The organism is Methyloceanibacter sp., assembly GCF_050728395.1.
Classification (GTDB): Bacteria; Pseudomonadota; Alphaproteobacteria; order Rhizobiales; family Methyloligellaceae; genus Methyloceanibacter.
Map to the genome: position 1 here is coordinate 1 of NZ_JBOHJB010000012.1, position 46,941 is coordinate 46,941.

Consider the following 46,941-nt stretch of genomic DNA (forward strand, 5'->3'; position numbering starts at 1 on the left):
GTTGGAAGCAGGCGCGGCCGGCGACAACAAGGAGAGCCTCGACGTGGCGGCGCTGGTCCGCGACGTGGCGGAACTCTACGAGCCGGTGGCGGAGGAGCGCGGCATCACGCTGAAGGCCGAGCCGGTCGAGCCGGTGTTCGTGCGCGCCGATCGTCAATTGCTCGGCCAGGCCATTGCCAATCTGATTGACAATGCCATCAAATACGGGGCGCCTGAGCAAGCCCAAGGCGGCAACGGATCGGAGCCGGTTGTCAGCGTGATCACCGAGGTGAGGGGACACATGGCGGACATCATCGTCAGCGATCGCGGACCTGGCGTGCCGAGCTCCGATCGCGAGCGGGTGCTCGGCCGCTTCGTCAGGCTCGAGGCGAGCCGGTCGGAGCCGGGAAGCGGGTTGGGCCTAAGCCTCGTCTCTGCGGTAGCGCGATTGCATGGGGGCGTGGTCAGGCTCGAAGACAACCGCCCCGGGCTCAAGGTGGTGCTGTCCTTGCCGGCGGAGAGCCAGGCTCTGCTCAATGGAGCCGCACATCAGGCGCCCGGAGCAGAATTAAGGCCGGCGTGACGGCGTTCTTTGAGCGCATCGCCGCGCACCCGGCGATCTATGACGGGGCGCGCGGCGCTGACATTCTCGACACCTTGACGAAAGCGTTTGGCGGAGATGAGAGCTTCGCTCCCGCAGCCGCGCTCTTGCGGGACCAACCTAAAGTGCGCGACCTGCTGGCGGGCTCCTTGTCGGGGGCGCCCTATCTCGCCGCGCTTGCCCAGCGCGATCCTCGTCTTGTTGCCGACTGCCTCTCTCGCGATCCCGACCTCCATCTCGAACAGGCTGGCGCCGAGGTTGGTGCCGCGGCCGAAGCGGCGACGTCGCCGAAGGAGATCATGACAGCGCTCCGCCGCTATAAGAGGCGGATTGCGCTGCTCGTGGGACTTGCTGATCTTGGTGGCGTCTGGCCGACGGAAGGCGCGCTGCGCGCCATGAGCGTCGCCGCCGATACCGCGGTCGATCGGGCGGTCGAGTTTCTCTTTCGCCGGGCGCGCGAGGCCGGGCAGATCGTCGGGCCCCCCACGGCGACGCCCAAAGGTTATTTCGTCATCGCCATGGGCAAGCTCGGCGGCCACGAGCTCAATTATTCGAGCGACATCGACATCATCGTCTTCTACGACGCGGACCAGGCAGGGCTTGCGCCGGATATCGAGCCGTCGGCCTTCTTCGTGCGATTGACCCGCGAGCTCGTTCGTCTCCTCCAGGAACATACCGGCGACGGCTATGTGTTCCGCACCGATCTGCGGCTCCGCCCCGATCCAGGCGCGACCCAAGTGGCGCTCTCGACCGACGCGGGCCTCACCTATTACGAGAGCTTCGGCCAGAATTGGGAGCGGGCCGCTTTGATCAAGGCGCGGGTCATTGCCGGCGACATCGAAGCCGGCGAGGAGTTTCTGCGCCAGCTCGCACCCTTCATCTGGCGCAAATATCTCGACTTTGCGGCGATCGCCGATATCCATGCCATGAAGCGGCGGGTGCATGCCCATAAGGGCCACGGCACTATTGCGGTCGCCGGCCACGACATCAAGCTTGGGCGCGGCGGCATCCGCGACATCGAGTTCTTCGCGCAGACGCAGCAGCTCATCGCCGGCGGCCGGCATCCCGAGCTCCGCTTACGCGGTACGATCGAAACTCTGAACGAACTGGCGCAAGACGGCTGGATCGAGCCGAAGACGGCCGAGGAACTCACGGAAGCCTATCTTTTCCTGCGCCGGGTCGAGAACCGGCTGCAGATGATCGGGGACCAGCAGACCCACGCTCTGCCGGACGAGCCGGAAGAGCTGCGCCGGGTGGCGGCGCTTTCCGGCTTTGCCGACGCTGACACCTTCGCCGACGCTATCGTCGGTGAGCTTGCCGCCGTTGAAGCGCATTACGGCGCGCTCTTTGAAAAGTTGCCGCCGCTGCCGGAAAGCGCACCAAGCATCGTGCTGCCGAGCGACGAAGGCGACCCTGCCGCCCTTGCCGCACTCGAGAGGCTCGGCTTCGGCAATCCGCAACAGGCCATCGCCGCCGTTCGCGCCTGGCAGTCCGGCCGCTATCCCGCCACGCGGAGCGAACGCGCCCGCGAGCGCCTCTCCGAATTCCTCCCCTCGTTGCTCGACACCTTCGGCCGCACCGCCGAGCCCGACCTCGCGCTCGCCACCTTCGACAAGGTGATGGCGGAAATGCCCGCCGGCGTGCAGCTCTTCTCCCTCCTCGCCGCCAATCCGAGCCTGTTGCGCCTCGTCGCCGACATCATGGGCACGGCGCCGCGCCTGGCCGCTATCCTCGGCCGTCGTCCGCGCCTGCTGGATGCCGTGCTCGATCCCGGATTTTTCGGTGCGCTGCCAACACCTGCTAAGCTCAAGGAGCTCGCGGTCAAGGCTCTCGACCAAGCGTTCGACTATCAAGACGCGCTCGACCGGTCGCGGATCGTCGGGCGCGAGCAGGGCTTCCTGATTGGCGTGCGGGTGATTTCCGGAACGATTACCGCGCCGCAGGCCGGAGCGGCCTATGCCACGCTTGCCGAAACGCTGATCTCGACTCTTGCCGCGCGCGTCGAGGCCGAGCTCGAGCGCCAGCATGGCCGCGTTCCGGGAGGACAGGCCGCGGTGATCGCGATGGGGAAGCTCGGCGGCCGCGAGATGACCGCAGCCTCCGATCTCGACCTCATCACCGTCCACGACTTCGCCGGCGAGTCGGCGCAGTCGCAAGGCCCGAAAAGCCTGCCTGGCAGTCAGTACTATACGCGCTTCACCCAGCGGCTGATCGCGGCGCTTTCGGCGCAAACGGCGGAAGGCTCGCTTTATCAAGTGGATATGCGGCTCAGGCCCTCGGGCAGTCAGGGGCCGGTGGCGACCAAGCTCGCGAGCTTCATCGACTATCAGCGGAACTCAGCCTGGACCTGGGAGCATCTCGCGCTCACCCGGGCAAGGGTCGTCTCCGGACCGCCCGAGCTTCGGCAGACCATCGAGCGCACCATAGCGGAGGTGCTGCGGCGGCCACGGGACAGGGCGCAAGTCGCCGCCGACGTGGGCGTCATGCGCAACAAGATCGAGGAGGAGAAGGGCACGCGCGACATCTGGGACCTGAAGCATGTGCGCGGCGGCCTCATCGATATCGAGTTCCTCACCCAGTTCCTGCAAGTGGTCAGCGCGCACGAGCATCCCGAGGTGCTCGATCAGAATACCGTCGGCGCGCTCAACAAGCTGCTTCAGGCGGGGATGATCACCCTTGGCGATGCCGAGATGCTGATCCCGGCTGCGACCCTGTACCAGGCGCTTACCCAATGCTTGCGGCTCTGTCTCGACAAACCCTTCGTCCCGGACGAGGCCCCGCGCGCGCTCAAAGATTTGCTGGCGCGGGCATCCGACATGCCTGACTTCGCGACGCTCGAAGCCATGCTCAAGGACACGCTCGGTGCCGTGCACGAGCTCTATGAGCGGATTGTCGCTTGAGGGGCGAGAGGGTTTGACTAGGCGCTTGCCGCCTCGTCCTCTTCCTCTTCGGTCACGGCCTTGATGGGCAGCGTGCAGGTAACGGTGGTGCCCTGGCCCTCGCGGCTCTTGATCTGCAGGCTGCCGCCATGCAGCTCGATCAGCGCGCGCGAGATGGCAAGGCCAAGCCCGCTGCCCTGATGGCTCTTGGAGAATTGGTTCTCCACCTGCTCGAAGGGACGGCCGAGCTTCCTGATGTCGGCTTCGGGGATGCCGATGCCGGTATCCTTGATGGCGATGCGCACGAGGCCGCGGGTGCGCGACAGATGCACGTCGACGCTGCCGCTGTCGCGGGTGAACTTCACCGCATTGGACAAGAGATTGAGGAAGACCTGCTTCAGGGCGCGGCGGTCGGCTTCGACCACGAGCTTGGAGGGGCCGTGACGGGAGAGGCTGATGTCGCGCTCGGCGGCGGCCTGGCCAACCACCTTCATGCTGTCCTCGACGATGTCGGCCACATCGACGTTGTCGATATCGAGCGCCATGCGGCCGGCCTCGATCTTGGACATGTCGAGAATGTCGTTGATCACCTCGAGCAGATAGGTGCCGCTGCCGTGGATGTCGCGCGCATATTCCTGATATTTGTGGTGGCCGAGCGGCCCGAACAGCCCTTGCTCCATCACCTCTGAGAAGCCGATCACGGCGTTGAGCGGGGTGCGCAGCTCGTGGCTGATATTGGCGAGAAACTCTGATTTGGCGCGGTTGGCGGCCTCGGCGCGGTTCTTCTCCACCGCGTATTTTTCCGCAAGGTCGACCAGCTGCTGCTTCTGCTGCTCGAGCTCGCGGCGCGACAGCCTGAGTTCGGTGACGCTTGCCCGGAGCTGCTGCTCGCTGTCGGCGAGGCGCTGCTGGCTCTCTTTGAGGACCGTGATGTCGGTGCCGACGCTGACATAGCCGCCGTCCCTGGTGCGGCGCTCATTGATGTGCAGCCAGCGGCCATCTTCGAGCTGCGCTTCATAGGTGCAGGCCTCTTCACCGTTACCATCCACCTTGATGCGTTTGCGAATGACGGGATCGGCAGCCGAGGCAATGACCGCCTCGTAGGTGGTGCCGGACCGGATGGCCGCATCGGGAAGTCCGTGAAACTGCTGGTACTTGCTGTTGCACATCACCAGGCGGTTTTGGTTGTCCCACAGCACGAAGGCTTCCGAGATCGTCTCCACCGCGTCGCGCAGCCGCGCATTGGCATCAGGCGATGAGGAATGGTCCTGTTGCTCGATGGCGGCGATCGCCGTGAGGTGGGGCTCTCCCGTCTGCTTGTCGCGGGTGACGTGTCCACGCAGCCGCATGGCGAGCCAATGGCCGTCCGTATGGCGCATGCGGAAGCTCTGATCGAAATGCGTCTTGCCGTCGCGCAAATGGCGATCGACGATGGCGCGGAGATCGTCGTCGGGATGCAGCGACTGCGCGATGGTGCGAAAGGCCACGGTCTCGTCGACCGGCATCCGGCCGAGCGCCCGGTACATCGGCGCCGACCAATGGACGTGTCCGCGCGCCAAATTCCATCGCCACACTGGGCATGCCGACAACGCTTCGGTGAGGTGACCCGCAACAACATCGTCCTCTTTACGCGTCTCAGCCGGGGCGAGATACCAGACGCCGCCGCCGAGGAGCGCGAGCACGAGGCCGGTGCAAATGAGGAGAGTGATCTCAAGGCTCGCGTCGCGCCGCCAGCCGGCAAGAGCCGCATGCACCGGTTGAATGAAGGCGATTTGCGCGTTCTTCTCCGGCAGGTCGCGCACCGTCACGAAGGCGTCGGTACCGTCGGTGAGGGTCATGCGCAAGACCCCGGCGTCGGCTCCGAAGGTGGTGAGCGGCTGTTGCGGTCCGAGGATGGCGAGCAGGCTCGCGGTCTCGGTTGTCATCAGCGGCGCCCGCGCCTGGATGTCGCCGTCGTCGTTGGCGAGAAGCGCGGTGCGCTCGTCGAGCGTCGCGCCCTTGGGCAGGCTTGCGGCAAGCGCGCTTTGCCAATTGCTGTCGGGCTTCAGCGCCTCGTCCTTCAGACGCACCGCGGTGAGGTCTGCCATGAGCGCCAGACGCTCTTCGGCCAGCTCAAATGCCGACTGCCTCGACTGGAGGGTCTGGGTGACGAGGCCAATGGCCGCGAGCGAAGCGAAGATGGCAATAAGGACCGGAACCGTGCGCCGCAGCAGCTCGGCTCTGGGCAGATGGCTGCCAAGGCTCTCGCGGATTCCCTGCCACAACGGCGCCGCGATTGCGAACAATGGCTGCTGCGCGGAATTAATCCGCGACATTCGGTCCCCCTTAATGGGTGGTTCCCCTGCTCGAGCCGGAGAACTGCCGCATCTCCGAATCGCTCTCTATTGAAGGAGTCGGAGTTCCTGACTGTCCAAGGAAAAATTGTGGAAAATTAGTTAATAACTGATTGACGTATTATCGAATCAGTCGGCGCCCAGGGTCTTTGTGACGATTTCGTAGCTGTCTGTGGACAATTGGCTCGATGCCAGCTGCCGCAAGGAGCTCTTGGCCAGGGCCTGGCGGCGGGGCTCCAAAGTACGCCAGCTTTCGAAGGCGCCAAGCAACCGCGCCGCCATATGCGGGTTGAAGCGGTCGATCTGCAACGCCGAGCTCGCCAGGAGCTCGTAACCCGCTCCATCGGCGCGGTTGAAGCCCGTCGGATTGCCGTTGACGAAGCTGCCGATCAGCGCGCGGACGCGGTTGGGGTTTTTCAGCGAGAATTTGGCGTGAGAAAGCAGCGCCTGCACCGTCTCTACCGAGTCGGGCCGCGTCGCCCTCGCCTGCACCGCGAACCATTTGTCGAGGACCAGCGGCTCGTCCTGCCAGCGCGCATAGAAATCGGCGAGCACCTCGTCGCGCACGTGCAGGTGAGAGAGGATCGACAGCGCGGCGATAGCGTCGGTCATGTTCGACGCCTCGCGGTAGTGGCGGAGGCCGCGCGCGATCTCTGCCGCTTCGCCGGTGCCGACGAGGAGATCGAGGATGGCGCCGCGCAGCGCGCGCTTGCCGGCGCTCTCGGCGTCAGGGGAGAAGGCGCCGCTTGCGGCAGAGCTGTCATAGATTTCGACCAAGGTCGCTTTGATCTTGCGCCCGATGGTGGCGCGGAGCGCCTCATAGGCCTTGCGCACGGCGTCGGGATCGACGTTCTTGCCAAGCTCGCGGGCGACGTCGGATTCGCTTGGCAGTTTGAGGAACTCGGCGCGATAGGCGGCGGAGAGCGACGCCTCAGAGGCGGTGGTGCCGAGGGCTTGGGCAAGCCGGATGGCCTCTCTGCCCGCGACCGGCTCCTCGCTCCCGCCGTCGCGCGCTGCCGCGGTCAACAGGTTCGTGGCGTAGCTTTGCGCCGCCTGCCAGCGGTTGAACGGATCGGAGTCGTGCATCATCAGGAACTCGATCTGGTCCGGATTGAGGCTGATGTTGAGACGGACCGGCGCCGAGAAGTCGCGAAGCAGCGATGGGGTGGGCGCCGTGGGAACATCGGCGAAGGTGAAGGTCTGCTCGCGGCCGGTGACCTCGATCAGGCCATCGGCAAGAGGCGCGCCGCCGGCAAGCTTGAGGGGCAAGTCGTCGCCATTGCTGCCGAGCAATCCGAGCTTGAGCGGGATCGGCATCGGCTCCTTGCGGGCCTGACCTGGTGTCGGCGGGACGACCTGATTGACGGACAACCGTACCTGCTTCGACCGCGCGTCGTAGTCGAGCGAGCAGGCGAGCTCCGGCGTGCCGGCCTGGTTGTACCAAAGCATGAACTGGGAGAGGTCGCGTCCCGAGCTGTCGGCCATGGCCGCGACAAAATCCTCGACCGTCGCCGCCTCTCCGTCATGGCGTTCGAAGTAGAGATCGAGGCCTTTACGGAATCCGTCGCGGCCGAGCAAGGTTTGCAACATGCGGCAAAGCTCGGCGCCCTTCTCGTAGACGGTCGCCGTGTAGAAGTTGTTGATCTCGATGTAGGAGGCCGGGCGCACCGGGTGGGCGAGGGGACCGGCGTCTTCGGGGAACTGGCGGGTCTTGAGCGCGCGCACGTCGAGGATGCGCTTGACCGGCCCCGATCTCATATCGGCGGTAAACTCCTGATCGCGGAACACGGTCAGCCCCTCTTTGAGGCAGAGCTGAAACCAATCGCGGCAGGTGACGCGGTCGCCGGTCCAGTTGTGAAAATATTCATGCGCGATGACGCCTTCGATGGCGCCGTAGTCGGCATCGCTCGCCGTGTCAGGCCGCGCCAGCACCAGCTTGTCGTTGAAGATGTTGAGGCCCTTGTTCTCCATGGCCCCCATGTTGAAGTCGCTGACCGCCACGATGTTGAACATTTCGAGATCGTATTCGCGGCCGAAGCGCACCTCGTCCCAGCGCATGGCGCGCTTCAGCGACTCCATGGCCCAGCCGCAGCGATCCTCTTTGCCGGGTTCGACATAGATATTGAGCGCCACGTCGCGCCCTGAGGCGGTGGTGAACCGGCTCGGCACCTGCGCGAGGTTGCCGCCGACGAGCGCGAACAAATAAGAGGGCTTGGGGTGGGGGTCGTGCCACAGCGCGAAATGCCTGCCCGTGCCCGGCACCTTTCCGGCAGCTGCCGGATTGCCGTTGGAGAGGAGCACCGGCGCCGTCTCGGCGTCAGCCTCGATGCGGACGGTATAGATTGCGAGCACGTCCGGCCGGTCGAGAAAAAAGGTGATGCGGCGAAAGCCTTCCGGCTCGCACTGGGTGCAGTAGGTGCCGCGCGAGCGATAGAGGCCGGAAAGCGCCGTGTTCGCCTCGGGATTGCACAAGGCAACGGTCTCGACGTTGAAGGGCCGGTCCGGCACGCTCAGGATGGTCAGAGACTTCTCGTCGAGCCGATAGTCGTCGAGTCCGAGCGGCTTGCCGTCGAGCGCCAGACTTTGCAACACGAGCCCTTCGCCGTCGAGCACGAGGGGGCGGCCAGCAGCGCCGGCCTTTGGATTGGGACGCAAACGAAGCTTGGACTTGACCCTGGTTGCATTCGGATCAAGCGCAAAGTCGAGATCGACCGTATCCACCAAATAGTTTGGCGGTGCGTAATCTTTGAGCAGCTTCGGTTGCCGGGTCGTTTGATTCATCTATCCCACCGTCCTTGTTCCTGCCGCTCTTAGAGGGTCAGGCCGCCAATGCCAAGGCCGAGTTCCGGTGCGCTTTGCCGCGCGGGATGACGCGGGGCTCTCATTGCCTTATGACCCGTTGCCGATGCAGCGCGACTCCCCAGCCCGGCCCAATCTTTCCCCGATTCTTTTCAAGCCCTCAGGCCGGGCGGTTCTCATCTTGAGTCCGCTTGTGGTCGCCGCCGTTGGGCTCGCCCTCTATCTCCGCTACGGCATCATTCAGAACACGCCGGTCGGCTTGGCTTGCGAGGCCGGCGAGCAGAGCCTGACCTGTACCGCGAGACTTGCCGCGATCCAGCTCTTCGTGCGGGGCATCTTCGGCTGGACTGCGGTTGTTGCCGCGCTGTTCCAGCTCTGGCGTCCGAATGTTGTGGCCTTCGGCGTCGGGATCCTCTCCGCGGCGTTTGGGCTCGTCCTCTACAACACGCGTCTCTCGGCACTCGCAGTGGCATTGCTCGTGCTCAGCCTGGCGCGGGCGTGGCCCGGAGCGCGGTAAGCGCGAGCAAAACGAGCAGGCCGCCGAACCACAGTGCCTGCCAATTGGCGACCCCCTCATTGAACATGACAAACAGGGCCGAGAAGGTGAGCAGAGCGGCTGCGACTCGCTCGGCCATGCCGGGGGAACGGGGCGGCGCCTTCACCCAAGTCACGATGGCGAGCGCCAGCACCGGTCCTGTCAGCAAGGCGAGCTGGAAGTCCTTGTAGCGGGGATCGAAGACGAGCCCGAGTGCTACATGGATTGCCGCCACCAGCGTCGCGGCGAAGAGAATGGCGAGCAGCAGGCTCCAAAAATCGACGTGCCGGGCAAGCTGCGGGTTGAGGGCCACGGCGAGTGTCGCAAGCGGCGCGCTTCGCGCCACCGCGCAAGCCGCAAGCATGGGCACGAGCAGCGAAAGCGCAATCATTCCCGCCGAGCGCAGCCGGTCGCCTGGCTCGGGAGGTTCCATCGGCAGGCCGAGCGCCGCCCAGCCGAACACCAGTCCGGCGGCAAGTGCGATCGCCGCGATAGCGAGGTCTCGTCCCCAGCCGTCCTCGCCGGCATCGTTCTTACGGCGCGAAAACCACGCAGTGGCGAATACGAGAAACGCCGCACCGATGCCGAGCACAGCCTCAATCCGCCATTTGGGGTGGTTCGATACCGGCTCGCCCCAGCGGAACTTCAATTCCCGCGCGCTATCGTCGAACAGGCCCCAATAGCCGCCAACCGTTCCTTCCAGGAGACGCTTCCAAGGCTGATCGAAGGCCTCGATTAGATTGACCTTCCAGTTCTCGGCCTTCGCGGCTTCCACGACGCCGCTCAGCACCAGCGCCTGATTGGCGGGCGACGGTAGCGCGCTGTCGCGCATGCGGCCCTCGCTCGGCCATCCCACCTCGCCGATCCAGATCTCCTTCCCGGCAAAAATCTCCGCGACCTTGCTCCGCACCTCACGCACATGGTCCACCGCGTCTGCGGCCGCGACCGGCTCGTCCTCCCAATAAGGCAGGATGTGGATGGTGACGAAATCGACGGCAGGGGCGAGCTCGGGCGCTCTCAGCCAGAACTCCCAAACGTCGGCATAGGTGACGGGAATCCCCGAGCGGCGGCGCATCTCTTGCAGATAGGTCATGATCCGGTCGGCACCGAGCTCGCCGCGGAGTAGCGTTTCATTGCCGACGATGAAGGCCTCGATCACGCCTGGGTGCCGGCGGGCAAGCCGCAATGCCGCCTCGATCTCCCGCCGGTTCTCCGCCAGATTGCGGCCGATCCAGATGCCTTGCAGCACCTTCAAGCCAAGCTTGTCGGCAAACCTGGTGATCTTGCCTTGGGCGCGCGCCGACGAATAGGTGCGGATGCAGGATGTGACTTGGGCGAGCTTCTTCAGGTCGCTTTCAATCTGCTCGTCGGCGATGCGGAGTGGCTGGTCGAAGGGCGCCTGGCTGCCGTGGAACGGAGCGTAGGACAGGCAGTTCAGCTTCTGGCCTTGGGCGAGCGGCGATGCGGGGACGGGGCTCGGCCGGCCCATCTCGTACCAGAAGAGCCCGATGGCTGAGGCCACGAGCGCAAAGAGGAGGATGAGACGGGTCATGGCAGGGTCACGGGATGGCCAACGATGCGACATAAACAACTTTGTGCGCCGCGTTAAACCAAATGCTCTGGTTTGTGCGAGTGCGAAGTGATATTGAAGGATTTGCCGTTAGACCGCCAAATTTTGCCTGTCTAATGCGCAAACTGATCATCGCGTCGGCCGTCGGGCACCTAAACATGCGATTCGCTTTTTGTTCCGCCGCCCTGTTAGCAGGCGGCCTTTTGTTAACGTCTTTCACCGTCGCCTCGGCGCAGAGTCAAGGGGCCGAGCAGAAGCCCCCGGAGCAGGGCGAGCAGAAGCCCGCCGACCAGGCAAAGGGCGAACAAAAGCCCGAAGACCAGAAGTCTGCCGAGCAGCAGGCAGAGGAACGGATCAAGCAAGAGATCGAGGAATATCGGGAAGCCGCCGCGCGGCTCTCGCTCTCCGCTGGGTCTGCGGAGTGCGTGTGGACCGGGCGCAGGATCACGAGCCTGTTGTGGCGCGACGATGTCGACACGGCCCGGCGCTATCTCGATCTCTACGACCGTTTCGGCTGCTCAGCCGAGCATCTGAAACTGACCTTTCGCTGCGTCATTCGTCAGGGACCAATCGATCCAAAGGCTGCGGACCGGCTTGCTGCCCGGGTCCATGACTGCTGGCTCGATCCAGAAGGAACAACCACCGCCGCCAGCCGGACGACTAACGTCCCTCCGGCCAAGAGCGGAACTATTCCGAACTAACAAGAGTTTATCAGGGGACTTCCGCTTCGATGCCGTCATTTGCGGCTAGGACCTAACAAGCCGGGTCAGGCTGAAAGACTCCCAGAAATGCGTAGTGTTGGTGTCGTCCTCGTGGTCGCGGTCGCGACCGTCCTGCATGCGGCTGGCTGGTTTCTCATGCACCAGCGGGTTTCGCCCCCGAACGTGGTTGGGCAGCTCGCCAGCGTTTCCTTCTCGCCCATCGCAGCCGGCCGGGACGGCGAGAGGGACGTCACGAGCGAGGAGCAGATCAGGTCGGACCTCGCCGTGATCGCGCCTTACACCCGCGCCATCCGCACCTATAGCGTCGGCAATGGGCTCGATGCGGTTCCGGAGCTGGCCTCCGAATTCGGATTGCATGTGACGCTCGGCGCCTGGATCGATGCGTGGGACGATCAGAACGAGAGAGAGATCGAGACCGCAATCGCGCTTAGCAAGCACCATCGCAACATCGACAGTATCATCGTCGGCAACGAAACGCTCTATCGCAGCTCCATGCTCCATCGCGGGCCGGGCGTTCAGGATCTGATCGCCAAGATCCAGCGGGTAAAGCGCCAGGTTTCAGTGCCGGTCACCACGGCCGAGGTGTGGAACATCTGGCTCGAGCATCCAGAGCTCGTGTCTGCCGTCGATTACCTCGCCGTGCATATTCTGCCCTACTGGGAAGGGCTGCCGAGCTCGGTCGCCGTCGATCACGCCATCAAGATCTATCAGCGGCTGCGCCAGGCCTATCCCGGCAAGCGCATCGTGATCGCCGAGTTTGGCTGGCCGAGTGCCGGCCTTAATCGCCTTGCCGCGGTGCCCGATCCGGTGGCGCAGGCGGATATCATCCGCGATTTCGTCGCCCGCGCCGACGCCATGGGGATCGACTACTCGATCGTTGAGGCGTTCGACCAGCCGTGGAAAACCTTTGAAGGCAGTGTCGGCGCCTATTGGGGCCTCTTCAACAGCGACCGGGCGCCGAAATTTGCCCTCGCCGGATCGGTCGAGACGCCGAACTGGGTGCTGAAGACCGTGGCTGCGCTCGCCATCGGCCTCTTGCTTTGCATCCCGATCTTCGCCAGCCCCGGCGTGACGCCAATCCAGGCTGCCGTGTTCGCCGGCACGGCGCACGCCATCGGTGCTTGGGGATCGAGCGTCTTCGACTATTGGGCGACGCATTACTTCGTGCTGGGCTCGCTGATCGCCATGATCGTCGGCGCCGCGCTGCTCGTGCCGCTGCTCGCCATCATGAAGCAACGCCTCGATGAGCTTGCCGAGATCATCTTCGGCGGAGGTCCGAAGCGGTTATTGGTCCCAGGCCACGTCGTTCCGGACCGGCGCCCCTTGGTGTCGATCCATATTCCGGCCTACCGCGAGCCGCCGGAGATGTTGCTGGAGACGCTGGATAGCGTGGCCAAGCTCGACTGGCCCAATTTCGAATGCATCGTGGTCATCAACAACACCCCCGAGGCGAGCTTCTGGCGGCCCATCGAGGAGCACTGCCAGCTGCTCGGGCCACGCTTCAAATTCGTTCGTGAGGACCGACTCGAAGGCTTCAAGGCCGGTGCGCTCAGGCTCGCGCTCGACCATACGTCGCCTGAAGCCGAGATCATCGGCGTGCTCGACGCCGACTATGTCGTTCATCCGGACTGGCTCAAGGATCTTGTCCCGGCCTTCGCCACCCCGAGCGTCGGCCTCGTGCAGGCGCCGCAGGATCATCGTGACGGCGGCCGGAGCGTGGTGCACGCGGTGATGAACCGCGAATATGCCGGCTTCTTCGATATCGGCATGGTGCAACGGAACGAGGTCAACGCCATCGTCTCGCACGGCACCATGTGCCTCGTACGCCGCAGCGCTCTCGCCGATGCCGGCGGCTGGTCGAGCGACACCATCGTCGAGGATGCCGATCTCGGGCTTACCCTGCTCGCGCGCGGTTGGTGGACTCACTACACGCGCCGGCGCTATGGCTGGGGTCTGCTACCGTCGGACTTCGCCGCCTACAAGCGGCAGCGCCACCGCTGGGCTTATGGCGGCGTGCAGCTCATCAAGAAGCATTGGCGCGCCTTCATCCCCGGACGGAGCCACATCACCACGCAGCAACGGACGGAGTTTCTGTTCGGCTGGCTCACCTGGCTCGGCGCCGAGAGCCTTGGCGTCGCGATTGCAATTCTCAACCTGATCTGGATGCCGCTCGTCGTCTTTCTCGGCATTGCCGTGCCGCAGGCGGTGTTGACCATTCCCGTGCTCGCCGCCTTCTCGGTCATGCTGCTGCATTTCATGGTGCTCTACCGGACGCGGGTCCGGGCGCCGACCTTCGCATCGCTCGGCGCCGCCTTCTCGGCCATGGCGCTGCAGCTGACGGTCGCCCGGGCCGTGGCGGATGGACTAATCAAGGATGGAGTGCCCTTCCTGCGCACGGCCAAGGGCTGTGCCGGGTGCGCCACCCAGCGCTTCCCAGCCCTCTGGGAGAGCGTGCTTGGGACGTTGCTGATCCTTGGGTCGCTCGGCCTTTATCTCACCAACTACCAGCAGGTGACCGAGATCTCGATCTTCAGCGCGGTCCTGCTGGTGCAGAGCCTCCCCTTCCTCGCCGCAGTGGTGGTGACTCTGTTCGAGCGCTCCTCGCTCAACGACTTCGCCACCTGGCGCAAGCTCGCGGCGGCGCTTGCCACGTACCGTCCGCGCCTGCCCCGCGGGCGGGAGCCGACGGCGGGGCCGCCGGCGAGCGGCGACATCGGCATCCTGCCCTAGGCGGGACGGGGCATCCTCCCCCTTGTGGGCGCCTCTCCCATAGCGCTTTTCCTGCTCCCCGCCCTTTGGCATAGTGCCTGCCGCCGCATCACAGGCCGGGTTCAGGCCAGCGGCATTGGGGGAGGGATCGATGACGTCTGCAAATCTGTTGATCGTGATTCTGGTCGGCGCTGTCGTCGGCGCGCTTGTCGGATTGGCGCTCGGCGGCGCGCTCACCGGCTTCTATCTCGCGGTGGTTGCCGGCTTCCTCGCAACTGTGATTGCTGGGGTTGCCCGCAACGAGATCATGAAACGTGCGGGCGCTGGCCCCGACGATTCCAAGATTCCCAATATCGTGCTGATCTATTCGGCGGTCGCCTCGCTCGGCGGCAGCTCCTTGGCCGACGAGGTCGCACGCATCAGTGGAATCGGTTCAGCGGTTTGGCTCGGCATGCTCGCCGGCCTCTTCTCGTGCATCCTGCTCGCGATGCTGATGATCACCTATTACGTGAATCCTGAGACAGGGCGCCCTTGGAAAAAGCGCTGACTCGCGGGGACTGCCGTTAGTCGAGTTCGGCGTTTCCACAAACGGAGCGCGTTTGCTTGATGTTGCTCCGAGGTGGGTCTTTCCCCACCTTTTGGGCCTTCGATCAGTCGCGCCCCTCGACGCGCACTCTCAGTCCTGCCATATCGGGATGGGCCTCGAAATAGGCTTTGAGCGCCGCAAAAAGGTCCGGGTGCTCTTTCTCGTCGATGGTGAACTTGTCGTTCTTGCCGGTCTTCTTGCCGGAGACCTTAATGATCACAGGTTTGTCCGCCATAGGGGTGCTCCATATACCGTGCTCAAGGATAAAGCGGCCGAAGGCCGGATAGGGATTCCGTCAAGGGTGCTAATTCAAACCGAGACGCTAGTCGAGGGTGACGTTTCGCAGGCGGAGCGCGTTGGTCACCACCGAGACTGAAGACAGGCTCATGGCCGCCGCGGCGATCATCGGCGACAGCAGCATGCCGAAGGCCGGATAAAGCACGCCAGCCGCGATCGGCACGCCAAGCGCGTTATAGACGAAGGCGAAGACGAGATTCTGCTTGATGTTGCGCATCGTCGCCCTGGCGAGGTTGACCGCCCGCACGATGCCGCGCAAATCGCCTTTCAGCAGCGTGAGGCCGGCGCTTTCCATGGCGACGTCGGCGCCGGTGCCCATGGCGATGCCGACATCGGCCTTGGCGAGCGCAGGGGCGTCATTCACGCCATCGCCGGCCATGGCGACGACCGCGCCTCGGCGCTGCAGCTCCTCGATCAGCTTGAGCTTGTCCTCGGGCTTGACCTCGGCATGGACCGTATCGATGCCGAGGCTCGAGGCGACGGCATGGGCGGTGGTGGGATTGTCGCCCGTGGCCATCACGATCTTCAATCCGAGCTGATGCAGCTTAGCGATCGCCTCGGGCGTGGACGGTTTGATCGGATCGGCGACGCCAACAATCCCAGCGAGCTTTCCGTCGACCCCGAGGAACATGACGGTCTCGCCATTGCGCCGGCGCTCCTCCGCCGCCATGGCGAGTTGGGCAGTCTTAATGCCCGCAGCCTCGATAAGGCGTGCATTGCCGAGGATCGCCGTCCGGCCTTCAACTTGGCCCTTTACACCGCCTCCGGTGATGGCTTCGAAATCCAGCGCTTTGGCCGGTGCGATGGCCTGATCGCGGGCGCCGCGTAGGATCGCCTCGGCGAGGGGGTGCTCGCTGCCGGCCTCAAGCGAGGCGGCCAGGCGGAGTACCTCGCCGCTGTCGAAGCCCGGCGCCGCCTGGATGCCGGTCAGCTTTGGCTTGCCTTCGGTCAACGTCCCGGTCTTGTCGACCACGATTGTGTCGACCGACGCAAGACGCTCGAGCGCTGCGGCGTTGCGCACGAGGACGCCGGCTTGCGCGCCGCGCCCGGTCGCCACCATGATCGAGATCGGCGTGGCGAGCCCGAGCGCGCAAGGGCAGGCGATGATGAGCACGCTCACCGCCGCAACCAGGGCATAGGCGAGCGAAGGCGGGGGCCCCAGGAACAACCAGGCGAAGAAGGCGATCACCGCGACCAGGATCACCGCCGGCACGAAATAGCCTGACACGGTGTCGGCCAAAGCCTGAATGGGGGCGCGCGAGCGCTGGGCCGACGCGACCATCTCGACCACCTGGGCCAGCGTCGTCTCGGCCCCGGTGCGATCGACGCGCATGTCGAAGCTGCCGGTGCCGTTGAGCGTGCCGCCGGTGACGCGGTCGCCCGCGACTTTCTCGACCGGCACCGGCTCGCCGGTCAGCATCGACTCATCGACCGAGCTTCTGCCTTCGGTCACCGTGCCGTCGATCGGCACCTTGTCGCCGGGGCGCACCCGCAACACGTCGCCGACCCTGACCTCGGCAAGCGGCACGGTCTCGGTCTTGCCGTTCTTCTCGACCCGCAACGCCGTCTTTGGCGCAAGGTCGAGGAGTGCGCGGATGGCGCCGCCGGTGCGCTCGCGGGCGCGCAACTCCAGCACCTGACCGAGCAGGACGAGGGCGACGATGACGGCGGCGGCCTCGTAATAGACCGGTACCAGTCCGTGGGCGTCGGCCATGGAGGCGGGGAACAGGCCGGGGGCCACCGTGGCGACGACGCTATAGAGAAACGCCGCGCCGGTGCCCATGGCGATCAGCGTGAACATGTTGAGCCGCATGGAGCGGAGCGATTCGAAGCCGCGCGTGAAGAACGGCCAGCCGCACCACAGCACGGCGGGAATGGCGATGGAGAGCTGCAGCCACTGCTTGGCGCTCGCCGACAGGAAGGGGAGCAGGTCGATGCCGAACACATGGTTTCCCATGTCGAGCGCGAGCAGCGCGAGCGACAGCGGCACGGCGACTTTCAGCCGGCGGGTGAAATCGATCAGCTCGGGATTGTCGGCGATCTCGGGCGGCACGCCCATGGGCTCGAGCGCCATGCCACAGATCGGGCAATGGCCCGGCCCTTCCTTCACGATCTCGGGATGCATCGGGCAGGTGTAGAGCGTGCCTTTGGGCAGCGGCTTCGCCTCGCCCTGCTTGGTGAGATAGCGCTCTGGATCGGCCACGAATTTCCCGCGGCAGCCTTCCGAGCAGAAATAATACGTGTCGCCGCCGTGCCCGGCGGTTGGCTTGCCGGCATGCGTGTCGACCTTCATCCCGCATACGGGATCGGTGGCCATATGCGCGGCGCTTTCCGTCATATCGGCGAGATCGTGGTGCATTACCTGCAGGCTCTCCCTAGGCAGAAACTCGATAGTGTAGTTGATTTGGCCGCTCTCGCGTCTCGCATCAATGGGGTGAACGGACCATGAAGGATCGTAATTGGATGGTCGGCATCGCGCTCGTCGCGGCGTTGGCGGCAGGAGTCGGGGCCGGCTACGTCATATGGGGCTGGCCGACCAACTGGTATGCGCGCGACGTCACCAACCTACCGGCGAGCCCTGAGAACGACATCATCCGCTACGGCCATGCCCTGATCGTCGACACCGCAACCCATATCGGCAAGAGCGCGAGCGATCCGCAGACGCGTTATGCCGGCAACGACCTTGCTTGCGTGAACTGTCACCTCGACGCGGGGCTCAGGCCATTCGCAGCTCCCTTTGTTTCGACCTTCGCCACGTTTCCCATGCTGGTGGACCATCAGGTGCTCACGCTCAAAGAGCGCATCAATAGCTGCATGCGGCGCAGCATGAATGGCAAGAACCTGCCGGAGGATGGCCCTGAGATGGAGGCCCTGATCGCCTATATCAAGTTTCTGGGGCACGGGACGCCGGAAGGCGTGCGCGTCGCCGGCATGGGTTTGCTCCCGCTCTCCGACCCGCCTTTGGCGGCGGACGGTGGGCGTGGCGAGAAGGTCTATGCCCAGCTCTGCGCCAACTGCCACAAGGATGATGGGCTGGGTGAGCGCAACAACCCGCCGAGCCTTGGCTATTCGATCCCGCCGCTCTGGGGCGACGACAGTTTCAACGCGGGGGCCGGCATGGCCAAGCTCGCTTACGCCGCCGCCTATATCCGCGCCAACATGCCCTTCGGTGTGCGCTATCTCGATCCGGTGCTCTCCGAGCAGCAGGCCTGGGACGTTGCCGCCTTCATGATTTCCAAGCCGCGGCCGCCGGCCCTACCGGGCGCCTCATCGGACTTGCGTTAGCGGCCTGCCACTCTGGCCGGCGTTTCGGCGGCGAAGCGGACGATCAGCTGGATCAGCTCCTGAGGCCTGTCGAGCGCCAGGAAATGCCCGCCGCGCGCAAGCGTCGTCATTTGTGCGTTGGGGATCAGCGTGCGGTCATGCTCGCGCTCGGGGGGCCGCGCCCAATCCTGGTCACCCCAAACGAGCAGCACCGGCACCTCGATACGGCCATAGTTCTTGGTTGCCGTCTCCCAGCTTTCCGTATTGCGCAGGAGGCTCAAGAAAGCACGATAGTGGCCAGAGCGATTTCCCACCAGACCAATTTCCTTCGCGAGCGCAAACGGAATGCTGTTGGGATCTGCGACGCCGCCGCGGAGCACTGCCCCATTGATGAAGGGCGTCCGGAGTCGCATTACGGTCTCGCCAACCACCGGAACAAGCGCCGTATAGTTGACAAGCCAACCGAAAATTGAGCTTCGCGCCATGCCGCGGCCCTTGGCGTAGTCGTAGGGATTGATGGCGATGACGCGCAGAACGCGCGGGTTGCGCCGGGCTGCGACGGTCAAAACGATCGATCCGCCGATCGAAACGCCGGCGAGCGTCACGTCACGAAGATCGAGCCGGTCGAGAAAGCCTTCGACGGCTTCAGTGAAGAAGGCCGCGTCGTAGCGGGCCTTGGGAATATCCGAATAGCCGTGCCCGGGATAGTCCAGCGCATAGACGGTAAAGTGCCTGGAGAGCTCCGGTATCACCTTCTCGAACAGGTCAAGTTGGGTTCGCAGCGTGTGCAGCAGCACGAGGCTGGGACCTTTGCCGGTCTTGATGTAGCGGAGCGTGTTGCCGCCCACCTCGATATGCTCGACGGGAAGGTCAGGAGCCCAGCGCAGTTTCTGCGGCTCTCGCGGCACCGGCCGCAGGGCCTCCACCACAAAAGACAACAGCCACACGAAGATGCCGACGCCGATAAAGATCAAAAGAGCCGATAATGCAGTGCTCATCGCCTGAGTTCCTTGTGTATTCACCACGACGTCGCCGGACTGGCAGCTAGAAGGGATGCTTTATGCTTGAGCGCCAGCAATTCGGCCCTGACCCTCGGATGCATGTGACTCGCGGCGAAGCTTTGTGAGCGAGGCGAGGTGCAGCACGATCGAGAGCGGCACGAGGTAGACCGGGATCATCACCATGGGAAGCAGCGTCACCAGCGCGCTCGTCGGATGGACATCCCAGGACAGGAACCGCGACGGCGCGGTCATAAAGCCGGTTCCGACCGCAACGATAAGGTCGAGAATGCCAAACACGTTCCATGCCGCGACGAGGCCAATGGCCTTACGTGGCGCCCGCGCATAAGCAAGTCCGATAATGGGTGCCAGGAGACCGATGGCGATGTCGCCCACGCCGGCCGGCCAGGCGAATTGACCCGGCAATTTGCCAGCGGCGTAGAGGATCAGAAAGATCACGCCGAGGGCGCGATAGAGCTGGACTCCGACGATCCATTGTTGGGGCACGGCGGCGATGATGCGCCTTGTGGTCTCTGACCGCCAGATCAACAGGCCGCCAATCAAAATCGGCAGCAGGATGCCATATTGGATCGTCGGAATGTCGCCGGTGTTCACCTGGTAGACGCCCATGGCACCGAACGTGACTGCCGCCGCGAGCCAGCCGATGAGAATGACCGCTGAGACGAGGAACGTCCGCATGCGATCCGGAGCCGGCCAATTCGCGTCGGCAAGCGCGCGGTTGAGGCCGTAAAGGATGGCAATGAGGGTGGCTGCCGTACCGGCTGCGACGAAATAGGGAAGATAGGTGGGAATGGTCATGACACGCTCCTATCAAAGGCGTTGCCTCCAGTAGCTATAAATACAAGAGTCACTTGTCAAGAGCTAGTGACTTGATTTCTTCAAGGGGCGCGGTTATCTAGCATTTATGGCAAACGGTTACGGCCAAAAGGACTGCCCGGTGGCGCAGGCGCTCGACGTCATCGGCGAAAAGTGGACGCTGCTCGTGTTGCGCGATTTGTTCCGCAAAGGGCCGTTGCGCTTTCAGGAGCTGGAGCAGGGGCTTCCGGGCGTGGCGCCCAACACGCTGTCTGCGCGGCTCAAATCCCTTGAAGCCCAGGGGGTCATCGCCACGCGCCTATACGAGACCCATCCGCCCCGCTATGAGTACTTCCTCACTGAGAAGGGCAAGGCGCTCGGCCCAGTGTTGAAAGCCCTGCATGGCTGGGGTGAGCGCTACGGGTAGCGATTGTCGAGCAAGTCATTGAAGATGAATCCACATCGTTTCTGCGTCGCGCCGATGATGGAGTGGACCGACCGCCACTGCCGCTACTTCCTGCGGCTCATCTCGAAGCACACCCTGCTCTACACCGAGATGGTCACGGCGGATGCGGTGTTGCGCGGCGACAGAAAGCGGCTGTTGCACTTCGACGCGGCCGAACATCCGGTCGCTTTGCAGATCGGCGGCAGCGACCGGCAAGGCCTCGCCGAGGCCGCGCGCATCGGCGCCGAGTCCGGCTATGACGAGATCAACCTCAATGTCGGCTGCCCGTCCGATCGGGTGCAGGCGGGACGCTTCGGCGCCTGCCTGATGGCCGAGCCCGAGCTTGTCGCCGACCTGATCGCGGCGATGGGCGCAACCGCCAAGGTTCCGGTCACGGTCAAATGCCGCATCGGCATCGACGATCAGGACGCCGAGGAGAGCCTCGACCGCTTCATCGATGCCGTCGCCAAAGGCGGCTGCCGCATCTTCATCCTGCACGCGCGCAAGGCGTGGCTCGAAGGCCTGAGCCCGAAAGAGAACCGCGACGTGCCTCCCATCGACTACGACCGCGTTTATCGCATGAAGGCGCGGCGACCTGATCTCACCATCATCGTCAATGGCGGCATCGGGTCGCTCGGCGAGGCGGCGGAGCACCTCACCCATGTCGACGGCGTGATGCTCGGCCGCGCCGCCTATCAGGATCCCTACATCCTCGCCGAGGTCGATCAGCGCCTGTTCGGGGCCGGCGAGCCTACGCCGTCGCGCCTCGAAGTGCTCGACAGCTTCATGGCTTACGCGGAGGGAGAGCTTGCCCGCGGCGTGCGTCTCAATCAGATGACCCGCCACATCCTCGGGCTGTTCCACGGCCAGCCAAGGGCGCGCGCCTTCCGCCGGGTGCTCGCCGAGAATGCGCATCTCGATGGCGCGGGGCTCGAGGTGCTGAAGGCCGCGCGCGACGTGGCCGCCGGGACGAGACGGCACGCAATTGCCGCGGAGTGAGTTTCAGCCTGCCTGGCGGGAAGGCTTCTTCCGGTCGATAAGGGCAAGCAGGCCTTGGATGTCGAGGAAGCGCGAGGTCTCGCGGCAATAGTCGCGGTAGGGCGCGCCGTAGAGCTGCTTCAGCCAATCCTCCTCGACCAGCGCCATCATGACATAGGCGCCGCTCATCACTACGGACATGATGATGGTCAGGATCGAGTTCGCCCCGATCGACAGGCCGATGAGGCCGACGATCGAGGCGGTGTATTGCGGGTTGCGGCTGAAGCGGTAGAGGCCGCCGGTGACGAGGCCGTCGGCGCCGCAATAGGTGTTGCCGAGGCCGAGATTGAAATAGCCGCAGACCGTGATGAACAGGCCGCTAAGCCCAAGCGGCAGGGCCACGATGTAGCGCGTCCAGTCGAGCAGCGGCGTCGCATTCCAATCGAGCGCGGCGACGATGAAGGTGGCGATCATGCCGCCGCGAAACAGTCCCCAGAAGGTGAGGCTCTGCCAGCTCCCCGGCTCAGGCGTCGGCCAGATGCGGAAGGGTGGAGCGAGGAGGGTCCGGAGCAGGAGCAGATCGAGGGTGAGGCCGGCGGTCAGCGCGCAGGCAAAGACGAGAAGTGTCATGGCCGGAGGAACCAACCAGATTCCCTTTGCAGAAATGCGACAGGTCGTTGACGGTTTTGCTACGGCCGTCGCTGGCTTATCGCACGTCTAGCAACGCGGCACCCTCCTCAAATCTTCTGATTGTAGGCGCCGACCTCCGGCTGCTTGCCAAGCTCGGCGTCGATCTCGGCGAAGATCGCCCGCATGTTCGCTTCCGAGGTCGGGCTTTCCACCACGACCACAAGCTCCGGCTTGTTGGAGGAGGCGCGCACCAGGCCCCAAGTTCCATCCTCGAGCACGATGCGGACGCCATTGACCGTGATCAGCTCGCGCACCTTTTGTCCGGCAAGACTGTCACCATTGGCGGCGAGTTTCTGGAAGTGATCCACCACGCGGTCGACCACCTGATACTTCACCTCGTCGTCGCAATGGGGCGACATGGTCGGCGACTGCCAGGTGCGGGGAAGGGCGGATTTGAGCTCGGCGAGAGACTTGCCGGGGTTTCGGTCGAGCATGTCGAGCACGGCGAGTGCCGCCACCAATCCATCGTCATAGCCGCGTCCGAGCGGCGGATTGAAGAAGAAGTGCCCTGACTTTTCGAAGCCGACTAGCGCGCCGGTCTCGTGGCTGTAGCGCTTGATGTAAGAGTGGCCAGTCTTCCAGAACAATGTCTTGGCGCCGTGCTCGCGCAAGACGGGATCGGTGAGAAACAGTCCGGTGGATTTCACGTCGGCGACGAACAGCGCGCCCTTGTTGCGGGCGGCGATGTCGCGGGCGAGCATCACCCCGACCTTGTCGGCGAAGATCGCCTCGCCCTCGTTGTCGACCACCCCGCAGCGGTCGCCGTCGCCGTCGAAGGCCAGCCCGAGGTCGGCGCCGTGCTCAAGCACCGCGTCCCGCGTGGCATCGAGCATGGCGAGATCCTCGGGATTCGGATTGTGCGCCGGGAAGGTGTAGTCGAGCTCGCAGTTGAGCGGCACAACGGTGACGCCAAGCTCGGCGAGCACGCGGGGCGCAAACGCCCCGGCCGTGCCGTTGCCACAGGACACCACGGCTTTCAGCGCGCGCATCGGCTTCGGCCGCTTCAGGAGATCGGCCATATAGCGTTCGGGCATGTCGGGCACGAAGATGTAGCGTCCGCTCTGATTATGCGGCGAGAAGCGCCCATTCATCACGATGTCCTTGAGCGCGCTCATATCGTCGGGCGCGAAGGTCAGCGGCCGCTCGATCCCCATCTTGATGCCGGTCCAGCCATTGTCGTTATGGCTCGCCGTCACCATGGCGACGGCTTCGACGCCGAGCTCGAACTGCGCGAAATAGGCCGTGGGCGACAGCGCCAAGCCAATGTCGTGAACCTCGGCGCCGCCGGCGAGCAGGCCGTTGATCAGCGCCGCCTTGATCGAGGCCGAATAGGAGCGGTAGTCGTGCCCGACCACGACGCGCTGGGGCACGCCGCGCATCCGCATCAGATCGGCAAGACCTAGCCCCACGGCTTCAAGCCCGAGGAGATTGATCTCCTCGGGGTAGCGCCAGCGGGCGTCGTATTCCCGAAATCCGGTCGCCTTGACGAAGGGCAGGCGCTCGAATTCGGCCGTATTGGGTCGGAGATCCTGGCGCGGCTTGGGAAACATGCTGCCCCCTGATAGGCGATTTTGGACGTTTCACCAACAGCGCTGAGCAGGGCGAGGTTCCCTTGGGCAATGCGCCGATCAACCCCGTCCTCAACCTCAGCCGCGTAGCGTCAGAAAATCCCCGGAGAATTCATAGGAGCGCAGCCGCCCGAGAAAGCTCATGCCGAGCAGGCTCTCGGTGAGCGCCTTTGGCTCGGCCACAAGCGCGTCGACATCTTCCCGCTGAAGCGGGCCGATGGCCACGCTTTTAAGGCGCACACGCGCCGCCACGGTGCGGCCGTTGGCGGTGAGCACCGGGATGTTGAAGTTCAACCCGTTCAAATCGATGCCGGCCTTCTTGGCATCCTCGGGGCGGAGCACGATGGTCGAGGCGCCGGTGTCGACGATCATGGCAACGGAAACGCCATTGACCTCGGCCTTGGCGGTGAAATGGCCATCGAGGCGCTTTCTGATCTTGATCTCGACCGGGCCGCCGGGGCTTTGCTCAACGACCATGGCGCTGCCGGGAAGAAGCTCGCCGGCAAGACGCCCGGCTATTGGCAGCAGCTCCTCGCGATAGGAGTAGAGCGTGACAAGCGCGAGCCCGAGGGCAAGCCAAGTGACCGCGTCGCGGAACATGGCGCCGGCATGCCCGCGATAGCGGACCAACACGCCACCGCCGATGAAGACGAGAAGCGCCGTGCCAAGCGCGACATAGCCGAAGGTGTCGCTGTCGAGATTGGCGATGGTGCCCGAGGAGTTGCTCACGAGCAGCATGGCCGCGAGGGCCAGGACAAAAATGGCAATCCACGCCGACACGATTTCTAACCTTTCACTGTCTCTGACTGGGCTTTGCGAGCCGGCAACAGAGCCATGACGTCACGCCGCTCCTCCCCGCTCATCTCCGCCCAACCTGCGATCTCATCGAGAGTGCGCCCGCAGCCGATGCACAGACCGGCGCCCGCGTCCATCTCGCAGACGTCGATGCAGGGGGTTTCCAAGGGAGGCTTCGGTCCGGTGGTCAACCAAGGCTATGTAGGGGGTGAGGTGCTGTCGGACAATCGCCATTCCCGCCGGGGGGTTCAGGTCTTGGCGCCGGCTCCCATCGCACCGGGAGCATTGTGCCGGTCCTTGAGCCATCGCGCCGGGTCGGCGATCGGCGGCCGCGTTTCCATGACACGCGCGCGCGGAAAGCTCACTTTGACCTCCGTGCCCTGGCGAAGCCTGCTTTTCAGCTCGAAGGTGCCGTCGTGCAGCTCGGCCAGTCCCTTGGTGATGGGAAGCCCAAGCCCGGTGCCGCCTTCCGCCGTCTGATGGGCAAGCGATCCCTGGCCAAAGCTCTTCAGCACGCGGGGGATCTCGTTCTCGGGAATGCCTGGCCCGGTGTCCTTGACGCTCAGGAACTGCCCTCCGGATTCAGTCTCTCCGATGGCGAGCGTGATCGTTCCCCGCGGCGGGGTGAACTTGATCGCATTCGACAGGAGGTTGAGGCAGATCTGGCGCATGGCCCGCTCATCCGCCCAGAGCTGGGGAAGATCGGGCTCGAACTGCTCGATGATCCGCAGGCCCTTGGTCTCGGCGCGCAGCCGCAGCAGCCGCTGGCAGTCCTCGACCACGATGGCGAGCGTGACCGGCGCCTCATGCAGCTCGTAGCGACCCGACTCGATGCGGGAGATATCGAGGATCTCGTTGATCAGATTGAGCAGGTGCTGGCCGCTCTGGTGGATGTCGTTGGCGTATTCCTTGTAGACCGGGTTCTCGTGCGTCCCCAAGATCTCGGAGCGCATGATCTCGGAGAAACCGAGGATGGCGTTGAGCGGCGTGCGCAACTCGTGGCTCATGGTGGCGAGAAAGCGGGACTTTGCCTGGCTCGCTTCCTCGGCGCGTGCCCTCGCATCGTCGGAGATCGATTTTGCCTGCTCGAGCTCGGCGATGAGCGCGTCCTTCTCGGCTCGAAACCCCATCATGGCGGTGACGGTCGCGTTCGTGCCCTTCATCAGCCAGATGAAATAGACGTAGACACCGATGGCCATCGCCGCCATGGCCCAATAGAACGGATTGTCGAGCAGCGCGAAGCGGACCACGATCGCCGCCGCCATCGGCAGCGTGCCGGCGAAGACGATCGGCATGACCGGAGATGCGAACAGCATGCGCATGGAGATGACGATGAGGAGGGCGGCAAAGACGAAGGTATGCGCAGCCTCTCCGGCGGCGCCGGCACTGACAAAGGCGACCGCGGCCCAGGACAATCCGTAGAGAAACTCCGCGGCCGTCATCTTGGCGCGCCAGGCCCGCGCCTTGACCTCCGCCGGCGGCGTCTTGAGGAATTGCCGGCAAAGGCTGATGAGCAGGCCCTTGGCGAAGAAAACCGTGGCGAGCCAGAGCAGCAGCTGCGCCGGCGGCGCCCAGAACATTGCACCCACGGCCACGATCACCGCGAGCAGCGGCGTGGTCACCGCCGCGGACAGCTCGTTCTTGGCGAACAGGAGCAGGAGCTCGTAGTCGAGCTCCGAGCGGAAACGTGAGTTGGGGGTGAGCTTTTCCTGGGCCTGCGGGCGCCTGCGGGAAGGGGGCCGTCTGGCGCTAGTCGCCGCCGAAGCGGCCGCACGAGCCTCGGCTGAAACGCCTGTGGTCATGGCTGTCAAGCCCGCAAAACTCAACCTAACCCGGAAAAAGGAGGCCGTCGGCAGGAGCGCGGAGCGTCCTCCACCCCTTAACCAGGGCCTCGCGGATGACTATGTGGGGAAATCCCTAATGCGGCGTTTACTGTCGCTCCGCAGTGAAACGCCCATCCATGAATTGCGGCGGCGCTTGGCGTCTCGTAGAGAGGCAAGAGTTCAAAGAGAGGCACCGTCCGGCAATCATGCGTCTTACCATCATAGGGTGCGGGGATGCTTTTGGCGCGGGCGGGCAGCTGCAGACCTCGTTCCATGTTCGTTCCGGCAACTCCACCTTCCTCATCGATTGCGGCGTCACGACGCTGATCGGGATGCACCGGCTCGGGCTCGAGCCCAACGAGATCGACATGGTGTGTGTCAGCCATCTGCATGGCGATCATTTCGGCGGCTTGCCCTGGCTCCTCATCGACGCCCAATATGCGAGCAGGCGGACGCGTCCTCTGATCGTCACCGGTCCCAAGGGCATCGCCGAGCGCTTTCGGACCGCGGCCGAGGCTCTTTATCCCAACATCACCAACTGCCCTTGCGCCTTCGGCTTCGAGTTCATGGAATATGAGGAGCAAGTCCCGCTTGCGTTGAACGGCGTCACCATTACGCCGTTCGAGGTGAAGCATCCGTCCGGCGCACCGCCCTACGCGCTCAGATTCGGGTTGGAAGGCAAGGTGCTCTCCTTCACCGGCGACACCGGCTGGACGGAGAGCCTGTGCCGTGCCGCGCTAGGCGCGGACCTGCTGATCAGCGAATGCTTCCAGTACGATGTGAAGCTCCCCATTCATCTCGACTACAAGACGATCGATGCCAATTACGAGAGGCTCGGGGCAAAGCAGGTGCTCTTGACCCATATGGGAGAGGCGATGCTTGAGCATGTCGACAAGGTCGACCGCTCGCGTTTCATCGTCGCCCAGGATGGCATGACGCTCGATCTATGAGGGCGGAGGCATCCGAGCTCGACCGCTTGGTCGCGAGCATCCGCGGCTGCCGCAACTGCGTCGAGACGCCGAGTGGCAAGCCGTTGCCGCATGAGCCGCGTCCGGTGTTGCGGGTGAGCGAGACGGCGCGGCTCGCGGTATGCAGCCAGGCGCCGGGCACGCGGGTGCACGCCTCGGGCATTTCCTTCACCGATGCTTCCGGCGACCGCTTGCGCGACTGGATGGGGGTGAGCCCGCAGGAGTTTTACGACGAGGCCCGCGTCGCCATCATTCCCATGGGCTTTTGCTTTCCCGGGCAGGACGAAAATGGCGGCGATCTTCCGCCGCGAGCGGAATGCTCCAAGCTTTGGCATCGATCCTTGTTCGATCGCCTGCCGCAGCTCGAGCTCGTGCTGGCGGTCGGCTCCTATTCTCAAGCTTGGCATCTCGGCTCCGAGGGGGGGACGAGCTTGCAGGCAACCATGCTCGACTGGCGCCGGCACCTGCGGCGAAGACGGCAACCTCGTGTCTTGCCGCTTCCTCACCCGTCATGGCGCAACAATGCCTGGCTCAAGCGCAATCCTTGGTTCGAGGAAGAGTTGCTGCCGGTGCTGCGCCGTGAGGTCCGCAAACTCCTCTAAGTGGGCAGCTTGAAAAAACCGCTTGCAGCGGCAGGAGGAATATTCTACTAACTATGTAGGGTTAGTATGGAATGAAAAAGGAATCCAGATCGTGCTAGAGTCACGCAAAAATATTATCAGGACCGCCATGCTTGACCGGATGGATAGAAAAATTCTCGACATCCTGCAGAAGGACTGCACGATGCCGGTGGCCGAGATCGGCAAGCAGATTGGCCTCTCCACCACGCCCTGCTGGCGGCGCATCCAGAAGCTCGAGGAGAGCGGGGTCATTCAGCGGCGCGTTGCCTTGCTCGACGCCAAGAAGGTCAATGTGGGGGTGACGGTGTTCGTCTCCATCACCACGAGCCATCACACCCAGGAGTGGCTCGACCAGTTCCACGAGGCCTTGAAGGACTTTCCCGAGGTGGTCGAGTTCTACCGCATGAGCGGGCAGGTGGATTATCTCTTGCGCGTGGTGGTGCCCGACATCGAGCGCTACGACGCCTTCTACAAGAGGCTGATCGCCAGGATCGAGCTGTCTGATGTGAGCTCGGCTTTCGCCATGGAGCAGATCAAGTACACGACCTCGCTGCCGCTTGACTACACGGCAGAGTAGGGTCTCTCAGCGCTTCCGCTCGAGCAGCGCGATCAGGCTCGACGTGTCCCAGCGATTGCCACCCATCGCCTGTATCTCAGCGTAGAATTGATCGACCAGCGCGGTGACGGGAAGCTCGGCGCCGTTCTTGCGTGCCTCGTCGAAGGCGAGCGCGAAATCCTTCCGTACCAGATCCACGGCGAAGCCAAAGTCGAATCTGCCTTCGATCATGGTCTTCCACCTGTTCTCCATCTGCCAGGACTGGGCCGCGCCCTTGGAGATGGTGTCGATGACCCTCTGAATGTCGAGGCCGGCGCGCTTGGCGAAAGCAAGCGCCTCAGCCAGGCCCTGAATCAATCCGCCGATGCAGATCTGGTTGACCATTTTGGTGAGCTGGCCCGAGCCGGAGGGGCCGATCAGAGCGACCGCGCGCGCATAGGCTCCGATCACCGGCGCGGCTTTGCGGAAATCTCCCTCATCTCCGCCGACCATGACCGTGAGCGTGCCGTTCTCGGCGCCAGACTGCCCGCCTGAGACCGGGGCATCGAGAAAGCCGGCGCCTAGTGCCTTGGCCGCGGCGTGGAGCTCGCGGGCAATCTCCGCCGAGGCGGTGGTGTTGTCGATGGCCACGGCGGCCGGCTTCAACGCCGAGAAGGCGCCGTCGGGTCCGAGCGTCACCGCGCGGAGGTCGTTATCGTTGCCGACACAGGTGAAGATGAAGTCTGCGTCTTGCGCGGCATCCGCGGGTGTCGGCGCCAGCCTGCCGCCGAATTCGGCGACCCAGGTCTCGGCCTTCGCCTTTGTCCGGTTGAACACGACGACCTCGTGAGACCCTCGCGTCTTGAGATGGCCGGCCATGGGATAGCCCATGACGCCGAGCCCGATCCAGGCGACTTTGCTCACGGCTCACCTCTGTCATTGCCCGGCACTCGGGTCTGGCTTCGCCAGCCCGAGCACAAGCTTGATGATCCGGGCAATCCGGTAATGGGCCAGCCAGCCTCAGGCGATCGGCGCTTCTGGGAAGGAGAGCTGCTCGCGCGCGCGCCACTCATCGGTCACGTAGTTGATGATCAGCGAGATGCGCACGCCCTTGATCGGGCGTTTTTCGAAGCCGTGATAGGTGCTGTTCCCGGGGACGAACACCATGGCGGCGTTGGGCATGAAGTCCGAGCGTCCGAAATGACGCTTGTCGGCGTCATAGATGTCGGTGCCGAGGTCCTGATGGCTCGAATCCTTCGACAGATAGAGCAGCATGGTGAACGCCTTGACGCCGAGGTCGGTGTGCGGCTCGAGCCAGAAGCCGTCGATGTCCTGGGCGAACTCGATGCGGAGATAGGTACCCTCAAGGTCGGTGCCGAAGGCCTTCTCGATGTGGCTCGTTACCCGCTTGTCCTGAAAGGCTTGCGCGATCGCCTCGCAGACCGGGAAGCGCTCGCGGTTCTCCACGTCGAAATATTTGCGGGTGTTGTTGTGCAACTCGCGCTTGCCGGAGACGCCGTCAAGCGACGGAGCGTCGAAGGGAAGTGCCAACACGTCATCGACGCTATCAGTCGGGAAGCAGCCTTGCAGCGCCCAATGGCGATAGGGGTGATCGGAGCGCTTGGCGCTATCGACGCATCTCAGGAACGTCTTGACCACATCTTCGGCTGAACTCTTGGCCTCGGGTCCAGGCGCACGTTTTACCGCGACGTTTTCCCTCATGATCTGATTGATCTCCCCTCGAAAACCTCAAGCTGGCGGCTCATTCCTGACGTCCAGCAGGCATCGTTCATTGGTTGTTAGCACCGGCACGCCGCCCGCGCAAATCGGCACATGTCACCACATATCGCGCCAGATCGCGTCATATCGCGAGATTTACGGCTTTAGCCCCCTTACGCGTCAGAGCGATGCCCTGCCGGCACCGAAAAGCGTTGACCAAAATCAAGGCTGATCGATTTGGCGCGCCGATTTGGCCGAAAACAAGGAGGCTATTGGCGCGCTCGGGCAGCGCCAATGACGGCGCCCAAGAAGAATCCGTTGATTCTCGGCGCTAGTTGAAATTCACCCAGCGGAAATGGTGCGCTTCCAAATTCTCCGGCGAGGCATCCTCAGCGTCGGTGGACACCTGTTCGGAGCGCAGGCACTGAGCCAGAAGCTCAAGCAGCGAGGCGTGCAGCTCGCGCTCCGCCGATAGCTGTGGCGGGTTCGCGGCGAGAAACGCCAAGATCTCCCCATAGTCTGGCATTGAATTCCCCCGTGCTGTCCCCCAGCCGAGTCACGTCAGGCTGCATAACCCATGTGTCAAAACTTTGTTCCATGGGCGGAACAGGATCCGCCGCGGCCGGCCGGGAACCTAAGATTTCTCAGGCCCCCAGGCGGTAGCGGCCGATGAGCCGCAAGGGGCCCCGCCCGCCGGTCTCGCCGAACAGCGAAAGTCCGTCGACGGTCACGCCCGAGGCGCAGATCTCCTCCAGCATCGGCCAAAGTGCCTGCGAGATGCGCTCGAGGTGAGCGGGATCGAGCGGCCCGGTCAGCGTGATGTAGAAGCGGTACTCGCTCAACACATGCGGATCGCCGAAGCTCTTCAGCAAGAGGCGCTGATGGTCGTTGAGGGTCACGCCGGCTTGCGCCGTGGCGCAAGTCGCAGGCTCGGCGAAACCGTCGAAGGCGGCGACGCATTGCGCCGCGAGCCAATCGAGGGCGGGCGTCGGCTGGATTGGGCGAAGGACGAGATAGCGGCCGGCGCGTGCCAGCGTCAGCGGACCTGTCTCCACCCGCTTCCGGCGCGCGGCAAAACTGATCAACCGCGCTTTCAGCGCATCGGGCCCCATGCCCTCGCGCAAGCAGAACGGTGCCTTGAACACGGAGTGCAGTCCACTGTAGCGCGATGCTCCGGAGAGCGGCTTGACGGTCGCCGCGCCGGTGAGGCCGGCGTCCGAAAAAGCCTGTAGCGTTGCGCCATCGTTGGCGCGGCCGAACCAGGAGCGTCCAAAGGCAGCGAGCGGCGAGCCAGGCAGCGGCGTGTAGTAAATCGCGTAGCGGACGAAGTTCGCCTGGTGCGCGCCGTTCAGTTCATTGTCGAGTTGCGCACGGTCAAGCATTGGTTCCTCCCAACTAGGCGCCCGCTCCGAATAGCCATCGTCTCGATAGCAACCGCCTGTGGCGTGGACGCGACAGGTTCTTGGCGATAGGAGGGCCGATGAATGAACACTTGATGAATCGACTCATCTCGCAGCTGCGAATGAGAGTCGTGCTGCATTGCGAGCAAGACGCGCAGACGCTTGCATGCGTGCACAACTTCGCTAGCTAGGAGGTCGTGAGGCGATGCACAGACGCGCGCGCCTAGGTCGCGGGCAGGGGAGCTGGAATGATCGAGCTTTATACCTGGTCGACGCCGAACGGGCAGAAGGCGTCAATCATGCTGGAAGAAGTGGGGCTGCCTTATCGGGTGCACTTGATCGACATCGGCAAGGACCACCAGTTCCATCCCAACTTTCTCGCCATCTCTCCCAACAACAAGATTCCGGCGATCATCGATACCGACAACGGACTTCGGCTGATGGAGTCCGGAGCGATCCTGCTTTATCTCGCCGAGAAGACCGGCAGGCTTTGGCCGCAGGACTTCCCCACCAAATGGCGCGTGGTCGAGTGGCTGATGTGGCAGATGGGTGGACCGGGCCCGTTCCTCGGCCAAGTTCACCACTTCGTGAAGTTCAATCCGGGAAAGAGCGCTTACGCCGAGGAGCGCTATACCAAGGAAGCAAGACGGCTGTGGAGCGTGCTCGACCGGCGGCTCGCCGAGCACGAATACGTGGCGGACGACTATTCCATCGCCGATATCGCTATCTGGCCTTGGATTTCCAGATTCGAGTGGCAGACCGTCACGTTTGACGACTATCCCAACGTCAAACGCTGGTACGTGGCGATTGCGGCACGGCCGGCGGTGCAAAGAGGATGGCACGTGCCGCCCCGCGATCGCGGCATTCCTTTGCCTTGATCGGCGCTTAGGCTGTAGCGGGACACGCGGCTCGTATGGCAGAATGCTGCTCGCGAAGCCCGCTCGCTGAGCTGGGCGCGGGTGATGGTCGGGTGGCTCGTCGATTTTGAAGCGGCGTGAAAACAGGAGAACATCATGACGCGCACGTTCGGGGCTTCAATCAGCCGCATCGCGTGGCTTTCAGCTTTGACGCTGGCATTGCCGGCGATGAGCCTGTGGCCATCGCACGCGCAGGCGCAGGTTATCGAGCGCGGCGTGCAGGGCGGCGTGGTCGGCGCGATCATCGGCGGCATTGTCGGAGGGGGCAGGGGCGCTGGAACCGGCGCTGCCATTGGGGCAGGCGTTGGTCTCGTCACGGGCGCGGCGGAAGCCGATGCCAATGCCCGTGCCGATTACGAAAGCCAATATTATGGAGCGCCGCCCCCGCCCGGCGGATCAGAGCTCGTCTACAACATCCAGACGTCGTTGGCGCGGCTCGGCTACGATGCTGGCCCACCGGACGGCGTCTATGGCGAGCGCACAGCAGATGCGATCAGTCAGTATCAGCACGCCAACCGGTTGCCAGTCGACGGCCGGCCCTCGCCGCAACTGCTCAACATCATGATCAGTCAGGGGGGCTAAAACCCGAGTCCTCAAATGGACTTACCATTTCGGGCGCCTCGTCCGTCTTGCGCCAAGGCGGCGGGACAAGCGGTGCGGTGGCGATACGCGAGCAGATTTCGTTGGAGCGATTCCTGAGAGAGACCCGGCGATGAGTGGAGAGGGGTAATGCAGAAACTGATGATGTTGATGGTTTGTGCGTGCGTGAGCGTAGCAATCTGTTCTGCCGCGGCAGTTTCCGCCGAGGATGAAGATCTGGTGGCGGCGGTGAAGGAACGGCGCGATCTGATGAAGAAGACCGTGCAACCGGCGGCCACGCTCGGTGGTGACATGATCAAGGGCAAGAAGCCTTACGACGCCACCGAGGCCGCCAAGGCGATGAATGCGATCAGCGGCGTGCCGGACAAATATGTGACACTGTTCCCGAAGGGGACCGAGCATGGCGGAGTCGCGGACAGTCAAATTGCCGAGGAGGATGACCGAAGCCAAGCCAAACCGGAAATTTGGGAAGATTTCGCTGACTTCAAAAAGATCGCCATGAAGCTGAAGGACGCAAGCGCCAAGGCCGCTGGTGCGGCTGAGCAGGGAAAGGGAACCTTCACCGCCGCGTTCAACGACATGACCAAAGTGTGTAAGGAGTGTCACGAATCCTATCGCGAAACACCGCCCAAGAAAAAATGACGACCGCACATACCCAAGGAGGAAGCGCACGCAGAGCCTGGTGGTGGGCGCTGTTCGCTTTGGGCATTGCCGGAGCGATCGTCTTCTATCTGTTGACCATGCCTCGGACGGTGCCGGCGTCCGAGCTGCCGCAACACACCCCTGACCTTGCCAACGGCAAGTACATCTTCACCGCAGGAGGCTGCGCGGAGTGCCACGCCGAGCCGCTGGATAAGTGCAATAAACCCAAGATCAAGGACGAGACGCGGCTCGGCGGCGGTCGCTGCCTGAAGACGGACTTCGGTATCTTCAACGTGCCGAATATCTCTCCCGACAAGGAGGCCGGCATCGGCAATTGGAGCACGCTCGACTTCGTCAATGCCATGAAGCGGGGGATCGCACCTGGCGGGGAGCACCTCTACCCAGCCTTTCCGTACACCTCCTATCAGCGCATGACCTATGAGGACCTGATCGACCTCAAAGCCTATCTCGACACACTGCCCGCCGTGAAAAGCAAGGTGCCACCGCACGAGTTGGCCTTTCCGTACAATATCAGGCGTGCGCTCGGGCTTTGGCAGCTCCTTTATGTCGACGGGAAAGCGTTCACGCCCGATTCGAAAGCGAGCGCCGAACTCAACCGTGGCGCCTATCTGGTCAAGGGACCGGGCCATTGCGGCGAATGCCATTCGCCGCGGAATTCTCTCGGGGGCACCATTCAGAGCCAGGCGTTTGCCGGCGCCCGCAACCCCGAAGGCAAAGGCAAGATTCCAAACATCACGCCGAGTCATGACGGTCTTGGCGATTGGAGTGCTGACGACATCGCCTATCTGCTCGAGACCGGCAATACGCCAGATTTCGACGCGATTGGCGGACTCATGGTGCCGGTGCAGGAAAACATGGCAAAGCTCAAGCCAGAAGATCGCTCTGCCATCGCTGCCTATCTGAAATCGCTGCCGCCGCTGCCGGACGCCGTGCCGAAAAAGAAGGGGACCGGCGAGGACGAGGAGCAGGAGAAAGAGAGCAACGGTAGCGGTGGCGAGACCTCTGACGGAGGTTCAAAGCAGCCCGACGGCGCGGAGTATTAACTGACGAGTCGTTCCAATGCATAAGCGCGTCAAGGGCCGGGTTTGTGGCAAGAGCCTTTCAACTGCGCTCGCTCTCCTCTTCTGTATGGCCACCACCGCGCCGGCAAGCGCCGGCCATGTTTATGGCCTGGTGGTCGGCATCGATGACTATATCGGCGCCGACAACGATCTCGAGGGGGCGGTCAACGACGCCGAGGATGTGGCGCACGCGCTCAACGAGGCGGGTGCCAAGGAGGTGGTTCGCCTTCTTAACGACGATGCGCGCAAAGACAAGATCGCCGGGGCTTGGGAAGACCTGGTCCGCAAGGCGCAAGCCGGCGACACCATTGTCTTCAGCTATGCCGGACATGGCGGACAGGAGCCTGAGCCTCCCGGCCGACACGATGAGGCCGACGGGCAGAACGAGAATTTCCTGCTCGGTCACTTTGCTGCTTCAGGGCCCGGTACGCGTGAACGCATCGTCGACGACGAGGTGTTCGGGTGGATGCAGGAGGCCGACAAGAAGGGGGTGAAGGTCGTCTTCGTCGCCGATTCTTGCCACTCCGGCGGCATGGAGCGGAGCGCCTCGGCTCCCGGCGTGCGTTTTCGCAAGATGCGGGTACCAACCATCACAGCTGACCAGCTTACCCTTCCGCCGCCGGAAATCTCGAAGCTCACGGAGGACGATTTCCAGAACGTCACCTTCGTTGCCGCCGTCACCGAGGATAAAGAGACGCCGGAGGTGACCATCGACGGCAAGAAACGTGGCGCCTTGAGTTGGGCCTTTGCCCGTGCGCTTGAAGGCCGGGCCGACAAGGACGGCGACGGGCAATTGAGCGAGCTCGAATTGCTAGGCTATGTGGTGCCGGCCGTGCATGCCCAGGTCGAGAGCCAGCAGACTCCACAGGTGCTGCCGCTGCGGGCGCGCTCGGTGCAGCTTATGACCTTGCGCGAGGCGAAGGCGCCTCTTCCTGTGCCGGCAGGTTCCGATGAGCTCAAGCTCAAGGTGGCGGTGGAAGGCGGCGATGGCGCGGCGTTCGCCGATCTGCCTTTCGTGACCGTCGTCGCCGACAAGGCGGAGGCCGATCTCGTATGGTCGGTGCCCAAGGGGACCGTCGAGCATGTGGTCGGCGGGGTTGTCGCCGAGAAGGTGGACGCGGCCGGCATCAAAGGCGTCGTTTCCAAATGGGCGGCGCTCAAATGGCTGAAGAAGCAGGCAGCACTCGATCCGGTGAAAGCGAAGCTCGCCAGCGGCAATCAGCGCTACGCCGTGGGCGATCTCGTCGATATTGAAATGCAGGGCGGGAAATACCCCCATCTCACCCTGTTCAACCTTCCCCCGGACGGGCATGTTGAGTTCTTCATTCCCGACCCGCGGAAGCCGGCGGACGCCAGCAAGGACTGGAGCCGCGAGACGGTTCACGAAGAGTTCAAGGTCGACAAGCCACCTTATGGCGCCGAGCACATGGTGGCGATCTTCTCCAAGGATGAGCTGCCTGATCTACACGTGGGGCTTCAATCGATGACGACGCCGCAGCGGTCGGAAGCCTTGCGGCCGGTGCTGGAACAGGCGCTTTCCGGCAAGGACGTGCAGATCGGAATCATCGATATCTATACCGGGGCTGGAGGCTAGATGCCTCGCTCCCGGCACCTTAGATTTGCGCTGCCGTTCATGCAGCGTTCAGTTGCAAGCGTCTATGCAGACGCCGTTGACTGCATTTCACGCAAATGGAGGTTTCCCATGACCTTGCGCAGGAACACTTCGATCGCGGCTCTCGCGCTTCTCGCACTCGCCTGCGCCATGCTCAGCTCAAGCACGCCTTGGGCGGCCGAGCCGGCGCTCACCGTCGCTGCGGGTCCTGGGGAAAGCCCAACCCCGGGCGATGCCGATACGGCTCCGGGCGACACCTCCGATACCGCTCCCGCGACGGCGCCCGGCGGGGATAAGGCCTCCCCGCAAGCAAGCGAGCCAGGAAAGGACGCCGGCGCGCCAGCAGCAGAAGAGACTGCCGAGCCGAAAGAGACCGCCCCCGAGGCCCAACCTGCCGAGAAGGCCGAAGAGCCGGCCAAGGGGAAGGAAGAGCAGGCCGCTCCCGCCAAGCCTGAGAAGGTTGAAGAGGGGGGCGAGGAGGCCGCTCCTGCCAAGCCTGACAAGGCTGAAGAGAAGGGCGAAGAGGAGCAGGCTGCTCCCGCAGCACCCGAGGTGGTACCAGGGGCCGCCGATGCCTCAGGATTGACGGTGCCCGAAGATCCGATCGAACGCGCAGCGTTTCTCTCCTTCGAGGTCAATTGCGCCCGCTGCCATCAGGCCGGCCCGCTTCTGAAGGGGTCGGTTCGCGCAAACTTTGGCAATATCTTGGAGCTGGACAAGCTCGCCGACAATGGCAGCCTGGTCGTACCCGGCAACCCGGAAGACTCCCTGGTTTACAAAAGGGTACTTAACGGGGAGATGCCTTTCGACTGCACCGAGTCCGAGGCCGACTGCCCGCACGTGCCGACCAAGAAAGAAATCAACGCCATCTATGACTGGGTCAAGTCGGTGGGAAATCCCCAATGCACCGACCGTGGGTTGATTGATGAGGCGGCAATCGTGCAGGCGATAGCAAACGACCTCGAGAAGCAGCCCGATCATCGGCGCAAGGGAATGCGCTACATCACGCTCTCAAATCTCCATAATGCGTGCGTCAAGAAGGAGGACCTGGATCTTTACCGCAATGCCGTGGTCAAGCTCCTCAATAGCTTGAGCAGAAATCCCGATGCGTTGAGGCTCCGGACCATTGATCCGGCCGAAACGGTTATCGCCTTCAATCTTGATGACTTGAATTGGACGGAAGCCGAGTGGAACCGCGTGATCTCGGTCTATCCCTACGCCATGCGGCCCGACACAACGCCCTACGAAACCGTCAAGGCGGTGACCGGCACGCCGCTTGCCTGGGTGAGAGGCGATTGGTTTGCCTTCACCGCATCGCGGCCGCCGCTCTACTACGACCTGCTCAAGCTGCCGGACACGTTTGCCGGGTTTGAGAAGGTCGAAAACGTCGATGTGAAGAAGGACATCGAGGCGTTTCTCGTGAAGCGGGCCGCCTTCCAGCAGTCGGGTGTGAGCAAGCACAATCGCCTGATCGAGCGGCATACGATCTCCACCGGCTACTTCTGGACGTCCTACGATTTCAAGGGCGACGCTCCTGCACAAAGCCTGTTCCGGCATCCGCTCGGCCCGGACGGCCCCGATGCCTTCAAGCATGACGGCGGCGAGACCATCTTCAGCCTGCCGAATGGCTTCCAGGGCTACTATCTCAACACTGCGGCCGGTGCCCGTCTCGACAAGGGACCGACGGAGATCGTGCTCGACACGTCACAGCGTGACAGTTCTGTGACCAATGCCATCTCCTGTTTCGGCTGCCATAGGAAAGGCATCAACCGCAAGGCCGACGACATCCGGAATCGTGTGGCGAACGACCACAGCTTCAGTCTCGACGTCAAGAAGCAGGTCGAGGCCTTGTATCCGACGAATGAGGAATTGAAAGCCATCTACGATCAAGACACCAAGCGCTATCAATCCGCGCTGAGTGCCGCAGGCCTCAAGGTAGTTCTCGACACCGATAGTGCGCTCGAAAGCATCAATTCCCTATCGCGCCGCTACGAGGCCGACCTACGCCAATACGTCGCAGCGGCCGAGTTCGGCCTAGACCGGCAGGACTTTGAGGCAGCGCTCAACGATGTCGGCGAGCCTTTCGTTGCCGACAAGAATCAGCTCAAGCAAGGGCATCTGCCGCGTGGGCAGTTCGAGCCGGAGTTCGCTAAGTGGATCACCTTGGTTACCCGCAACGTGCCCGTTGACGTCGCCTCTCTGAAGGTGCCCGGCGCGCCAGAACCGACCAAGGTTGCCGACACGACAGAATTGACACTGGTCGCCGACCGCTCCGACTACAAAGTGAATGACAAGCCCGTATTCACGGTCACCTCAAAGAAGGACTGCAATCTGACGCTGATCGACGTCGATGCCAGCAATGAAGGAGTGGTGATCCTCCCGAACAAGTTTCAGCAAGTCAGCTTCCTGCCTGCGGGAAAGACGCTGAAGTTTCCGGCGGACGACGCCCAGTTCGACTATCGCTTGGCCGATCCCGGCACCGAGACGGTGATTGCGGTGTGCAACGCGGAGGGGAAGGATGTCGACGGCATCAAGCATGACTTCAAGTCGCGCGCCTTCACGCCGGTCGGTAACTACCGAGATTTGTCGGTCAAGCACGTCGATCAGACGCGGCGCATCCTGGTCGGAGAAAAACAGGCTCAGAAGGCCAAAGAATCGGGAGAAGCCGCCAAGCCCGAGGTTGTGGCAGCGGACAGTGGCCTGTCCCGGGCGGCGATCAAGCTCGAGGTGAAATAGCCTATAAAATAGGCGGCGAGGGGTCTGAGCATCCTCGCCGCCGCCCGCCCCAGCTCGCTCCTGAAGCTTGAGGCCCCATTAAGCGGTGTGTGGTTCGCGAAAACCGCTTTACAAGCCGGGTCAGATTGCATACGTGACCGGACCGCTCTGGCATTCGTGCTCGAGGGCAGCAACTGACAATCTCAATCTCGTGTGGGAGTAGACATGGGATGGACGTTTTCACTTCTGCTGCGGAGCTTCTCCGTAATCATCGCCCCGAGCGGCCGGTCCTCTGCCTGAGGCCTCATGCCGCCGCGCGCGCCGCGCGCTGGTTCCTCGCCAACTTCCCCGGTCAAGTCCTCTACGCCGCCAAGGCGAACGACGCTTCGCCTGTCATCGAGGCTCTGGCCGAAGCGGGGATCACCAAATTCGACGTGGCGTCGTCGGTCGAGATCGCCCGCATGGCGGCGGTGCCGAACGCCGAGCTCTATTTCATGAACCCGGTCAAGTCGCGGGGCTCGATCCGCACGGCCTTTGACGAGTTCGGGGTGCGCAGTTTCGCCTTCGACAGCGATGATGAGCTCGACAAGATCCTTGAGGAGACAGGCCGGACGCGGGACCTCGCGCTCTATCTTCGCATTGCCTGTCCCAACACCCACAGCCTCATTCCGCTCGAAGGCAAGTTCGGCGTGCCCATGGCCGAAGCGCCGGCGCTTCTGTTGCGTGCGCGCCAGGTCGCGCGCCGGCTTGGCATCACCTTTCACGTCGGATCGCAGGCGGTCGTCCCGGCAGCGTTCGGCGAGGCGCTCAGGCAGGTCGGTCAATTGATCGTGACCTCGGGCGTGCTCGTCGATGCTGTCGACATCGGTGGCGGCTTCCCGAGCCGCTATCCCCATTCCGATCCGCCCGAGCTTTCCGACTACACCGACGAGATCGTCGCGGCGTGGGACGAGCTTGCCGTCAAGGATAGTTGCGAGCTTCTGTGCGAGCCGGGCCGCGCGCTCGTGGCCGAGGCCGAGTCGGTGATCGTTCGCGTCGACGCGCGGCGCGGCAACGCGCTCTACATCAATGACGGCGCCTTCGGCACGCTGTTCGATGCCGCCTATTCCCGTTTCCGCTTTCCGGCGCGGCTGATCGGGGCGGCCGGGGCCAAGGGGAAAGGCGAGGCTGAATTCTCGCTCTACGGCCCGACTTGCGACAGCTCCGACTATCTGCAAGGCCCCTTCGTGTTGCCGCCCTCGGTGCAAGAAGGCGACTATATCGAGATCGGTCAGATCGGCGCCTATGGTCGCGTGTTGGCGAATCGTTTCAACGGGTTCGGCGAGTATGATGAAGTGGTGCTCACCGATGAGCCCATGCTCTCGATGTATGCCGACACCGAGCAGGCTGCCGCCGAGGTCTCCCTGAAGACGGCGCGAGGTTAAGCCCGCGCTCGTTCAAGCCGGAACATGCAAACTGGCTAGGTCAGCCTGCCAATCGGCGCGCTTATTGTCGCTGCGCAAGTTGCAACTGCCGCGATTTGACTGATATGTGTGCGGCTGCACTTCATAAGCAACCTCCGCTCGCCCATGCGTTACGAGAAGTCGGAAACCGTCTTGCGTATCGCGCTCGATATGCAAGCCACAGCGCTTGGCCTGTCGCTTGAAGACATTCAGCGCGGATACGCCGACCGGCCTCTCAGCCGGCGAACTGCGGAACGGCTTCGCGACGCAGTCGAGCGGCTGTTTCCCGAGATCGAGCAGTCCAATCCCGGTGAGGTCCCGAAGCGCTGGCGCCTCCCCGGCGGTGCAGTAGGCGGGCTTGCCAAGGTCACCGCCGATGAACTTGCCGATCTCGCCACCGCGATCTCGGTGCTCCGCCGCGAAAACATGCGCGGTCAGGTGCGGAACCTGGAACGCGTCCTGTCGAAAATCCAGGCCCTGCTGAAGAAACCGGCAAAAGCGAGGATCGCGCCAGATCTCGAGGCGCTAACCGAGGCCGAAGGGCTCGCGATGCGGGCAGGCCCGAGACCAGCGATCAATTTGGATGTCTTGAGCCAATTGCGCGAGGCGATCATCACGCAGCGCAAGGTCCGGCTTCACTACACTTATCGCGGATCGCGAAAGCGCGGCTATCAGATCGTGCAGCCCTATGGCTTCCTCTACGGAACGCGCCATTATCTCGTGGCGTGGAGCGAGGTCGATCGCGCAAGAGACTTCCGCAAATTCGCGCTGTCGAACATCGAGCGCGTGGAGCTGCTGGCGCAAACGTTTTCTCGCAAGCGCGGCTTCTCGATTCAGCAATACGCCGAAGGATCGTTTGGCGTATTTCATGAAGATCCGGTGGATGTCGTCTGGAAGTTCTCTCCCAGGGTGGCCTCCGATGCTGCGGAGTTTTTGTTTCACCCCAACCAGGTGATGGAACCTCAGCCCGACGGATCGCTGATCGTCCGGTTTCGGGCCGGCGGCCTCCTGGAAATGTCCTGGCACCTGTTCACCTGGGGAGACGAGGTCGAGATCGTCAAGCCGAAACGGCTGATCTCACTCCTCAAGGAACAATGCCGCGGCCAATTGCGGAATCGGGGGCGCGACGGACAGCGTGCGAAGGGTAACCGCTAGGCAACTTTGCCGGCTACCCGAAGACCATGAAGTCAAACAGAACCAGGAGGAGAACCGCCGCTAAGACCACGGCGAGGGCAAATGCCAGCCTGAAAAGGCAACCAACGATCGGATCGGCCAATGAACGCTCCTCAGTCTGAACAAGATCGGGGAAGGCCAGGACTTAGGAGCAACGCACGTCAAACCGGGACGTGCGCACGGCAAATCTCAAGCTGATGCGAAATGATGCGTCCCCGTCTGACGTATGGCGCCGCTATGCCCGAGGCTTGCTGACCTCAGGCGCCAAGGCGCTTGACTGCTGGGTCGCATGCAATCGGAGGCGTGGCGTGAAGGAAACTGCAAACTGGAAACGCGAAACGGTACGATTCTGCGTTGGGGACCAAAACGCAATCTCGATCAACCTCGTGGACGAAGGTCTTTGCTTCGTCGCCACAAAACCGTGCGAGTTCACCCTGAGATGGGCTGGCATTGTCGCCTTCGGTGCGTGGGTGCGCGCCATGATCCCAGATGAGGAATAGACGACCCTGGGGTCTCCGCTGATTTAAGTCGATGTGGTCTCCACGGGCGACCCGTCGCTCGCCTCGCAGCACGCCCGCAAGGCCGACCGTCCTGAATGCATTTTGCATTGGCGTGAGTTTTCTCACTGAGCGCTCGGCCGCAGCCGGTTAAGCAACATCTACCAACGTGAAGCAGAGGACTTTGGACAAGGACCCCCGGCGTCCGGGTGCCGCAATCCACAACCACGTCCCAAGGAGGGAATCAATGACCAGTGTGGTGACACTCAAGCGGGAGACCTTTCGCGCCGGGCAATCGTGGCCGATCGAGGATGTCCTGTGGCAAGCCGAGGACCGCATGCGCTCGGCGCACGCCACCCATCTCGGATATCCGTACAACCTGGTGGGCTATTCGCCGGTCCCGGCATCTCTCGGCGATTATCTCGTCAACAATCTCGGCGACCCCTATGTCGGCTCGCACTACGCTTCGCATGCGTGCGATCTCGAACGCGAGGCCGTCGACTGGCTGATGGACCTGTGGCATTGCGACGAACGCGAAAAATTCTGGGGCTCGGTCGGTGCGAGCGGCACCGAGGGTAACATCTGGGCGCTCTATCTGGCGCGCGAGGCCTTTCCCAACGCCAAACTGATCTACAGCCGCGAGGCGCACTACTCGATCCCGAAGGCCGCGCGCATCATGCGCATGGAAGCCATCGCGGTCGAGTGCGAGACGAGCGGCGCCATCGACATCGAGGCATTTGCGAAAGCGCTCGGCGCGCTCGACGGAAGTCCCGTCATCGTGGCGCTGACCTGCGGCACCACGGTCAAGGGCGCCCATGACGACATCGCGGCCGTCGTCGCCTGCCTCGACGCGGCGGGCCTTGATCCGGACCGGCGATTTGTTCATGTCGACGGCGCGTTGAATGCCATGGTGCTGCCGTTCGCCGCAGGAGTGCCATTCGCGATCCAGCCAAGCTTCCGTCACGGCATCGATAGCCTGTCGACCTCGGGTCACAAGATGATCGGAACGCCGATGCCCTGCGGCGTGCTCATTGCCCGCCGGAAGCACGTGGACCGTGTCGCCTCCGCGATCGCGTATCTGCGGTCGAGCGACACGACGCTCATGGGCTCGCGCAACGGCCATGCCGTGTTGTCGATTTGGTCGCGGCTGATCGGTCACGGCGCGAACGGTTATCGAGCCGACGTCTGCGCCTGCCTCGCCCGAACCGGGCGCCTGGTCGCCGCGTTGCGTTCAGCCGGCGTGCCGGTGCTGTGCAATCCCCATTCGTTCACGGTGGTCTTTCCGACACCCGGCGAAACCATCGTGCGCACCTATCAACTCGCCTGCAACAACGGCGAAGCGCACGCGATCGTCATGCCGAATGTCACCGACAGGCTCATCAGCCGTTTCGTTTCCGACTACCTCGCCTGGTGGAAGGCGAGCCAACGCCAAGGAGACCCCCAATGAGAAACTTCCTTGAATTCAAAGGCCAAAGCATCCGCCTCGCCTACGACCGGGAGCGCGCCGAGTTCGTCCTCAAGGCCGGCCCGCATCCGTTCGCGGTCCACAAGCCCGCGGCCGAAACCGAGGTCAAGCATAACGGCAACGGTACGGAGCCCGCGAGCAGGCGCAAATGGTGAGTGGCTCTTCAGGCGCCGGTCGGGAGGCAGCCCACGCCGGCTTCTTCGAGAAACGGCAGCTTCGCCGCTATGCCGGCATCTGGTCGCTGTGGGCGCTCGGCGTCGGCGCCGTGATTAGCGGGCATTTCTCCGGCTGGAACTATGGGCTCGCGGTCGCGGGATGGGGCGGCTTGCTCGCCGCCGCGGCGATCATGGCGTTCATGTTTCTCTGCCTCGTCTTTTGTATCGCGGAGATGAGTGCGGCTCTTCCCGACGCAGGCGCCACCTATGCTTTTGCGCGCCGGGCAATGGGTCCATGGGGTGGCTTCTTCTCCGGCGTGTGCGATAACGTCGAATATGTGCTGACGCCCGCGGTCATCTGCTTCTTCATCGGTTCCTATCTCGGCAGCATGTTCGATACCGGAATGCCCGATTGGTGCTGGTGGATCGCCACCTATGGCCTGTTTCTCGTGCTGAACATCCGCGGCATCGCGCTCTCGTTTCGCGTCACCCTCGTCATCACGCTCATATCGCTCGCCATTCTGCTGTTGTTTTGCGGTCTCGCCATTCCGCATGTCGACATCGCCCGCTTCGCATTGAACATTAGCGCGGATGGAAGGGAACTCGCCGGCGGCTCAGGCCCGCTCTTTCCATTCGGGGTGCAAGGTATCCTCGCCGCCTTGCCGTTCGCGGTGTGGCTGTATCTCGCGATCGAAGAGTTGCCGCTGGCGGCCGAAGAATCCGTCGACCCGCGGCGCGACATGCCGAGGGGAATCCTGCTCGCGCTCGTGACGCTCACGGTGACGGCCTTCCTGATCGCGGCGATCAACCCCGCGGTCAACGGTGTCGGCGCCTACAAACTCGGCACGTCGGGCGAACCCATCCTCGATGGCTTCCGGGCCTTGTACGGCGATGCCGGTGCCATTCCACTGGGGCTCATCGCGCTGTCGGGCCTGATCGCGAGTTTTCATGCCATTATCTTTGGTCTTGGGCGCCAGATCTTCGCGTTGTCCCGCTCCGGCTACTTTCCGGCTGCGCTGTCGAGAACGCACGCCGTCCACAAAACACCCCACGTCGCGCTGCTCACCGGCTCCGCGCTCGGCCTCGCCATCATGATGACGTTGTGGCTCGTGCTCGGCGGCAAGGCGGCAGCGCCGGTGATCGGCAGCGTGCTGCTCAACATGGCGGTGTTCGGCGCCATGTTGTCCTACATCCTGCGCGCGATCTCGTTCATCGTGTTGCGCCGCCAGAACCCTGAAATGGCAAGGCCCTTCTTGAGTCCGTTCGGCCAATTCGGCGCCGCCGCCGTCATCGCCATCTCAACGGTCACACTGTTCTATCAGCTGCAAGACCCGAATTTTTCCAAGGGGGTTCTCTGGGTCATCATGTGGTTCGCTGCAGCGAGCGGCTATTTCGCGCTCCACGGGCGCCATCGCCTGACGTTGAGCCCGGAGGAGGTCTTCGCCTTGCAGCACCAAGCTGGGCCGGAGCTGGAGCCGGCGAGGACCTAGGCTTGTCCCATCTGCTTGTCATGGAATGCTACGATCAGGAGGGAAGGGACGATGTGCCTCGTCTTTTCCTCTTCAGCATCGGGTCTAGGCTGTCACCTGCCCGTCCTGACGAACACGAGCGAAAGATTATTTGCCGGCATTTCGATGACCTCGCGTAGCTCAAGCCCGTGAGGCACCGCTTCGCGGACGAGGTCGTCGACGTTGCGAAGACCCCAACGCGGGTCCCGCCGCTTGAGGTCGGCATCGAAGGCGGCGTTGGAGGGTGCCGTGTGTCTGCCGCCCGTCATGAAGGGGCCGTAGAAATACAGTATTCCGTCCGGCCGTAGGAGGCGCCCGGCGCCGGCAAGAAGCCCGAGCGCCGCCTGCCAAGGCGCGATGTGGACCATGTTCAGGGAGACCATCGCGGCAAACGGCGCGTCGTCCTCAACGCCCCAGGCCGCCTGGCTTGTATCGATGGCAACCGGCGCCCGGACATTGGCGAGCCCTTCGCAAGCAATCCACGCCTCGATGCTGGCGCGCGCGGCCGGATCGGGATCGCTTGGTAGCCAGACAAGGCCGGGAAGGGCCTTTGCGAAACAGACGATGTGTTCCCCGGTGCCGGAGCCGATTTCGAGCGCGGCACCGCTCCGCGGAAGCGCCCTCTCCACGACCTCTCGAATTGGCCCGCTGTTCCGCGCGGCTGAGGGCGAGAATTGCCGCCCGTCGCCGGTGCGGTCACGGCCCTCAAGCGCGACAGGAGGCGGGGGAGTTTCGGATTTCGTCATGAATGGTGGGCGGTACTGGACTCGAACGAGATCCCCATCCAATGTCGTCGCGCTAGAAGGGGTTAGTGGCTTCAAGCGGTTGTATAGCGCGTGCGGCGGCCCCGCTCTCATTTAAGACCCTCCAGCCGCTCAGTCGGGTCGCCACTGGTTCAACGCAACCGAAGGTCACTGTGTTCTTTCGGGCATTTTTGGCTGAAATCCTGGTGGGCGGTACTGGACTCGAACCAGCGACCCCTGCGATGTGAACACAGTGCTCTACCAGCTGAGCTAACCGCCCGCTTCAGGCCTCAAACCAGGATTTAGCGATTGGAAGGCCGCCAAGTCAAGGAATGGCCGACGAGGCGCGGCCTGAAGGGGTGAGGACGGCGTGAGATCACGCCGCCTCTCACGTCACAAAGCCTATTTGCCCACGATCTTATTGACGGCGGCGAGCGTTTCGGTCGCCTTGGCGAGGTCGCCTTCCGTGCATTGCGCGTCGGCCTGGTCGAGAAGCTCATTCACCTTCTCGGTGTCCTCCTCGCTCATGGTATTGGCGTCGATCTTGTTCTGTACCGACTCCTCGGCGGCCGCGAGCTGCTGGGTGCACTGATCGTCACCTTCGGCAGGCTCGTCAACGGCGTAGGCGGCGCCGCCCATCAGGCAGGCCAGGCTCGCGCCGATCACGACACGTCTCAGCATCGTTTTCTCTCCCTTGGAAAAGCGTGCAAGCGAAATGAGCTAAAGGCGGGTGAAGGTGGCTTTCGACTGTGGCTCCACGT

The 46,941-nt window shown here is 63.4% G+C and carries 41 protein-coding genes and 1 tRNA gene; 23 read left to right on the top strand and 19 right to left on the bottom strand.

Going from position 1 to position 46,941, the window contains the following annotated elements; translation table 11 throughout:
* Together ACREC7_RS03675 and ACREC7_RS03680 are read left to right on the top strand one after the other, a co-directional pair.
* On the top strand, positions 1-562 hold a 562-nt coding region (locus ACREC7_RS03675), incomplete at its 5' end, for a sensor histidine kinase (protein WP_431554341.1).
* Positions 559-3,480 (top strand): bifunctional [glutamine synthetase] adenylyltransferase/[glutamine synthetase]-adenylyl-L-tyrosine phosphorylase, encoded by a 2,922-nt coding sequence (locus tag ACREC7_RS03680; protein ID WP_431554342.1) that lies wholly within the window; start codon positions 559-561, stop codon positions 3,478-3,480. The genes ACREC7_RS03675 and ACREC7_RS03680, both read left to right, overlap by 4 nt.
* Before the next feature lie 17 nt (positions 3,481-3,497).
* Here the strand turns inward: ACREC7_RS03680 and ACREC7_RS03685 are convergent, their stop codons facing one another.
* Together ACREC7_RS03685 and pepN are read right to left on the bottom strand one after the other, a co-directional pair.
* The gene (locus ACREC7_RS03685) at positions 3,498-5,774 is read right to left on the bottom strand and encodes an ATP-binding protein (RefSeq protein WP_431554343.1); all 2,277 of its coding nucleotides are present in this window, start codon (positions 5,772-5,774) and stop codon (positions 3,498-3,500) included.
* A gap of 147 nt (positions 5,775-5,921) precedes the next feature.
* Positions 5,922-8,573, bottom strand: coding sequence for an aminopeptidase N (pepN, locus tag ACREC7_RS03690; RefSeq protein ID WP_431554344.1), 2,652 nt, complete (start codon positions 8,571-8,573; stop codon positions 5,922-5,924).
* Positions 8,574-8,772: 199 nt separating this feature from the next.
* Between pepN and ACREC7_RS03695 the strand changes: the two genes are divergently transcribed.
* A complete protein-coding gene (locus tag ACREC7_RS03695; protein WP_431554345.1) occupies positions 8,773-9,108 on the top strand; it encodes a hypothetical protein in 336 nt (111 codons plus the stop codon).
* Here the strand turns inward: ACREC7_RS03695 and ACREC7_RS03700 are convergent.
* Positions 9,074-10,678: a beta-1,6-glucan synthase gene (locus ACREC7_RS03700; protein ID WP_431554346.1), complete on the bottom strand. Its 1,605-nt coding sequence runs from the start codon at positions 10,676-10,678 to the stop codon at positions 9,074-9,076. The two genes, ACREC7_RS03695 and ACREC7_RS03700, sit on opposite strands and share 35 nt — an antisense overlap.
* 221 nt (positions 10,679-10,899) lie before the next feature.
* Between ACREC7_RS03700 and ACREC7_RS03705 the strand changes: the two genes are divergently transcribed.
* The 3 genes from ACREC7_RS03705 (at position 10,900) to ACREC7_RS03715 (ending at position 14,674) form a co-directional block, all read left to right on the top strand.
* Positions 10,900-11,397 (top strand): hypothetical protein, encoded by a 498-nt coding sequence (locus tag ACREC7_RS03705; RefSeq protein WP_431554347.1) that lies wholly within the window; start codon positions 10,900-10,902, stop codon positions 11,395-11,397.
* 87 nt (positions 11,398-11,484) lie between these two features.
* Positions 11,485-14,148: a glycosyltransferase gene (locus tag ACREC7_RS03710; protein WP_431554348.1), complete on the top strand. Its 2,664-nt coding sequence runs from the start codon at positions 11,485-11,487 to the stop codon at positions 14,146-14,148.
* Between the two features lie 130 nt (positions 14,149-14,278).
* On the top strand, positions 14,279-14,674 hold the full coding sequence (locus ACREC7_RS03715) for a hypothetical protein (RefSeq protein ID WP_431554349.1): 396 nt from the start codon (positions 14,279-14,281) through the stop codon (positions 14,672-14,674).
* A gap of 103 nt (positions 14,675-14,777) precedes the next feature.
* On the opposite strand, the gene ACREC7_RS03720 is transcribed toward ACREC7_RS03715, so the two are convergent.
* Together ACREC7_RS03720 and ACREC7_RS03725 are read right to left on the bottom strand one after the other, a co-directional pair.
* Positions 14,778-14,948, bottom strand: a complete 171-nt coding sequence (locus tag ACREC7_RS03720; RefSeq protein WP_431554350.1) for a hypothetical protein — start codon at positions 14,946-14,948, stop codon at positions 14,778-14,780.
* A gap of 87 nt (positions 14,949-15,035) precedes the next feature.
* The gene (locus ACREC7_RS03725) at positions 15,036-17,369 is read right to left on the bottom strand and encodes a heavy metal translocating P-type ATPase (protein WP_431554351.1); all 2,334 of its coding nucleotides are present in this window, start codon (positions 17,367-17,369) and stop codon (positions 15,036-15,038) included.
* Positions 17,370-17,455: 86 nt separating this feature from the next.
* Here ACREC7_RS03725 and ACREC7_RS03730 point away from each other — a divergent pair, with 86 nt between their 5' ends.
* Positions 17,456-18,295 carry a c-type cytochrome gene (locus ACREC7_RS03730; protein ID WP_431554352.1) on the top strand — a complete coding sequence of 280 codons (840 nt, stop codon included), beginning with the start codon at positions 17,456-17,458 and terminating at the stop codon, positions 18,293-18,295.
* Here ACREC7_RS03730 and ACREC7_RS03735 read toward each other — a convergent pair.
* Together ACREC7_RS03735 and ACREC7_RS03740 are read right to left on the bottom strand one after the other, a co-directional pair.
* Positions 18,292-19,272 carry an alpha/beta fold hydrolase gene (locus ACREC7_RS03735; RefSeq protein WP_431554353.1) on the bottom strand — a complete coding sequence of 327 codons (981 nt, stop codon included), beginning with the start codon at positions 19,270-19,272 and terminating at the stop codon, positions 18,292-18,294. The two genes, ACREC7_RS03730 and ACREC7_RS03735, sit on opposite strands and share 4 nt — an antisense overlap.
* A gap of 60 nt (positions 19,273-19,332) precedes the next feature.
* Entirely contained in the window at positions 19,333-20,091 is a 759-nt protein-coding gene (locus ACREC7_RS03740) for a hypothetical protein (RefSeq protein WP_431554354.1), read from the bottom strand.
* Between the two features lie 106 nt (positions 20,092-20,197).
* Between ACREC7_RS03740 and ACREC7_RS03745 the strand changes: the two genes are divergently transcribed.
* Both ACREC7_RS03745 and dusA read left to right on the top strand, forming a co-directional pair.
* Positions 20,198-20,515, top strand: coding sequence for a winged helix-turn-helix transcriptional regulator (locus ACREC7_RS03745; RefSeq protein ID WP_431554355.1), 318 nt, complete (start codon positions 20,198-20,200; stop codon positions 20,513-20,515).
* Between the two features lie 18 nt (positions 20,516-20,533).
* Entirely contained in the window at positions 20,534-21,532 is a 999-nt protein-coding gene (gene dusA, locus ACREC7_RS03750) for a tRNA dihydrouridine(20/20a) synthase DusA (RefSeq protein ID WP_431554356.1), read from the top strand.
* Positions 21,533-21,535: 3 nt separating this feature from the next.
* On the opposite strand, the gene ACREC7_RS03755 is transcribed toward dusA, so the two are convergent.
* From ACREC7_RS03755 to ACREC7_RS03775, 5 genes are all read right to left on the bottom strand, one after another.
* Entirely contained in the window at positions 21,536-22,141 is a 606-nt protein-coding gene (locus ACREC7_RS03755) for a methyltransferase family protein (protein WP_431554357.1), read from the bottom strand.
* 107 nt (positions 22,142-22,248) lie between these two features.
* Complete coding sequence (locus ACREC7_RS03760) at positions 22,249-23,751, bottom strand: phosphomannomutase/phosphoglucomutase (RefSeq protein WP_431554358.1); 1,503 nt, start codon at positions 23,749-23,751, stop codon at positions 22,249-22,251.
* 96 nt (positions 23,752-23,847) lie between these two features.
* Entirely contained in the window at positions 23,848-24,549 is a 702-nt protein-coding gene (locus tag ACREC7_RS03765) for a retropepsin-like aspartic protease family protein (protein ID WP_431554359.1), read from the bottom strand.
* A gap of 5 nt (positions 24,550-24,554) precedes the next feature.
* Complete coding sequence (locus tag ACREC7_RS03770; protein ID WP_431554360.1) at positions 24,555-24,731, bottom strand: DUF1289 domain-containing protein; 177 nt, start codon at positions 24,729-24,731, stop codon at positions 24,555-24,557.
* 81 nt (positions 24,732-24,812) lie between these two features.
* Positions 24,813-26,366 (bottom strand): sensor histidine kinase, encoded by a 1,554-nt coding sequence (locus ACREC7_RS03775; protein ID WP_431554361.1) that lies wholly within the window; start codon positions 26,364-26,366, stop codon positions 24,813-24,815.
* 227 nt (positions 26,367-26,593) lie between these two features.
* Here ACREC7_RS03775 and ACREC7_RS03780 point away from each other — a divergent pair, with 227 nt between their 5' ends.
* The 3 genes from ACREC7_RS03780 (at position 26,594) to ACREC7_RS03790 (ending at position 28,552) form a co-directional block, all read left to right on the top strand.
* The gene (locus ACREC7_RS03780; protein ID WP_431554362.1) at positions 26,594-27,337 is read left to right on the top strand and encodes an MBL fold metallo-hydrolase; all 744 of its coding nucleotides are present in this window, start codon (positions 26,594-26,596) and stop codon (positions 27,335-27,337) included.
* Positions 27,334-27,957, top strand: a complete 624-nt coding sequence (locus ACREC7_RS03785; RefSeq protein WP_431554363.1) for a uracil-DNA glycosylase family protein — start codon at positions 27,334-27,336, stop codon at positions 27,955-27,957. Before ACREC7_RS03780 ends, ACREC7_RS03785 begins: the two co-directional genes overlap by 4 nt.
* A gap of 127 nt (positions 27,958-28,084) precedes the next feature.
* Positions 28,085-28,552, top strand: a complete 468-nt coding sequence (locus ACREC7_RS03790) for an Lrp/AsnC family transcriptional regulator (protein ID WP_431554364.1) — start codon at positions 28,085-28,087, stop codon at positions 28,550-28,552.
* 6 nt (positions 28,553-28,558) lie between these two features.
* Here ACREC7_RS03790 and ACREC7_RS03795 read toward each other — a convergent pair whose 3' ends face one another.
* From ACREC7_RS03795 to ACREC7_RS03810, 4 genes are all read right to left on the bottom strand, one after another.
* Positions 28,559-29,434: an NAD(P)-dependent oxidoreductase gene (locus ACREC7_RS03795; RefSeq protein WP_431554365.1), complete on the bottom strand. Its 876-nt coding sequence runs from the start codon at positions 29,432-29,434 to the stop codon at positions 28,559-28,561.
* 96 nt (positions 29,435-29,530) lie between these two features.
* Complete coding sequence (locus ACREC7_RS03800) at positions 29,531-30,232, bottom strand: 2OG-Fe(II) oxygenase (RefSeq protein WP_431554366.1); 702 nt, start codon at positions 30,230-30,232, stop codon at positions 29,531-29,533.
* 328 nt (positions 30,233-30,560) lie between these two features.
* A complete protein-coding gene (locus ACREC7_RS03805; protein WP_424389115.1) occupies positions 30,561-30,755 on the bottom strand; it encodes a hypothetical protein in 195 nt (64 codons plus the stop codon).
* A 118-nt stretch (positions 30,756-30,873) separates the two neighbouring features.
* Positions 30,874-31,611, bottom strand: a complete 738-nt coding sequence (locus tag ACREC7_RS03810; RefSeq protein WP_431554367.1) for a DUF1045 domain-containing protein — start codon at positions 31,609-31,611, stop codon at positions 30,874-30,876.
* Positions 31,612-31,877: 266 nt separating this feature from the next.
* Here ACREC7_RS03810 and ACREC7_RS03815 point away from each other — a divergent pair, with 266 nt between their 5' ends.
* The 11 genes from ACREC7_RS03815 (at position 31,878) to ACREC7_RS03865 (ending at position 45,419) form a co-directional block, all read left to right on the top strand.
* Positions 31,878-32,507, top strand: a complete 630-nt coding sequence (locus ACREC7_RS03815; RefSeq protein ID WP_431554368.1) for a glutathione S-transferase N-terminal domain-containing protein — start codon at positions 31,878-31,880, stop codon at positions 32,505-32,507.
* 135 nt (positions 32,508-32,642) lie between these two features.
* Positions 32,643-33,128 (top strand): peptidoglycan-binding domain-containing protein, encoded by a 486-nt coding sequence (locus tag ACREC7_RS03820; protein WP_431554369.1) that lies wholly within the window; start codon positions 32,643-32,645, stop codon positions 33,126-33,128.
* 147 nt (positions 33,129-33,275) lie between these two features.
* Positions 33,276-33,788, top strand: a complete 513-nt coding sequence (locus ACREC7_RS03825; RefSeq protein WP_431554370.1) for a c-type cytochrome — start codon at positions 33,276-33,278, stop codon at positions 33,786-33,788.
* Complete coding sequence (locus ACREC7_RS03830) at positions 33,785-34,852, top strand: c-type cytochrome (RefSeq protein ID WP_431554371.1); 1,068 nt, start codon at positions 33,785-33,787, stop codon at positions 34,850-34,852. The genes ACREC7_RS03825 and ACREC7_RS03830 overlap by 4 nt, the downstream gene beginning before the upstream one ends.
* 16 nt (positions 34,853-34,868) lie before the next feature.
* The gene (locus tag ACREC7_RS03835; protein ID WP_431554372.1) at positions 34,869-36,464 is read left to right on the top strand and encodes a caspase family protein; all 1,596 of its coding nucleotides are present in this window, start codon (positions 34,869-34,871) and stop codon (positions 36,462-36,464) included.
* A 108-nt stretch (positions 36,465-36,572) separates the two neighbouring features.
* Positions 36,573-39,218 (top strand): DUF4384 domain-containing protein, encoded by a 2,646-nt coding sequence (locus ACREC7_RS03840; RefSeq protein ID WP_431554373.1) that lies wholly within the window; start codon positions 36,573-36,575, stop codon positions 39,216-39,218.
* Positions 39,219-39,427: 209 nt separating this feature from the next.
* The gene (locus ACREC7_RS03845; RefSeq protein WP_431554374.1) at positions 39,428-40,621 is read left to right on the top strand and encodes a type III PLP-dependent enzyme; all 1,194 of its coding nucleotides are present in this window, start codon (positions 39,428-39,430) and stop codon (positions 40,619-40,621) included.
* A gap of 144 nt (positions 40,622-40,765) precedes the next feature.
* The gene (locus ACREC7_RS03850; RefSeq protein ID WP_431554375.1) at positions 40,766-41,794 is read left to right on the top strand and encodes a helix-turn-helix transcriptional regulator; all 1,029 of its coding nucleotides are present in this window, start codon (positions 40,766-40,768) and stop codon (positions 41,792-41,794) included.
* Positions 41,795-42,556: 762 nt separating this feature from the next.
* Complete coding sequence (locus ACREC7_RS03855) at positions 42,557-43,756, top strand: histidine decarboxylase (protein ID WP_431554376.1); 1,200 nt, start codon at positions 42,557-42,559, stop codon at positions 43,754-43,756.
* The gene (locus ACREC7_RS03860; RefSeq protein ID WP_431554377.1) at positions 43,753-43,929 is read left to right on the top strand and encodes a hypothetical protein; all 177 of its coding nucleotides are present in this window, start codon (positions 43,753-43,755) and stop codon (positions 43,927-43,929) included. The genes ACREC7_RS03855 and ACREC7_RS03860 overlap by 4 nt, the downstream gene beginning before the upstream one ends.
* Positions 43,923-45,419 (top strand): amino acid permease, encoded by a 1,497-nt coding sequence (locus ACREC7_RS03865; RefSeq protein WP_431554378.1) that lies wholly within the window; start codon positions 43,923-43,925, stop codon positions 45,417-45,419. Before ACREC7_RS03860 ends, ACREC7_RS03865 begins: the two co-directional genes overlap by 7 nt.
* 92 nt (positions 45,420-45,511) lie before the next feature.
* On the opposite strand, the gene ACREC7_RS03870 is transcribed toward ACREC7_RS03865, so the two are convergent.
* From ACREC7_RS03870 to ACREC7_RS03880, 3 genes are all read right to left on the bottom strand, one after another.
* Positions 45,512-46,183: a DUF938 domain-containing protein gene (locus ACREC7_RS03870; RefSeq protein ID WP_431554379.1), complete on the bottom strand. Its 672-nt coding sequence runs from the start codon at positions 46,181-46,183 to the stop codon at positions 45,512-45,514.
* A 201-nt stretch (positions 46,184-46,384) separates the two neighbouring features.
* Positions 46,385-46,460: transfer RNA gene (locus ACREC7_RS03875), tRNA-Val, on the bottom strand.
* Between the two features lie 122 nt (positions 46,461-46,582).
* Positions 46,583-46,861, bottom strand: a complete 279-nt coding sequence (locus ACREC7_RS03880) for a hypothetical protein (protein WP_431554380.1) — start codon at positions 46,859-46,861, stop codon at positions 46,583-46,585.
* Positions 46,862-46,941: the final 80 nt, after the last annotated feature.

Excerpts from the sequence above, each read along its gene's own strand:
- ACREC7_RS03840 (WP_431554373.1), top strand. The coding sequence starts at position 36,573 with ATGACCTTGCGCAGGAACACTTCGATCGCGGCTCTCGCGCTTCTCGCA.
- ACREC7_RS03775 (WP_431554361.1), bottom strand. The coding sequence starts at position 26,366 with ATGACCACAGGCGTTTCAGCCGAGGCTCGTGCGGCCGCTTCGGCGGCG.
- ACREC7_RS03745 (WP_431554355.1), top strand. The coding sequence starts at position 20,198 with ATGGCAAACGGTTACGGCCAAAAGGACTGCCCGGTGGCGCAGGCGCTC.
- ACREC7_RS03870 (WP_431554379.1), bottom strand. The coding sequence starts at position 46,183 with ATGACGAAATCCGAAACTCCCCCGCCTCCTGTCGCGCTTGAGGGCCGT.
- ACREC7_RS03725 (WP_431554351.1), bottom strand. The coding sequence starts at position 17,369 with ATGCACCACGATCTCGCCGATATGACGGAAAGCGCCGCGCATATGGCC.
- ACREC7_RS03730 (WP_431554352.1), top strand. The coding sequence starts at position 17,456 with ATGAAGGATCGTAATTGGATGGTCGGCATCGCGCTCGTCGCGGCGTTG.
- ACREC7_RS03740 (WP_431554354.1), bottom strand. The coding sequence starts at position 20,091 with ATGACCATTCCCACCTATCTTCCCTATTTCGTCGCAGCCGGTACGGCA.
- ACREC7_RS03735 (WP_431554353.1), bottom strand. The coding sequence starts at position 19,272 with ATGAGCACTGCATTATCGGCTCTTTTGATCTTTATCGGCGTCGGCATC.
- ACREC7_RS03710 (WP_431554348.1), top strand. The coding sequence starts at position 11,485 with ATGCGTAGTGTTGGTGTCGTCCTCGTGGTCGCGGTCGCGACCGTCCTG.
- ACREC7_RS03820 (WP_431554369.1), top strand. The coding sequence starts at position 32,643 with ATGACGCGCACGTTCGGGGCTTCAATCAGCCGCATCGCGTGGCTTTCA.
- ACREC7_RS03850 (WP_431554375.1), top strand. The coding sequence starts at position 40,766 with ATGCGTTACGAGAAGTCGGAAACCGTCTTGCGTATCGCGCTCGATATG.
- pepN (WP_431554344.1), bottom strand. The coding sequence starts at position 8,573 with ATGAATCAAACGACCCGGCAACCGAAGCTGCTCAAAGATTACGCACCG.
- ACREC7_RS03760 (WP_431554358.1), bottom strand. The coding sequence starts at position 23,751 with ATGTTTCCCAAGCCGCGCCAGGATCTCCGACCCAATACGGCCGAATTC.
- ACREC7_RS03685 (WP_431554343.1), bottom strand. The coding sequence starts at position 5,774 with ATGTCGCGGATTAATTCCGCGCAGCAGCCATTGTTCGCAATCGCGGCG.
- ACREC7_RS03780 (WP_431554362.1), top strand. The coding sequence starts at position 26,594 with ATGCGTCTTACCATCATAGGGTGCGGGGATGCTTTTGGCGCGGGCGGG.
- ACREC7_RS03715 (WP_431554349.1), top strand. The coding sequence starts at position 14,279 with ATGACGTCTGCAAATCTGTTGATCGTGATTCTGGTCGGCGCTGTCGTC.
- ACREC7_RS03830 (WP_431554371.1), top strand. The coding sequence starts at position 33,785 with ATGACGACCGCACATACCCAAGGAGGAAGCGCACGCAGAGCCTGGTGG.
- ACREC7_RS03865 (WP_431554378.1), top strand. The coding sequence starts at position 43,923 with ATGGTGAGTGGCTCTTCAGGCGCCGGTCGGGAGGCAGCCCACGCCGGC.
- ACREC7_RS03815 (WP_431554368.1), top strand. The coding sequence starts at position 31,878 with ATGATCGAGCTTTATACCTGGTCGACGCCGAACGGGCAGAAGGCGTCA.
- ACREC7_RS03805 (WP_424389115.1), bottom strand. The coding sequence starts at position 30,755 with ATGCCAGACTATGGGGAGATCTTGGCGTTTCTCGCCGCGAACCCGCCA.
- ACREC7_RS03720 (WP_431554350.1), bottom strand. The coding sequence starts at position 14,948 with ATGGCGGACAAACCTGTGATCATTAAGGTCTCCGGCAAGAAGACCGGC.
- ACREC7_RS03825 (WP_431554370.1), top strand. The coding sequence starts at position 33,276 with ATGCAGAAACTGATGATGTTGATGGTTTGTGCGTGCGTGAGCGTAGCA.
- ACREC7_RS03810 (WP_431554367.1), bottom strand. The coding sequence starts at position 31,611 with ATGCTTGACCGTGCGCAACTCGACAATGAACTGAACGGCGCGCACCAG.
- ACREC7_RS03785 (WP_431554363.1), top strand. The coding sequence starts at position 27,334 with ATGAGGGCGGAGGCATCCGAGCTCGACCGCTTGGTCGCGAGCATCCGC.
- ACREC7_RS03790 (WP_431554364.1), top strand. The coding sequence starts at position 28,085 with ATGCTTGACCGGATGGATAGAAAAATTCTCGACATCCTGCAGAAGGAC.
- ACREC7_RS03855 (WP_431554376.1), top strand. The coding sequence starts at position 42,557 with ATGACCAGTGTGGTGACACTCAAGCGGGAGACCTTTCGCGCCGGGCAA.
- ACREC7_RS03755 (WP_431554357.1), bottom strand. The coding sequence starts at position 22,141 with ATGACACTTCTCGTCTTTGCCTGCGCGCTGACCGCCGGCCTCACCCTC.
- ACREC7_RS03835 (WP_431554372.1), top strand. The coding sequence starts at position 34,869 with ATGCATAAGCGCGTCAAGGGCCGGGTTTGTGGCAAGAGCCTTTCAACT.
- ACREC7_RS03800 (WP_431554366.1), bottom strand. The coding sequence starts at position 30,232 with ATGAGGGAAAACGTCGCGGTAAAACGTGCGCCTGGACCCGAGGCCAAG.
- ACREC7_RS03700 (WP_431554346.1), bottom strand. The coding sequence starts at position 10,678 with ATGACCCGTCTCATCCTCCTCTTTGCGCTCGTGGCCTCAGCCATCGGG.
- ACREC7_RS03880 (WP_431554380.1), bottom strand. The coding sequence starts at position 46,861 with ATGCTGAGACGTGTCGTGATCGGCGCGAGCCTGGCCTGCCTGATGGGC.
- ACREC7_RS03845 (WP_431554374.1), top strand. The coding sequence starts at position 39,428 with ATGGACGTTTTCACTTCTGCTGCGGAGCTTCTCCGTAATCATCGCCCC.
- ACREC7_RS03860 (WP_431554377.1), top strand. The coding sequence starts at position 43,753 with ATGAGAAACTTCCTTGAATTCAAAGGCCAAAGCATCCGCCTCGCCTAC.